This is a genomic window from Pseudomonas sp. NFPP04 (assembly GCF_900113815.1).
Lineage (GTDB): Bacteria > Pseudomonadota > Gammaproteobacteria > Pseudomonadales > Pseudomonadaceae > Aquipseudomonas > Aquipseudomonas extremorientalis.
Genome location: NZ_FOQS01000008.1, coordinates 172307 through 227487 on the forward strand (window position 1 = coordinate 172307; position 55181 = coordinate 227487).

Genomic DNA, 55181 nt, shown 5'->3' on the forward strand with positions numbered 1-55181 from the left:
CAATATGCTCGCCGTGAAGGTGGGCGTGCAGCTCGATCGGCTGACCCGGCGGGTTGAAGCGCTGGGCGTTGCGCAGCAGGTTGTCCACTGCCCGTTCGATCATGGTCGGCCACCCCTTGAGGTGCAGTTCGGGATCGGTGGTGAGCTGCACCACCTGGTCGGGCGCGCTGAGTTGAGCGTCCTTTTGCAGGGTCTTGAGCAACGGGTTGAGGTCGATCTCTTCGGCGCTGGCGTTATCGGCATCGACGCGGGCCAGTACCAGGATCTCGCTGATCAGTGCCTCCAGGCGATCACATTCGCGGGTCAGGCGAGGCCAGAGTTTTTCCCGTTCTTCGGGGCTGGCGCGTTCGGCCAGGGCCAGGGCGATGCGCAGGCGGGCCAGCGGCGAACGCAGTTCATGGGACACGTCGCGCAGCAACTGGCGCTGACTGCCGATCAGACTTTGCAGGCGCGCGCCCATGCGGTTGAAGTCGGTGGCCAGCACGCCGAATTCATCGCGTCGGTTGGCCAGCTGCGCCAGGCTGTTTTGCTGGTAGGTGGCTTGCCCCAGGTCATGCACGGCGCCGCGCAGTCGGCTCAAGGGGCGCGTGATGGACAGCGTCACGAACAGGCTGAACAGGGTCAGCACCACCAAGGCGATGACCAATGCGCTCAACGGCCATGTCAGGCTGCTGCGATGCCATTCGTCCAGTTCCGGGTGCGGGATGCGGTAGATCAACAGGTAAGTGTCGCCGGTCTTCTCACTGGTGTATTCAGCGGTCAGGCGGCGCCAGGGCAGGTGGCTGTCCTTGCTATCGTTCTGGCGGGCTTCGAAGGCGGCGGCTCGGCGGGGAAAGGTGCCGCGCACCACCGGCTCGCCGCTTTCGTTCAGCACCTGCACGTCGATGTGGTACTGGCGTTTGCGCTGTTGCAGCAAATCCTGGGCAGCGTCCTCACCCTGGGTTTCGTAGAGTTGGGTCCACTCTTCGGCCAGGTTGTTGAGGCCTGGGTGACGGCTGAGAATCCAGGCATCTTGATTGAGCATATGCCCAAGCAGGATCGACAACCCGGCAACCAAGGCGATGGCCAGCCAGAAACTGGCCAGGATGCGCCAGAACAATGAACGCACAGGAAACCCTCAAGCAGGAAAAGCCCAGTGGCGGGGGCCACTGGGCTGGGAGCGTTAACGCGGGGGCATTATTGCGCTTTTTGCGGCTGTTGCGCTTTCCAGGCCTGGAATTCCTTCCATTCGGCGCGGCGCTGTTCCTGCTGCTTGACGATCTCGTCGAATTTCTTCTGCTGGTCAGGCTTGAGTACGGCGCGGATATCCGCCTGGGTTTTCTGCTTGCCGGCGGCGATTTCGTCCTGCATGGCCTTCTGGTCAGCAGCCGGGAGCTTGTCCAGGTACTTCCTGGTCAGGTCCTTGCGAGCGTGCCACTGGTCGCCCATCAATTTGCGGATCTGCTCGCGCTGTTCCTTGCTCAGGTCCAGTTGGCTGAAGGGCCCGCCTTTGCCACGCGGACCGTGTTCGCCGCCGTGACCCGGGCCACCCATCATATGGCCTTCAGGGCCGCCCATCGGGCCTGGGCCTTCGGGCACTGCCGCCATGGCAACGGTCGGCAGGGCAGCGGCGAACATCAAAGCGATAAGGGTCTTGCGCATGGTAATTCTCCTGTCTCTATTCCGGTGAGTCCGGATGTGAGTAGATTAAGGCGATCAAGGTCAGCGGCGGTCAGGTGTGGGTAAAGCTTGGGTAAAGAGGGTTTTGGACTGAGTTGACAAAACTGCCGATAGCTATAGGAAAAGAGGGGCTCACTCAATTGCTACAGCATGTCTTGAGGGAGTTGGCGTGTGGTCGTGATGGCTGTATAAATGAACAGCTTTTTTCGATGAGACCCTGAGTGCTAAACATTTTTAACCTGTCAACTACAATTTGACGGGGTCTATCGACTTGTTCAGACTTCGATCTCATTTCTGACCCCGTCAAACTACCGTTCCCGCCATCTATTAAGGAGGCCGCATGGAGTACCGAACTGCAGACGACGTCCTGCGTGCCCACTGGAATGGTCGGTTGCCGGTGAACCCGATAGCCATTGCCGAGGCAATGGCTATCGAGGTGAAGGCGCTTGCACCTTTTGAACCGGATACCTGGCGACCGAATGAAAGCGGCCATTACTCCTTCCGGGACGGCGCTCCGCTGATTACTTACAACTTCATGGATGCGCCGGTAAGGCAGCGTTTCACCATTGCGCACGAGATTGGTCACCATGTGCACGGAGACCTGGACGCACCTCGAGATACTTCCGAGCAGTTCAGTGCCAAGTCCAGGGACCCGAAAGAGATCGCAGCCAATCGATTTGCCGCTGCTCTGTTGATGCCGGCCGCGCTGGTGAAACATATGGTGCTTGAGCAGCGCGTCACAGACATCGTAAAGCTGGCCAGTGCTTTTGGTGTGTCGACGGCAGCAATGGAATTCAGGCTGAAGGCGATTGGGCTTTTATGATTGATACCAGCGACGACCTGGCGGGAGGCGAGGCTGATAATCCTGGCCTGATCAGCGACTATCTGAGAAGAGAGTCCTGGCGCTTCAGGTGGGAGAAGCGACTGACGACCGTCACCGTCGTCTTGATCTTGTTGTTTTACATTGCGCTGTTGGGCTTCGTCTTTTTGGGAAACATCCGGGTCTCAGCCGGCGCCTGGTATTTTTTCAGCGCCGTGCGCCCGCACAGTACGGGTGATATTCCCATCATCGTGGCCCTCTCAACCGTCCCGACCCTGCTGTTGATCGCGCTGCTACGGTATTTCCACCACCGGCCCAAGTCAGATCCAGATGATTTGCAGGCACCGCTGCCCATCAGTGTCGAAGCGGCGAAAGCGATCATCAAGGCGACGACCGACGCGATGAAAACCCCTTGAACAACAAGCCCAGCCTGCCAGCTGGGCCTGTTGCATCAGAACGGAACCCGCGTGTTTTTACAGGCTGTAGTAGTAACCCCGACTGCGCAACGCCACGATGCGTGGCCGTCCGTCCGGGTGCGGGCCGATTTTTTTGCGCAGGTTGCTCACGTGCATGTCCAGGCTGCGATCGTAAAGGGTCAACTTGCGACCCAGGGCGATCTGCGCCAGTTCCTGTTTGTCCAGCGGCTCGCCGGGCTGGCGCAGCAAGGCTTCAAGCAGGCGGCTTTCGGAGACGGTGAGGGAAAATTCCTGTTCATCGATGCTGACCACGCCGCGCACCGGGCTGAAACACAGGTCGCCCAATTCGAGCTGGGTGGACACGGCGGCCGGGTGGCTGCGGCGCAGCACGGCGCGCAGCCGGGCGGTAAGCTCGCGTGGGTCGCAGGGCTTGGCCAGGTAATCGTCGGCGCCCAGTTCCAGGCCGAGGATGCGGTCCAGCGGTTCGCCGCGTGCCGAGAGCATCAGCACCGGCAGCTCCGGGTGGTCGTTGCGCAATTGCTTGAGCAGTTCCAGGCCGCTGCCGTCGGGCAGCATCACGTCGAGTACCACCGCGGCCGGGGCACTGTCGGCCAAGGCTTTGCGGGCGCTCAAGCCATCATGGCAGGCACGCACCTGGAAGCCTTCCTGGCTCAACCAACTGGTCAGCAGCTCGCAGAGCTCCTGGTCATCATCTATCAGTAACAGCTCGCTCATGACTCACTCAATTTAGCCATTGTCGACGGCGACGGTGCCCACCGCTGGCGAAGATCCCGCACAGCAAGGCGATCAGCGCGACGGCCCCACCGGTGACGAACCATTGTTGCTGCTCGGTCAGCCATCGGGTCAAGGCGCCGCCCTGTGTTTCTTTGAGTTGCTGGGCCAGGCGTTGGTTCTCTTGGCGAAGGCGACTCAGTTGGGCGCTTTCGCGGGTAGCCTCTACGTTTTGCAGTTGCTTGCTCAATTCTTCACGCTGGCGTTCGCTTTCTTTCAACCGCTGCTGCAACTCGGTGATCTGGGCGCCGGCACTCAAGGACAGAGGCGTGGAACTGCCGGTGTTCGAGGTTTCTTCAGCGTGGGCCGTAGCCCCGATCATTACCACTGCCAACAGACACAACTGACGTAAGCGCATCGGAACTCCTGATTCCACACGAATATTCAGAACGTTGTCGGCAGGTTACCGAGAATAATGAGCAATTAGGAGCGCGCCGAACCGATTAGGTTCGGCGTGGCCGTGATCAAGGCAGGACTTGCTTGAACGGCTTGATCACGACGTCGGCGTAAACGCCGGCAGCTACATAAGGATCAGCCTTGGCCCAGGCCTGGGCCAAGGCCAGGGAGGCAAACTCGGCGACGATCAGGCTACCGGTGAACCCGGCGTCGCCTGGGTCGTTGCTGTCTACCGCAGGGTGTGGACCCGCCAGCACGATACGGCCTTCGGCCTGCAGCTGCTTGAGGCGCTCGACATGGGCCGGGCGCACGCTCAGGCGTTTTTCCAGCGAGTCGGCAACGTCGGTGGCAATGATGGCGTAGAGCATGTCAATCCTCGGTTTTCGGAGTGGTAGGGGCGACGTCATGCAGGTGGCGCGACAGATAGATACCCTGGCCGACCAGGAACAGCACGGTCATGGCCAGGCTGCCGAAGACCTTGAAGTCGACCCAGTAGTCCTGGAAGGTAAAGGCCACGAACAGGTTGGCGGCGCCGCAGAACAGGAAGAACACGATCCACGCAACGTTCAAGCGTGTCCACACCGGATCCGGCAGGGTCAGCGCATGGCCCATGATCCGCTTGATCAGCAGACGGTCACCGATGAAGTGGCTGCCGATAAAGACCAGGGCGAACAGCCAGTTCACCACCGGTGCTTTCCATTTGAGGAAGGTTTCGCTGTGGAACGCCAGGGTCAGGCCGCCGAATACCAGGCATGCGACCAGGGTGAGCCATTGGCTTTTTTCCAGCTTGCGCTGGGAGATGAAAATGGCGCCGTAGACGACGATAGAGCTGATGATCAGCACGGCGGTGGCGCTGTAGATGCCCCCGAACGAGAACGCATGACCGGCGATTTCGATGACCCTGGGGTCGAGCTTGGTAACGATGAAAAACAGCAACAGCGGGATGAAGTCGATGAATTGTTTCACAGTAAGAGCCAGAAGCTGGATGTGGCGGCATAATAACAAACATCCTTGGTAGCGAAAGCGCCAGCTGACTTGAGGTTACAGATCCCCGTGAATGTTGATTTGCACTGCCACAGCACGGCCTCCGACGGCGCCCTGGCGCCCGCGGTACTGGTTGCGCGTGCGTTTGAAAAAGGCGTGCGAGTCCTGGCGTTGACCGACCACGACACCCTCGAAGGCCTCGACGAAGCCCGGGAAGCCGCGCATGCCTTGGGCATGCAGTTGGTCAACGGTGTGGAATTGTCCTGCACCTGGGGCGGCGCCACCATTCATGTGCTCGGCTACGGTTTTGATCAAAACGCCCCGCCTTTGGTTGAAGCCATCGCCCAACTGCACGATGGCCGCTGGCTGCGGTCCGAAGAAATAAGCCGCAAACTCGGCCTTAAAGGTATGTCCGGTGCCCTGGACGGCGCCCGCGCCATCCAGCAGGAACTGGGTGACAGCGGTAACGCACCGGCCCGGCCGCACTTTGCCGACTGGATGGTACGTGAAGGTTTTGTAAAGGACCGCGCCGAAGCGTTCCGCAAATGGCTGGGCGCCGGCAAGTTGGGGGATGTGAAGCAACACTGGCCGACCCTGGAAGACACCGTCGAGACCCTGCGCACCTCCGGGGCCTGGGTCAGCCTGGCCCATCCCTGGCACTACGATTTCACCCGCAGCAAGCGCCGCAAGCTGATTGCCGACTATATTGGAGCGGGCGGCCACGCAATCGAGGTGGTCAACGGGCATCAACCCGCCGAACAGGTCGGCAGCCTGGCGATTCTTGCCCGCGAATTTGGTCTGCTGGTCAGCGCCGGCAGTGATTTTCATGGCCCAGGCGGCTGGTCCGAGATCGGCGAGTATCGCCCCGTCCCGGAAGATTTGCCGCTCTTGTGGGGGCGATTCAAGCATGACCCCATTATTGCCACCGTCTGAACAGGTAGAACACGTGAGTCAATTCTTCCAGATTCATCCGGAAAACCCCCAGGCGCGCCTGATCAAACAGGCCGTCGAGATCATCCGCGCCGGCGGCGTGGTGATCTACCCCACCGACTCGTCCTACGCCATCGGTTGCCAGATCGGCGACAAGGGTGCGGTCGAGCGGGTAAGACGCCTGCGTCAGCTGGACGACAAGCACAACTTCGCGCTGATCTGCAGCGACCTGTCCCAGTTGGGGCTGTTTGCCAAGGTCGACACCGGCACCTTCCGCCTGCTCAAGGCGCACACGCCGGGGCCCTACACCTTTATTCTCAACGCTACCCGCGAAGTGCCGCGCCTGCTGCTGCACCCCAAGAAGCGCACCATCGGCCTGCGGGTGCCAGAGCACCCCATTGCCCTGGCGCTCCTCGAAGAGCTGGGTGAGCCGTTGATGAGCGTGTCGTTGATCATGCCGGGTGAAGACGAGCCGCTGTACGATCCTTACGAAATGCGCCGGCTGTTGGAAAAGCACGTCGACCTGATCATCGACGGCGGCTACGGCGGCAACAAGGCCTCCACCGTGATCAACTTGGCCGACGGCGAACCCGAAGTGATCCGCGTGGGTTGCGGCGATCCGGCTCCGTTCATGGTCGAGGCCTGAATGTCGGCCGTGGAAACCGTCGACAGCCAGGCGGGGGCCCAGCAGGAACTGCCGTTTGCCATGGTGTATGGCCAGGCGGTCATGGAAATGCCTCTGGACCTGTACATTCCGCCGGACGCGCTGGAAGTCTTCCTTGAGGCGTTCGAAGGCCCGCTGGACTTGCTGCTGTACCTGATCCGCAAGCAGAACATCAACATCCTCGACATCCCGGTGGCGGAGATCACCCGTCAGTACATGGGCTATGTGGAGTTGATGCAGTCGGTGCGTCTGGAGCTGGCCGCCGAGTACCTGGTGATGGCTGCCATGCTCGCCGAGATCAAGTCGCGCATGCTGCTGCCGCGCTCGGAGACGGTGGAAGCCGAAGAAGATGACCCGCGCGCCGAACTGATCCGCCGCCTGCAGGAGTACGAACGCTTCAAGGCCGCCGCCGAAGGCATCGATGGCCTGAGCCGGGTGGGCCGCGACGTGGTGGTGCCCAAGCTGGATGCCCCCGAGGCCCGTGCGCGCAAACTGTTGCCGGACGTGAGCCTGGAAGAATTGCTGATGTCCATGGCCGAGGTACTGCGCCGCGGCGATATGTTTGAAAGTCACCAGGTCAGCCGCGAGGCGCTGTCCACCCGCGAGCGCATGAGCGACGTACTGGAGCGCCTCAAGGGCGGCGGTTTTGTGCCGTTTGTCGAGCTGTTCACCGCCGAAGAAGGGCGCCTGGGAGTGGTAGTGACATTTATGGCGATCCTCGAACTGGTCAAGGAGTCCCTGGTCGAGCTGGTCCAGAATGAGCCTTTTGCGGCTATCCACGTGCGGGCGCGAGCCGAATAACGAGCTGAATCGATGAATCTGACTGAACCCCGCGAACTGGCACCGCTGCTGGAAGCTTTCCTACTGGCGTCGGGCAAACCGCAATCCCTGGAACGCTTGTTCGAACTCTTTGAAGAAGCCGAACGCCCCGAACCGCCAGTGTTCAAGAAGGCGCTGGAGATTCTGCGCAAGTCCTGCGACGGTCGTGCGTTCGAACTGCGCGAGGTGGCGTCGGGTTATCGCCTGCAGATTCGTGAGAAATTTTCCCCTTGGGTGGGCCGCCTGTGGGAAGAGCGCCCCCAGCGCTACTCGCGGGCGATGCTGGAGACCATGGCGCTGATCGCCTATCGCCAGCCCATCACCCGGGGCGAGATCGAGGACGTGCGGGGCGTGGCGGTCAACAGCCACATCGTCAAGACGCTGCTGGAGCGCGAGTGGATCCGCATCGTCGGTTATCGTGACGTGCCCGGCAAACCGGCGATGTTTGCCACCACCAAGGTGTTCCTCGACCATTTCAACCTGAAAAACCTCGACGACTTGCCGCCGCTGGCCGAATTGCGCGAGATGGAAGCGGAGCCGGTGCTCGACTTCGACGATGCCCCGGTGCCGGCCAGCCTGCAAGAGCTCGCCGATGCGACAGCAGAGCCGGAAGAGCCGAAGGACGAAACCAGTTTCCATACCTTGCTGCTGGAACTGGACGACATGGAGCAGGGCATCAAGACCGACTTTGATGACTTGTTGCGTGACGGTGCGACTGAGGCAGAACGCCAGGAAACCGTTGACCCCGAGCCGGAACCCGACCCTGAAGAAGACATCCTCGGCGTCGCTGAAGCCCGCGAAAAACTCCTGGCCGCCGTCGCCGCCCTCGAACAGCCGCCGTTGAGCGACGAAGAAGACGAAGCCCGGGCCCTGGCTGAAGCCATTGAGGCCGAGCGCCGCCAGTTCGAAGATTGACCCGGACCCCACATGGCTCACCGGTCGGCGGAAAAACCGACGACCGGCCACTAATCGACTAGTCTCTGATGCGCAACGCGCGCCATGCGCGTATGATTCGCGACCCTTTGCCGAGCTATTCGGCCAAAGCCCCGCTTTCAACACTCTTCAGGCCATGCCTGAATCGACCCACCGGGAGGTGCTTAAGATGAACGACAAAGACCAGAACGACAGCCAGGAAATCGGCCCAGCAGGCGAAAAACTGCAAAAGGTGCTGGCGCGTATCGGCGTGGGCTCGCGCCGCGACGTCGAAGCCTGGATCACCCAGAAGCGCATCAAGGTCAACGGCGTCGAGGCTACCCTCGGCCAGCGCGTCGACCTGCACGACGCAATCACCATCGATGGCAAGGTCATCAAGCGTGAAGAGGCCGCCGAATCGGTGCGCCGCGTGATCATGTACAACAAACCCGATGGCGAGATCTGCACCCGTGACGACCCGGAAGGCCGTCCGACCGTGTTCGACAAGATGCCCAAGCCCAAAGAAGGCCGCTGGATCAACATCGGTCGTCTGGACATCAACACCACCGGCTTGCTGATGTTCACCACTGACGGTGAGCTGGCCAACCGCCTGATGCACCCGTCCTACGAGATGGACCGCGAGTACGCCGTGCGCGTACGCGGCGAAGTCGATGACGAGATGATCGAGCGCCTCAAGGCGGGCGTGGTGCTGGAAGACGGCCCGGCCAAGTTCACCGACATCAAGCAGGCACCGGGTGGCGAAGGTTTCAACCACTGGTACCACTGCGTGGTGATGGAAGGCCGTAACCGTGAAGTGCGTCGCCTGTGGGAATCCCAGGGCCTGGTGGTCAGCCGCCTGAAGCGCGTGCGTTTCGGTCCGGTGTTCCTCAACTCCGACCTGCCGATGGGCCGCTGGCGCGAAATGAGCCAGTACGAAGTCGACATCCTCAGCGCCGAAGTCGGCCTGACGCCGGTGGCGATGCCGCAGATGAACGCCAAGAGCAAAGACAAGCTTGAGCGGATGCAGCGTAAATCGTCGCGCCCGGTGGCGCGCACCGAGCGTGTTGCCCGCACCCTGCGACCTGCGTTGAATGCACCGGCGACTGGCGGTCGTATCTCCCGAGAGCCGCAGATCGAAGGTGAACGCCGCCCAACCGCGCCGTCGCGTCAGGAAGGCGAGCGTGCGCCGCGTGCACCGCGTCCGGCCCCGGCCGGTGGTCGCAGCAACCGAGGTGAAGCGGATCGCCCAGCCGACAACGCCAGCACCAAGCGTCCAGCCAGACCGGCGGCGAACAAGCGCCCTGGCCCGAAACTGGTCGCGGACGAGCCGTCTGGCAAGCGCCGTGGCGCACCGGCCGGTTCCGGCCAGCGTCCTGGTTTTGGTCGCAAGAAGCCGCAGTGATTTGATCGCCGCATAAAAAACGCCAACCCTCGGGTTGGCGTTTTTTTTTATCTGAATTTGAAATGCATTCAACTGTGGGAGGGGGCTTGCCCCCGATAGCGGTATGGCAGCCACCACATACATCAACTGACCGACTGCCATCGGGGGCAAGCCCCCTCCCACATTCAGATTTTCAGTGTTAGTTAAAGCTTTGCTCAGAACGCAAAGGCCCCGTCAAACACCGGCTTGTCATCCAGCGCCAACACCCCACTGGCAAAGATCAAGTCCAGGTGATGGCTGCCTTTCTGCCCACCTCCCAGTCCCAGGTGCAACCCGCAATGGCGCTCCTCGAACCCGGCGTTGCGCGCATACAGGTCCTTCACCCCTTCATTGGTACCAATCCCCAACTCTTCCACACGCCGGTTCGACGGATTGGCATTCAGGTACTTGTTGAAATCATCGGCCAACCCCGGCACTTCACTGGCCACGCTGCAGATGGTCGAGTTCTCGATCCACAGCTCCAGCGGTGACTCCAGCACGCCGTATTTGCGTGCGAACGGGATGGTGCTGAGAAAGGTGCCGACAAACCGCACCTGGCCATTGATCGCTTCGCTGTGGGTGGCGATCTCACCCGGCGCCAGGTCGTGGTTGCCGACGCCGTTGATATTGGTCCACTTCTTGATACTGCTCATTGGCGCTTCCAGCCGCGAGCCATGTTTGTCGGTAAAGCTCAGCACGTTGGCCTGGGACATGCGCCGAATCAGCGTGGCGTTGAGGTCGGCGATGCGCTGCGGCTCGACGCTGAAGGTGTCGTAGAAATAGTCGCCGTAATCCTTGAACAGCAGGGATTTTTTCCAGTGCTCGGCCATCACGCCCTGCAGGGCACGGATGAAGTCCGGGCCTTCGGAGCGTGGGTTGGGCAGGGTGGAGGAATCGTAGAGAAACAGGTACAGGTCGCAGGCTTCGATGGCAGTGGCCAGGGTGTCGCTGGCGGCGAGGTCCAGGCGCTGCACCTGGAAGTTGAAACGCGCGGCGCTGCCCTGGGTGATCGCCTGGGCGATGGCGTCGTAGCGCTCGGTATGGCCCAGCAGCACGGTGGGGCGGCTCAAGCCACTGAGGGCCGGATGGTGCGCGAGGTAGTAGAGAAAGTGTTCGACGGCGCGGGCCTTGTCCATGACGTACATCCTTCTGTGCCTTGGGTAAGGGAGCAGGTGCCGAGCGCGGCACCTGCCGGGAGCGTGCCGGTTTTAGAAGGGCCACATCGCGGTGCCAAATGGCACAACGGCATCGGCTTGCATCATCTCAACGGCGGCGTCATGGGTCGGTGCTTCAAACCAGTCGTCGAGTTGCAGTTCGGTTTCCAGGTCGTTTTCCAGTGCTTGCATGGTGTATCTCCTAGAGGACGGTGTTTGAGAACGGCTTGCCAACGGGCTTCGTCAGCAAGTGGGATGAACCTAGGAGAGAGTGTTTCAAAATGCAAAATTTTTATTGACACGGTTTCATTTGGATATTTTGTTCTGTTTTTCCCATTTGATTTTTTCTTGAGTAAATACAGGCGGCTGAAGCGACTGCTGGGTCAGAATCTTCCTACCGTCAATTTTTATGAAGATCATGGCTGTAACGTTAATTTTCCGTGCTGTAACGATTAATTTACGAGTAAATGTCGGCATCATTGACCTTTTTTGCCCTGTAAGAATTACCTGACAGATCGTCGCACTCGCTTTTCGCGGGCGCCTCCAAGCTGTCGAGCGGTGTACAATCCGCCGCGTTTTACTGTGACCCCCTTGCGTAACCACGCAAAAGGACAAGACCTCAGGGTTCACCCACCCTGATCACTCCGCCTGGCCATGAGCCGGACGGGTTCGATTTCGTCACAGATAAAAACAAACAGGTGACGCATGACCGTAAGAAAGACGCTGTACTCCTGGTGCCTGCGCTGGGGTTTGAGCGGCGCTGCTTGAGTCGTTGATTCAACGCAGCAACCTGCAGTCAAAATTCTCAAACCTTGCGTGAGACCCTTTTCATGAGTGGACCCCATTCCTCTTCAGGCGAGCTGAAACGCGGCCTGAAAAACCGGCATATCCAGCTGATCGCCCTCGGTGGCGCCATCGGTACCGGCCTGTTCCTCGGCTCGGCCGGGGTGCTCAAATCCGCCGGGCCGTCGATGATTCTGGGTTATGCCATCTGCGGCTTCATTGCCTTCATGATCATGCGCCAGCTTGGCGAAATGATCGTCGAAGAGCCGGTCGCCGGTTCCTTCAGCCACTTTGCCCACAAGTACTGGGGCGGTTTCGCCGGCTTCCTGTCGGGGTGGAACTGCTGGATTTTGTACATACTGGTGGGCATGTCGGAACTGACCGCCGTCGGCAAATACGTGCACTACTGGTGGCCGGAGATTCCGACCTGGGTCTCGGCCGCGGCGTTCTTCGTGCTGATCAACCTGATCAACCTGGCCAACGTCAAAGTGTTCGGTGAAGCCGAGTTCTGGTTCGCCATCATCAAGGTGGTGGCCATCGTCGGCATGATCGCATTGGGCAGCTACCTGCTGGTCAGCGGCAGTGGCGGGCCACAGGCCTCGGTGACCAACCTGTGGGAACACGGCGGCTTCTTCCCTCACGGCGTCGGCGGATTGGTGATGGCCATGGCGATCATCATGTTCTCCTTCGGCGGCCTGGAAATGCTCGGCTTCACCGCTGCCGAGGCGGACAAACCGCGCACCGTGATCCCGAAGGCGATCAACCAGGTGATCTACCGCATCCTGATTTTCTACATCGGCGCCCTGGTTGTGCTGTTGTCGTTGACGCCGTGGGACAGCCTGCTGGAGACCCTCAACGCCTCGGGTGACGCCTACAGCGGCAGCCCATTCGTGCAGGTGTTCTCGATGCTCGGCAGTAACACTGCCGCGCATATTCTCAACTTTGTGGTCCTGACAGCGGCGCTGTCGGTGTACAACAGCGGCACTTACTGCAACAGCCGCATGTTGCTGGGCATGGCCGAGCAGGGCGATGCGCCCAAGGCATTGGCCAGGATCGACAAACGCGGCGTGCCGGTGCGTTCCATCCTCGCCTCGGCGGCGATCACCCTGGTGGCGGTGCTGATGAACTACCTGATCCCGCAGCACGCGCTGGAACTGCTGATGTCCCTGGTGGTGGCTACGCTGGTGATCAACTGGGCGATGATCAGCTTCTCGCACTTCAAGTTCCGCCAGCACATGAACCGCACCGGCCAGGTGCCGTTGTTCAAGGCATTGTGGTACCCCTACGGCAACTTCGTGTGCCTGGCGTTCGTGGTGTTTATCCTGGTGATCATGCTGATGATTCCGGGCATCCAGGTGTCGGTGTATGCGATACCGGTGTGGGTGGCGTTTATGGCGGTGTGTTACTGGATCAAGAACAAGCGTCGTGCGCAGCAAGCCTTGGACGCGGCAGTGCCCGCAGTTAAGTAAGCGTAATCCGTGATCAAGCAAACCCGGCCGTGTGCCGGGTTTGCTGCTTAGAGGACGGAGGGAGTGCGCATTCGCGTATCCTTGAGCTTCTCCATTCGAGGTAGCTGCCGCTCATGCTGGTAATTTCCAACAACGTCCACCTGCCCGACACCGAGATCGAGCTGACCGCCATTCGCGCACAGGGCGCCGGTGGGCAGAACGTCAACAAGGTGTCGAGTGCGGTGCACCTGCGCTTTGATATCCCGGCGTCGTCGCTGCCGGCGTTCTACAAGGAGCGTTTGCTGGCGCTGCGCGACAGTCGGATTACCAGTGAGGGCGTGCTGGTGCTCAAGGCCCAGCAATACCGGACCCAGGAGCAGAACCGCGCGGATGCGCTGGAGCGCCTGGTGGAGTTGATCCTCAGTGCGACCAAGGTGGAGAAGAAGCGCCGCCCGACCAAACCGACCCTGGGCTCGAAAAAGCGTCGCCTCGAATCCAAGACCAAGCACGGCAGCATCAAGGCCGGGCGTGGCAAGGTCGACTTTTAGTCGCCGCGTGCCTCACGGGCTTTTGGCGCTTGTCGGTACAGGTAAACACTGAGCAGCAAGCCACCCACGGCGGCGAGGGCGGCGAACAGGAAGATCGACGCAAAGCCGAAGCCTGCCGCCACGGCCCCGGCGAGCGGGCCGGTGATGCCCAGCGACAGGTCGATAAACAGCGAGTAAGCCCCCACCGCCGAGCCTCGGCTGGACGCCGGTACCAAGTTGACGGCTTCGACGCCCAAGGCGGGAAACACCAGGGAGAAGCCAAACCCGCTCAACGCCGCGCCGGCCAGGGCCAGGCTGGCATCCGGGGCGAGCCACAGCAACAGCAGGCCGAGGATCTCCACCGACAGGCAGGCAATCGCCACGCGAAACCCGCCGATCCGGTTGATCAGGTTGCCGAACAGCAGCCGTGCACCGATAAAGCTGGCGCCGAACAGGCTCAAGGCCCACACCGCGTTATCCCAGTGCTGGGTGGTGTAGTACAGGGTGATGAAGGTCGCGATGGTGCCAAATCCAATCGAGCCCAGCGCCAGCGCGCAGCCGTGGGGCAATACCCGGCCCAGCACATTCATGAAGGGCAGGCGCACGCCGGCCACGATCGGTGCGGCGACCTTGTTCCAGGCCAACAGCAGGCCGACGATGGCCAGCAGGATGATGCTGACCCCCATGCTCCACAGCCCGAAACTCTTCACCAGCACGACGCCCAACGGTGCACCGACCGCCAGTGCGCCGTAGCTGGCGATGCCGTTCCAGGAGATGACCTTGGCGGTGTTCTGCGCGCCGACCCGGCCGATGCCCCAGCCGATGGCGCCCGAGCCCACCAGGCTTTCCGCGCTGCCCAGCACCAGGCGGCCGATCAACAGGCTGCTCAGGCTCAAGGCCGGCAGGCTGGAGAACCACGCAGCGAGCAGCATGAACACGCCGCTCAGGCCGCAGCCGGCCAGGCCGATCAGCACGGCGCGCTTGCTGCCCAGGTTGTCGATGATCTTGCCCGCGTACGGGCGGCTCAGCAGGGTAGCCAGGTATTGCACGCTGATCACCAGGCCGGCAATCACCGCGCCGTAGCCCAGCTCACTGTGGACATAGCCCGGCAACACGGCCAGGGGGATGCCGATATTCAGGTAGCCGATGAAGGTGAACAGGACGATGGAAACAACTTGCAGCGTGACCGCCATGGGGCGCTGGGTATCGAGCATGGGAGGGGTCCACTGTCGCAGCAGGTAAAGATAGGTTGCTAATGATACCGGTGGTTTGCTTCGCGCAGGGCGCTAAAACACAAAAACCTCGGATCAAAAAGACCTCAGGCGCGCGCAGGGGCTAGCAGTTGGGTGGTGACCAGGGCGGCCAGCGCGTTTTCCTGGGTGCCGAAACGCTTGAGCAGTACGGCCTGTTTCTCCACGCTGAGGCGGTTCCACACCTCGACCATCTGCAGGGCAGCGTCGAGTACAGCGGTGTCCGGGTTGTCGGGGAGGGTATCGGTCATGGCGGGGCCTCGATTCATTCAGGCAGTGTGGAAAGCGCTTAACGTTGCGCTTTCCACACGGTCTGGTACGGCGTCAGTCCTGGCTTTTGCTGTCGACTGGTTTGGCTTCTTTTTTGGCCTCAGGCTGTTTATCGCTGGCCTGCTGCGGTGTTGGCTGCTCTGTAGGGTGCAGGCTTGGGAAGGGGAGATTAGGTATCTCGTGCATCGTCGTCGCTCCTCGCAAGGTCTGTTTTTTCAATCGCAGGTGATTCCGCGCTCTCAAAAAGCCTTGGCAGGATACAGCACCGCAAATGACAAAAAGATTTTTATGTCGCCGGATGCAGGAACTTTCATCGTTTAAACGGTCGTTCGCCTAGAACGGCACCTTGCCCAGAATCATGTCGCGGTACATCACAAAGTCCCCCAAAAGGCTGTAAAACGGGTGCTGAAAGGTCGCCGGGCGGTTCTTTTCGAAGAAGAAGTGGCCGACCCAGGCAAAGCTGTAGCCGGCAATCGGCAACGCCACCAGCAAACCCAACGAACCGCGGCCGATGGCATACGCCAGAATGCCGATTACCAGCGTGGTACCGATGAAATGCAGGCGCCGGCAGGTACTGTTGGCGTGCTCGGCCAGGTAATAGGGGTAGAACTCAGCAAAGCTATTGAATCGCTTGACGTTTTCCACAGTGGCTGGCCCTTTGATTGTTATGCCGCCCAACAGATGTTCGGCGGGGAGCTTATTTGAGTCTAGAGTGATCAGTAGTAACAGCCAGTGACAATAGATGCCACTTTAGTATCCTTGGCTTCCTGGCTGTCGTTTGAGCCTGCTTTATTAAGAAGACGCCATGAGCGAACGAACAACTTCTGCAAGCTGGGCGATGGGGATAGTCAAGGCACTGGAAATGGACGGCCTGGATTGCCGCGCCTTGTTCAGGCAGTTGGGCCTGGACTACGCCGCCCTGAATGACCCCGATGCGCGGTTTCCACAGGATTGCATGACCCGCCTGTGGCAGCGCGCGGTGGAGCTGTCGGGCAATCCGGCGATCGGTCTGAACATGGGCAAGGTGGTGCGCCCGGCGTCGTTTCATGTGGCCGGCTATGCGCTGATGTCCAGCAACACCCTCGCCGAGGGTTTTATGCGCTTGGTGCGTTACCAGCGCATCATCGCTGAAAGTGCCGACCTGAGTTTCCGACTGATCCCCGAAGGGTATGCGCTGATTCTGACGGTGCACGGGGATCACCTGCCGCCGACCCGGCAAAGCGCCGAAGCCTCGCTGGCCAGTGCCCTGGCGCTGTGTGGCTGGCTCACCGGCCGCACCCTGCAGCCACGCAAGGTGGTGCTGCAAGGTGATCAGCCGGCGGACCTTGGCCCGTACAAACAAGCCTTCCACGCACCCCTGGAGTTCAACGCGCCCTACGACGCGTTGATTTTCGAGCGGGCCGACATGGAAGCGCCGCTGCCCACGGCCAACGAGGCCATGGCGCTGTTGCATGATCGATTTGCCGGTGAATACCTGGCACGTTTCTCGGAAAGCCGCGTGACCCACAAGGCGCGGCAAGTGCTGTGCCGGCTGTTGCCCCAGGGCGAGCCCAAGCGTGAAGTGGTGGCGCAGACGTTGCACCTGTCCCAGCGCACCTTGCAGCGGCGGCTACAAGAGGAGGGCACCAGCTTCCAGACCCTGCTCGACGACACCCGACGCGAACTCGCCGAGCAATACCTGGCACAGCCGAGCATGACCTTACTGGAAATCGCTTACCTGTTGGGTTTTGCCGACCCGAGCAACTTCTTCCGTGCGTTTCGTCGCTGGTTCGATGCCACGCCCGGTGAATACCGGACGCGGTTGTTGGAAACCTCGGTTGTCAGTGACGCCAAAAAGCCGGAATACACAGAACAAAGACCGTAATGATCTCCAGTCGACCGAGCAGCATGCCCAATGACAGGATCCATTTGGCCGCATCCGGCAGGCTGGCGAAGTTGCCCGCCGGGCCGATGGTTTCCCCCAGGCCCGGGCCGACACCGGACACCGTGCTGGCGGCGCCGGTCAAGGCGGTCATCCAGTCCAGGCCCAGCAGCGACAAAGCGAGGGCGATGGCGCAGATGGTGATGGCGAAGAAAAACGAAAACGTCAGGATCGAACGCACGATCTCTTCGTCCAGACGATGGCCGTTGTACTTCTGCTTGATCACCGCGCGCGGGTGAATCAGCTGGTTCAAGTTGGCTTTGAGCAGGATGTAGGCGACCTGGAATCGGAAGATCTTGATCCCGCCGGCTGTCGAGCCCGAACAACCACCGATAAACCCCAGGTAGAAGAACAGCATCAGTGAGAAGTTGCCCCAAAGGCTGTAGTCCCCCAACGCGAAACCGGTGGTGGTGACCACCGAGGTCACGTTCAACGCCACATGGCGCAGGGCATCGAGCCAATGCAGGTTGGTGGTCCACCAGTACCAGGTACCGAGCACCAACCAGGTCACGATCAGCAAACCGAGCAAGCCTTGTACCTGCTGATCCTTGATCAGTGCCTTGCGGTTGCCGCGCAACGTGGCCACATACAGGGTGAACGGCAGGCTGCCGAGAATCATCACCACCACCGCCACCCAGTGCACCGCCGGTTGTTTCCAATGGGCCAGGGACTCATCCGAGGTGGAGAAACCGCCGGTGGAAATCGCCGACATTGCGTGGTTGATTGCATCGAACAGGCCCATGCCCGCCCACCAGAACGCCAGGCTGCCAAGGATGGTGATGCCCACGTAGGCCGCCACGATCAGCCGCGCCACCATGTGCGAGCGGGGCATGACTTTTTCCGAGCGGTCCGAGGACTCGGTCTGGAACAGGCGCATGCCACCGATGCGCAGCAGCGGCAGGATCGCTACCGCCATGCCGATAAAACCGATACCACCGAGCCAGTGCAGCAGCGAGCGCCACATCAGGATGCCCGGCGACAGGGTGTCCAGGCCGCTCAACACCGTGGAGCCGGTGGCGGTGATGCCGGACATGCTTTCGAAGAACGAGTCGGTGTAGCTGATGTGCTGGGTCAACAGAAAGGGCAGCGCGGCGAAGACACACACCACCACCCAACTGCTGACGGTCAGCAGGTACATGTCCCGCGGGCGCAGGTGCACATGCTCGGGGCGACCGGGAATCACCAGGGCTAGGCCGGCGAGAAAGGTGATCATGCTGGCCCACAGGAACGAAGGCAGGTCGCTGGTGCGTTCGAAAATCACCAGGGTGGCCATGGGCACGACCATGGCGATCGCGAGGGTGATCAGGAAGATGCCGATGATGAAACCGATGATACGCAGGGTCGGCAACGCCATGAAATTCGCTCGAGGTAGGGCAGAGGCGCCATTCTACCTGGGGTGCGGGGCATGTAAACCGGGGTTTGAGGCAATGCAGTCAAATGTGGGAGGGGGCTTGCCTCCGATGGCGATGTGTCAGTAAACACCTGCTTCACTGACACACCGCTATCGGGAGCAAGCCCCCTCCCACCTGGATCAGAACTCGTGATCAGCGTTATCCGGGTTCAGGTCGCTGATACCCAGCTTGCCCGCTGCCGCTTCGATCGAGCCAGTCTGCTTGACCAATGCGGCGATGGCGTCGCGCACGATCTGGTTGCCCGCGTCATTGCCGGCCGCGATCAACTGGTCGTAGTGCTCACCCTTGTTGGCGTGGTCCACCATGACCTGGATCTTCGCTTCGGTCGCCGCCAGGTCCGCTTTCAAGGCGGTGTCGGCAGCCGGGTCGGCCTTGGCCACCAGGGACGACAGGCTGGCGCCGGTCATTTTGGTGCCGTCGACGCGGGTGTACTCGCCCAGGTAGACGTTGCGGATGCCCTTGGCGTCGTAGAAGTGCGAGTTGTGGGTGTTGTCGCTGAAGCAGTCCTGTTCGTCTTCCGGCGAGTTGGCTTCCAGGGACACCTTCATGCGCTCACCGGCCAGTTCGCCCAGGGACAGGCTGCCCATGCCGAACAACATTTTGCGCAGGCCGTCGGTGGCAGGTTCTGCCTCCAGGGTGGCGCGGTAGTTGTCTTCGACGTTGGGTTTCCAGTTGCCGACCATTTCTTCCAGATCGCTGACCAGCAGTTGGGTCACGGCACGCAGGTAAGTGCGGCGGCGCTCGTTGTGGCCACCGGTGGCACCGTCGCCCGTCAGGTAGTCCGACGCCGGACGGTTGCCGGCGCCTGGGCCGGTGCCGTTCAGGTCCTGGCCCCACAGCAGGAATTCGATGGCGTGGTAGCCGGTGGCGACGTTGGCTTCGGAACCGCCCAGCTCATTGAGGCTGGCGAGTTTTTCCGGCGTGATGTCCTTCACGTCGACCTTGTCTTCGCCGACCTGGATCTGGGTGTTGGCAATGATATTGGCGGTGGCGCCCGGGTTACCCAGGGCGTGCTCGTAGGACTTGTCGACGTAGTCGATCAGGCCTTCGTCCAGCGGCCATGCGTTCACCTGGCCTTCCCAGTCGTCGATGATGGTGTTGCCGAAGCGGAACACTTCGCTCTGCAGGTACGGGACGCGGGCCGCGATCCAGGCGGTACGTGCGGCTTTCAGGGTTTCGTCGTTCGGCTTGGCGAGGAACGCGTCGATCGCGGTCTGCAGGGTTTTCGCGGTGGACTCGGCATCGCTGTAGACCGCAAATACCATGTCTGCGTAATGCGCGACCACGGCCTTGGCGGCCGCTTCGTCGACCTGACCGGCAGGGGTGGCAGCCGCTGGAGCGGTAGTGCTGGCAGCCGGGGTCGGCGCCTGTGGCGCTGCGGCCTTGTCTTTACCTTCGCCACAGCCGGCGAGAGAAATGGCAATGGCCAGCAGACTGGCGGTGGCCAGGGGCATACGAATCATGGCGAACATCCTGCTTCGGTTGTTGATGGGGCGCGCGGGGGGGAGCGCAAAAACTGCGACATAATGCGAAAGATTTGCATTTTGTGTAAAGAGTTATACGCGGGAAATATTCAGTATCGTTTTGGCCGGTCAAAGAATGACGGCGTTGTTACGCTCCGACTGCTTCAGAAATGCCGCCAACTCCCTGGCCTGCAAGGGTTTGCTGTAGTGGTAACCCTGACCCTCATGGCAGCCCTCGGAGATGATATAGGCCTCCTGCTCAGCGGTTTCCACGCCTTCGGCGATCACCTGCATGCCCAGGCTTTTGCCCAGTTGGATGATCGCGCGCACGATGGTGGCATCGTCGTCATCGTCCAGCAGGTCCTGGACGAAGCTCTTGTCGATCTTGATCTTGTCCAGGGGCAGGCTTTTCAAGTAGCTGAGGGATGAGTAACCGGTGCCAAAGTCATCGATGGCAATCAACGCCCCGGAGCGACGCAGGCTCAGCAGATGCTGGGCTGCGGTGCTGATGTCTTCCATCAGGCCGGTTTCGGTGACTTCCAGTTCCAGGCTGCGCGGCGGCAGGCGGTAGATCTGCATCAGGTTATTGACCACCCGTGGCAGTTCGGTGTGGTGCAGTTGCACGGTGGACAAGTTGACCGCCATGCGCAGGTCGGTGAAGCCCAGGTCGTGCCATTCGCGCAATTGCCGGCAGGCCTGGTCCAGCACCCATTCGCCAATCGGAATAATGGTGCCGTTCTGCTCAGCGAGCGGGATAAACAGGTCCGGCGGTACCAGGCCATGCTCTGGATGCTGCCAGCGGATCAGCGCCTCCACACCGACCACGCGGTGATCGCGGTAGCTGATCTGCGGTTGGTACACCAGGTGGAACTGGTCGCGGCTGAGGGCTTCGCGCAGGTCTTTTTCCAGCTCGCGGCGGCGGCGCATTTCGCTGTCGACGCTGGCGATGTAGAACTGATAGCGGTTGCGCGAACGGGTCTTGGCCAGGGTCATGGTCTGTTCGGCTTTTTGCAGCAGCTTTTCGGTGCTGTCGCCGTCTTCCGGGAACAGGGTGATGCCGATGGTGGCGCGCAGGCGGATGCCTTCGTGGTCGAGAGCGAACTCCGCCTCCAGGTCGTCCAGAATGCTTTGTGCCAGTTCGGCGGCCTCGTAAGGCTGGTCGATATCGGCCTGTACCAGGGCGAACTGGTCGCCGCCCAATCGGGCGAGTGCGCCGAGGCGGCCGCTGTGGGCACGCAATCGGTCGGCCAAGGCCAGCAACAATTTGTCACCGGCCTGGTAGGTGAACTGTTCGTTGACGCTCTTGAAGTCATCCAGCCCCACGCACAATACCGCTACGCGCCGTTGTCGACGGCCGGCGTCGATGAGGATCTTGTCCAGTTGCTCCTGCAGTTTCTGGCGGTTCGGCAGGCCGGTCAGGAAGTCGTACTGGGCCATGCGCAACAGGCTGCTTTCGGCCTCATGACGCAAATGGGTGTTACGTTCGATGGATTCGAGCAATTGGTTGGCGGTGTTGATCCACAGCCCCAACTCGTTGCGCTCGTGGCCCTTGAGCTGCGGGATCTTGTGTTCGCTGGGCCGGTCCGGGTTGATCGACGTCAGGTGCTCGATAATCCGTGACAGCGGCTTGGTCAGCAGCCAGTGATAGACCAGGTACAGCACCAGGCCCATGGCCAGGGCACGCAACACCCCGGAAATGAAGATGATCACCGAGTTGACGATAAAGCCCTGGCCATAAGTCGCGGTGTCGAGGGTGATGCTCAGGTCGCCGTAATACTCGCTGTAGGGGCCTTTGCCCACCAGCGCCGTGGTGAAGGTGCGTTCCCGGCCGAGAATCAGGTCAGTCAACCAGCGGCTGGGCGCTTGCTGCAAGGCACGGCTTTTTTCCGCCAGCATGGTTTCGTTGGGGTGGCCGATGGACGCCATGCGCACCGCGTCATCCTGGAACAGGCCCTCAATCACTTGCATGCCCATCTCGCGGTCCAGGCTGTAGACGGCCTGGGTCGAGGGGTCGCGAAACATGTCGAGGATGCGCTGGGCATCACCGGCTACGGCCTGGCGTGTCTTGTAGGCATCGAACACGATCTGCGCCACGCTCAGCACGACGCCCACGATCAATGCCGACAGCAGCACAACCCGTAGCAACTTCACCGACAAGCTGTTTTTGAGTTCCAGCTTCAAAGGGGCATTCCTTGTCTCATGCGGGTGGCCTTCAATATGCCATGAGTATTGGCAATCTGGGGTTGGCAGTCAAAGGGACATTGGGTCAGCCGCAAAAAGGTCATGAGACATGGAACCCTCTCCTTGGAAATGCCCACTCAGGGCGGGAGAGGAATGTGCCTTTCATTGAATATCGGAGTATTTACTTATGAGCGTAGCAATAGCCGCCGCAGCACTGGCACCCGTCGCCGCCGCCGTGGCCCCCGTGGTTCTCTCCGTTGCAGGTCAGGCAGCAAAAGTGGCTACGGATGCCGCGAGGGACATGGTGGGCGGTGCAATCGATTTGGCAGGAAGCGGTGTCAGCAAACAACCGCAAATCCGGTTCTGACTGGGCGTATCTGTACGTTTCGATCCTATGTCATCAGGGGGGGCGGAGAGAGGCGCTCCCGCCACCCCTTGGTTTCTTCTTTAACTCAGTCAGTGCTTATTGCTTGAAGCTGATGGCTATTTTTCCTGCGCCTTTCTCCATGGGGAGCTCAATGGTTTTGCTTGGGGGCTCTTCCTCTTTGCCGGCAATCTGTTTAGCCAGGGCATCGGCAAAGGGTTGCAGCAGCGGCGCGACCGCTTTGACTATGTCGCCAACCACAGGAAGTCCTGTTTTCACCAGATCACCCACTACGGGAAGTTGTGCCAGTGCACCAATAGTCATTGTTATTTCTCCGACAGGTAAGAGACCTCAATTCGTCTCACTGAATACGTGGCAAATGACAATGGCTGAGTTCCTGAGCCTGAATGACTATATGTTGCATGTTGCGCAAAAAAACCGGCATTCCAGGCTGTCTGAAAACGCAGCCTGCGCCGGTCAAAAGCAAATGCCCCGACTTATCGGGGCATTTGCTTTTTAGGTTTCGGATAATGAAAAAGGGCTTTTCAGCCCATCAACCCCATCATCTTTTGCACACCCAGCACGTTTATGGCTCGTTTCAGGTTGTACGCCTGTATCGCAAGTGCCATTTCCGGTCGCCTTTGTTGAGCGCTTTAAGCGTGAGTACCGTGCCGTTGGGGCAGTGGTAGCTATCACTTTCCTCGTCGTAACTGAAAAGTGTGCGATCAAGATTTTGCTCTTCACCACCCTGGGTATTTACAGCTCGATTGGGCGGGACAAAGGGGGTGATACCAGCATCTTCACACGCCTGGAACTGGCCGCCATCGGCTCAAGCTGACGGTTATCAGTACCTTCCTGGGTTACTTCGTGATGCACGATCAGGCGGTGTTTCGCGTCGACCGCACTTTCGTCCAGTGAGACTGGAAACAGAGCGCCTTGAGTACGGTCTTCACCTTGGATATAGCGCATAAGAAAAATGCCCGTATCTTGCGATACAGGCATTTTCTTAAACCGGGCGGCAGATTGCTAGGTTTTCACACAGCCTGATTCGCCGGGCTTTTTTTACTGCAAGCGTTGCTTAGGCAGTGAAGGTCTTGCCTTCGAACTGCTCAGCCACGAACTTCCAGTTGACCAGGTTCCAGAACGCTTCCACATACTTTGGACGCACGTTGCGGTAGTCGATGTAGTAGGCGTGTTCCCAGACGTCGCAGGTCAGCAGCGGGGTGTCGCCGCTGGTCAGCGGGTTGCCGGCGCCGATGGTGCTGGCCAGGGCCAGGGAACCGTCAGCCTTTTTCACCAGCCAGCCCCAACCGGAGCCGAAGGTGCCGACGGAGGTCTTGGTGAACTCTTCCTTGAACTTGTCGAACGAACCGAACGCAGCGTTGATGGCTTCAGCCAGCGCGCCGGTGGGTTGGCCGCCAGCGTTTGGCGCCAGGCAGTTCCAGTAGAAGGTGTGGTTCCAGACCTGGGCAGCGTTGTTGAAGATACCGCCCGAAGAGGATTTGACGATCTCTTCCAGGGTCTTGCCTTCGAACTCGGTGCCTGGCACCAGGTTGTTCAGGTTCACGACATAGGTGTTGTGGTGCTTGTCGTGGTGGTATTCCAAGGTTTCCTTGGAGATGTGCGGCTGCAGGGCATCGTGTGCGTAGGGCAGCGGCGGCAATTCGAAAGCCATGATAAATCTCCTAATCAGGTCAGTTGCGGTGAGCGCAAGGCCGATCACGGGCGGCCAAACAAGCGCCGGGGAGTTTGTACTCTTTGCGGCGCAGGGTCAGGATCATAGCACCGGGGTTGTGGCAAAACCACGCAACAACTGTGTGGGATAGAGGTTCCAGAGCGTTTTGGAATATTCCTCAGGCACTGATCAATTGATAGGCCACGCTGAACATCATCACCGCCACCAACAGGTCCAGCAGGCGCCAGGTGGCCGGGCGTGCCAGCCAGGGGGCCAGCCACGCCGCGCCGAGCGCCAGGGTTGCGAACCACAGCAGCGACGCACTGGCCGCGCCGGCGACGTAGGCGCCGGGTTCGGTTTGTTGGGCGCCGAGCGAGCCGATCAGCAACACGGTGTCCAGGTACACGTGAGGGTTGAGCAGGGTGACGGCCAGCGCGCTCAGCAGCACCGCGCGCAGCGAGCGCACCTGCAGGTTGCCGCCCTGGTCCAGGCTCTGTTTCGAACAGGCCCGGCGGAGTGCGCAGGCCCCGTACCAGATCAGGAAAGCCGCGCCGCCCCAGCGTGCGATCGCCAGCAGTATCGGGCTCTGCGCCAGCACTGTCGCCAGGCCGAACACCCCGGCGGCCACCAGCAGCGCATCGCACACCACACACAGCGCTGCCACGGGTAAATGATGTTCACGGCGCAGGCTTTGCGCCAAGACAAAGGCATTCTGGGTGCCGATGGCCATGATCAGGCCGAGGGCGACCAGCAAACCATTCAGGTAGCTTTGCCACATAGGGTCTACTCCGCGTTTGCCGCCAGTTGCTGCAACACGTGCATGGCACGCAGGGCATCGGCACGGCCGACGAACAGGTGGTCGTGGTAATAGCCGGCAATCACGTTGCAACTGATGCCGGCCTTGCCCAAGGCACTGGCGAAGGCGGCGGTCAGGCCCACGGCCTCCAGGGCCGAGTGCACATTCAAGGTGATCCACGCGGCGACGTAGTCGAAGGCCAGCCCAGCCTGTTCCGCTTGTTGGCGTTCGACGATCAGGGTCAGGCCTTCTTGTTCGCGGAAGCTGCCGATCACCTCGCAATCGGCAGGGATTCGCTGATCGGGCAGGGTGCAGAATACGTAGTCGCCGTCATTCAGATGAGGACTTATGCTGCGCAGCAGGGTAGCCAGGGCGGTTTCGCCAGCCATGGGAGGTTCCTTATAAAGAGAGAAGCGATGCTGGCTATTCTCATGGCGCAGGCTGTATAAGAAAAACCAATATTGCTGATCGCTCATTAGAGAAACTGATGTTCGACTATAAATTGCTTTCCGCTCTGGCGGCGGTGGTGGAGCAGGCGGGCTTCGAGCGCGCCGCCCAGGTGCTGGGGTTGTCGCAGTCGGCGATCTCCCAGCGCATCAAGTTGCTGGAGGCTCGTATCGGCCAGCCGGTACTGGTGCGGGCCACGCCGCCGACACCCACCGATATCGGCCGTCGCCTGCTCAACCATGTGCAACAGGTGCGCCTGCTGGAGCGCGACCTGCAAAGCCAGGTGCCGTCCCTGGATGAGGAAGGCATGCCCGAGCGCCTGCGTATCGCGTTGAACGCCGACAGCCTCGCCACCTGGTGGGCCGAGGCCGTCAGTGGTTTTTGCGCCGAACAGCATCTGCTGTTGGATCTGGTGGTGGAGGACCAGACCGTAGGCCTCAAGCGCATGCGCGCCGGTGAAGTGGCGGCTTGTATCTGCGCCAGCGAGCGCCCGGTGGCCGGGGCACGCAGCCTGCTGCTGGGGGCCATGCGTTATCGCGCGTTGGCCAGCCCGGCCTTTATTGCCCGGCACTTTCCCGACGGCGTGCGCGCCGACCAATTGGCACGCACCCCGGCATTGGTTTTTGGTCCGGATGATTTCCTGCAACACCGCTACCTGGCATCCCTCGGCGTGGATGGCGGCTTCGAGCACCATTTATGCCCATCGTCCGAAGGCTTTATTCGCCTGACCGAAGCGGGCCTGGGTTGGGGGCTGGTGCCGGAATTGCAGGTGCGCGACCAACTGCAAAAGGGCCTCTTGGTCGAGTTATTGCCAGATAAGCCCATCGATGTGCCGTTGTACTGGCATCATTGGCGCAGTGGCGGGCAACTGCTGGGCTTGTTGACCGACCATCTGGCCCAGGCATGCGGGCAGTGGTTGGTGCCGTTGGAGTGATGGCGTGCGTCAAGGCAACAGCGATGAAAAACGAAAGCACACGGGGTAATACATGAAGATTCTGGTCACCGGCGCAAGCGGCTTCATCGGCGGGCGCTTTGCGCGTTTCGCCCTGGAGCAGGGCCTGGACGTGCGGGTCAACGGGCGACGTGCCGAAGGTGTGGAACACCTGGTCAGGCGCGGCGCCGAGTTTATCCAGGGTGATTTGAATGACGCCGACCTGGTGCGCGATCTCTGCCGCGATGTCGAAGCCGTGGTGCATTGCGCCGGCGCCGTCGGGCTGTGGGGCAAGTATCAGGACTTTCATCAGGGCAATGTGCTGGTCACCGAAAATGTCGTCGAGGCCTGCCTCAAGGAGCGCGTGGGCCGGCTGGTGCACCTGTCGTCGCCGTCGATCTATTTCGATGGGCGCGATCACCTGGGGCTGACTGAGGAGCAAGTGCCCAAGCGCTTCAAGCACCCCTATGCCGCCACCAAGTACCTGGCCGAACAGAAGGTGTTCGGTGCCCAGGAGTTCGGCCTCGAAGTCGTGGCCTTGCGTCCGCGCTTCGTCACGGGCGCCGGTGACATGAGTATCTTCCCGCGCCTGCTGAAAATGCAGCGCAAGAATCGCCTGGCCATCGTCGGCGATGGTCTGAACAAGGTCGACTTCACCAGCGTGCACAACCTCAACGAAGCGCTGCTAAGCAGTTTGCTCGCCACGGGCTCGGCGCTGGGCAGGGCCTACAACATCAGCAACGGTACGCCAGTGCCGGTGTGGGATGTGGTGAACTACGTGATGCGCCAAATGGAGTTGCCGCAGGTGACGCGGTATCGGTCCTACGGTTTGTCCTACAGCGTGGCGGCACTCAACGAAGCGTTTTGCGCGATATGGCCCGGTCGTCCCGAGCCGGCGTTGTCGCGCCTGGGCATGCAAGTGATGAACAAAGATTTCACCCTCGACATCAGCCGCGCCAGGCATTATCTGGACTACGAGCCCAAGGTCAGCCTGTGGACCGCCCTCGACGAGTTTTGCAGTTGGTGGAAGGCCCAGGACCCTGGGTTGAAGTAAGCACACAACAGGCAACACTTCGGGAACCGAATTCGGCGTTCCGGGTCGATCAGGGCGTCGGGAACGCGGTTTATACTCCCGTCGCTCGCCACCTCACCGATTCAGGGTTGATACATGCGCAACGATGCTAAAGACGATTTCGACAACGTTCCCAGCCTGCGGGCGGATGTCGGGGATGACGATGACTTCGAACCTACCCCGGCCACCTCAGTGCGTTCGCGTAACACCAAGGTGGTCAAGGTCAAGAGCGCCAGCACCGGCCCGTTGTGGGCCTTGATCGGCGCGCTGCTGATCGCCTTTGCGGGCCTGGCCTGGTGGAGCTTCCAGCAGATCTCCCTGATGGGCCAGCAGTTGGTTGCCACCCAGGAGAGCTTTGCGCGCATCAGCGAAGAAGCGGCGGGGCGCCTGCAGGATATTTCCGGCAAGGTGGTGGCCAGCGAGGCCAGCGTCAACAACGGCAGCGAAGCGCTGAAACTGCAGATCAAGCAGCTTGAAAGCCAGTTGCTGGAGCAGGGTAAACAGCAGATCGGCGTGGCCGGCCAGGCCACCGAGCTGGACAAGCGCCTGGCGCAAATGACCGCCAGCACCACCGACCTGTCCAACGCCAACAGCAAGCTGCAAGGCCAGGTCCAGGCGTTGACCGACGCCGTGGCGACCCTCAAGGCGGCGCAGGTTGACGCCGGCAAGCGCGATACCGAGATCAAGGAACTGGCCGCTGACGTGGCCGCCTTGAAGAAACAGGGCAACCCCAGCGCCGCCATCGCCCGGATCGAACAGGACCTCGTGGTGCTCAAGAGCGCCCAGGACAACGCGTCGGCCAACAGTGATGCGCCTACCAACAAGGAGTTCGACGTGTTCCGCATCCAGACCACGCGTAATATCACCACCTTGCAGAGCCAGGTGCAGAACCTCAACCAACAACTTAACGCGCCGGCGAGAGTTACCCCGCTCGGGCAATGAGGTCTCTTGTAGAAATGTCACCACTCGGTGACATTTCCCATCCCCTTCGTTACTTGCTCCCAGTGCGCCCTTGTTTAGACTCCGGTCATCCCACAAACAATAATAAGGGCCACCCATGACCACCCAACCACTGCCTGCCAGCAGTTGGCTGAACGCGCTTGCCCATCACGCCTGGCTCGCTGCCGAAGGCCAGCGCCTGCTGGCGTTTGCCAAGGCGTCTCGACTGCCCGATGGCTTTGGCAACCTGGACGACAAAGGCCGGCTGCCGGCCGATGCCCGCGCTGAAACCATGAACACCGCCCGCATGACTCACAGTTTCGCCATGGCCCACGCCATGGGGTTGCCTGGCTATGCCGAACTGATTGAACACGGGGTTGCCTCCCTCAACGGCCCGTTGCGCGACAGTGAGCATGGCGGCTGGTTCGCCGCACCCCACGCCGTCGACGGCAACCGTGGCAAGGCCGCGTACCTGCACGCCTTCGTGGCCCTGGCCGCCAGCTCTGCAGTGGTGGCGGGCGCTCCCGGCGCGCAACACTTGCTGAATGACGCCATCCATATCATCGACCAGTTCTTCTGGAGTGAAGAGGAGGGCGTGATGCTCGAGTCCTTTGCCCAGGACTGGAGCGGCGTCGAAGCCTATCGCGGCGCCAACAGCAACATGCACGCCACCGAAGCCTTCCTCGCCCTGGCCGATGTGACCGGCGATACACGTTGGTTGGACCGTGCGCTGCGGATCGTCGAGCGCGTGATCCATACCCATGCCGCCGGCAACCAGTTCATGGTGATCGAGCATTTCGATACAGGCTGGCAACCCTTGCTCGGTTACAACGAAGACAATCCCGCCGATGGCTTCCGCCCCTACGGCATTACCCCCGGCCATGGCTTCGAGTGGGCGCGGCTGGTGCTGCACCTTGAGGCCGCGCGTCTGCAAGCCGGGCTCGCCACACCCGAGTGGCTGGTGACCGACGCCAAAGGCCTGTTCGCCAGTGCCTGTGAGTACGCCTGGGCGGTGGATGGTGCCCCCGGCATCGTCTACACCCTCGACTGGAACCACCGCCCGGTGGTGCGCGAGCGCCTGCACTGGACTCACGCCGAAGCCAGCGCTGCTGCCCAGGCCCTGCTCAAACGCACCGGCGAATCGCATTACGAAACCTGGTACCGGCGCTTCTGGGAATTCTGCGAAACCCACTTCATCGACCGCATCAACGGCAGCTGGCATCACGAACTCAGCCCGCATAACCAACCCAGCAGCAAAATATGGGGCGGCAAGCCGGACCTGTACCATGCCTGGCAAGCGGTAGTGCTGCCTGCACTGCCCTTGGCACCCAGCATGGCCAGTGCCATCGGGGCTGGGCGCTATGTCACCAACTGGTGACATTTGTGCATCCCTTTGTTACCTGCGCCTCAAAAAACCCTGTTTAAACTCCGTGCAGCGCAAGCCTAAGACTTGCATGCATAACAACAAGAAAAGGTACTCAGATGAACGCGATTAATCGCCTCGCCGTCGCTATTTCCATTGCCTCGTTGTTTCCCCTCAGTGCATTTGCCGCCGACTCGAAAGGGACGGTTGAAGTTGTGCATTGGTGGACCTCGGGTGGTGAGAAGGCGGCTGTAGATGTCCTGAAGGCCCAAGTTGAAAAAGACGGCTTCACCTGGAAAGACGGTGCCGTCGCAGGTGGCGGTGGCGCCACGGCCATGACCGTGCTGAAAAGCCGCGCAGTCGCCGGCAACCCGCCAGGCGTTGCCCAGATCAAAGGCCCCGACATACAGGAATGGGCGTCCACCGGCCTGCTCGACACCGACGTGCTCAAGGACGTCGCCAAAGAAGAAAAGTGGGACTCCCTGCTCGACAAGAAAGTCTCCGATACCGTGAAGTACGACGGTGACTACGTTGCCGTACCGGTCAATATCCACCGCGTGAACTGGCTGTGGATCAACCCGGAAGTCTTCAAGAAAGCCGGTATCACCAAGAACCCGACCACCCTCGAAGAATTCTACGCCGCTGGCGACAAGCTGAAGAAAGCCGGCTTCATTCCGCTCGCCCATGGTGGCCAGCCTTGGCAGGACAGCACCGTGTTCGAGGCGGTGGTGCTTTCTGTGATGGGCGCCGATGGCTACAAGAAAGCCCTGGTCGACCTGGATAACGCTGCACTGACCGGCCCGGAAATGGTCAAGGCCCTGACCGAGCTGAAAAAAGTCGCGACCTACATGGACGTCGACGGCAAAGGCCAGGACTGGAACCTCGAAGCAGGCAAGGTCATCAACGGCAAGGCCGGCATGCAGATCATGGGTGACTGGGCCAAGTCCGAATGGACCGCCGCCAAGAAGGTCGCCGGCAAAGACTATGAGTGCGTAGCCTTCCCGGGTACCGACAAAGCCTTCACCTACAACATCGACTCCCTGGCGGTGTTCAAGCAGAAAGACAAAGGCACTGCGGCGGGTCAGCAGGACATTGCCAGAGTCGTGCTGGGTGAAAACTTCCAGAAAGTGTTCAGCATCAACAAGGGTTCGATCCCTGTGCGTAACGACATGCTGAACAAAATGGACTCGTACGGCTTCGACTCCTGCGCCCAGACCGCTGCCAAGGACTTCCTGGCAGACGCCAAGACCGGCGGCCTGCAGCCAAGCATGGCGCACAACATGGCCACGACCCTGGCGGTGCAAGGTGCATTCTTTGACGTTGTGACCAACTACATCAACGACCCGAAAGCCGACCCGGCCGACACCGCCAAGAAACTCGGCGCTGCGATCAAGTCCGCCAAGTAACGGTTGACCTTATGGGGGGGACTCCCTTGCCCCCCATAAGGCGTGTTCCTGTAGTCCTTTTTCCCTGTACTGGATTTTCCCATGAGTTCTGTTGCTGTGTTCAGCAAAGCCTCGCCGTTCGATGCACTGCAGCGCTGGCTACCCAAACTGGTGCTGGCGCCCAGCATGTTCATCGTGTTGGTGGGCTTCTACGGCTACATCCTGTGGACGTTTGTACTCTCGTTCACCAATTCCACGTTCCTGCCAAGCTACAAATGGGCGGGCCTTGCGCAATACGCGCGGTTGTTCGACAACGACCGCTGGTGGGTGGCGAGCAAGAACCTGGCGGTGTTTGGCGGGATGTTCATCGGCATCACCCTGGTTATCGGGGTGACCCTGGCGATCTTCCTCGACCAGAAAATCCGTCGTGAAGGCTTTATCCGCACCATTTACCTGTACCCGATGGCGCTCTCGATGATCGTCACCGGTACGGCCTGGAAATGGCTGCTCAACCCGGGCATGGGCCTGGACAAACTCCTGCGTGACTGGGGCTGGGAAGGCTTCCGTCTCGACTGGCTGATCGACCCGGACCGCGTGGTCTACTGCCTGGTGATCGCCGCTGTATGGCAAGCCTCGGGCTTTATCATGGCGATGTTCCTCGCCGGCCTGCGTGGCGTCGATCAGTCGATTATCCGTGCCGCCCAGATCGACGGCGCGAGCCTGCCACGCATCTACTGGAGCGTGGTGCTGCCCAGCCTGCGTCCGGTGTTCTTCAGTGCGGTGATGATCCTGGCGCACATTGCGATCAAGAGCTTCGACCTGGTGGCGGCAATGACTGCCGGCGGCCCGGGCTATTCGTCCGACCTGCCTGCCATGTTCATGTACTCGTTCACCTTCAGCCGTGGCCAGATGGGCATGGGTTCGGCCAGTGCGATCCTGATGCTCGGTGCGATCCTGGCGATCATCGTGCCTTACCTCTACTCCGAGCTGAGGACCAAACGTCATGACTAGTCTCGCCTCCAAATCACCTGTCAGCCTGAGTCGCATCGCGATCTACGCGGTGCTGATCCTCGCCGTGCTGCTGTACCTGGTGCCGCTGGTGGTGATGCTGCTGACCAGCTTCAAAACCCCGGAAGACATCAGCACCGGCAACCTGCTGAGCTGGCCGACCGTGGTCTCCGGCATCGGCTGGGTCAAGGCCTGGGCCACTGTGGACGGTTACTTCTGGAACTCGATCAAGATCACCGTTCCGGCCGTACTGATCTCCACCGCCATCGGTGCGTTGAACGGCTATGTGCTGTCGTTCTGGCGCTTCAAAGGCTCGCAGTTGTTCTTCGGCTTGCTGCTGTTCGGTTGCTTCCTGCCGTTCCAGACCGTGCTGCTGCCGGCGTCGTTCACCCTCGGCAAGATGGGCCTGGCCAGCACCACCACCGGCCTGGTGTTTGTGCACGTGGTCTATGGCCTGGCGTTCACCACGCTGTTTTTCCGTAACTACTACGTGAGCATCCCGGACGCGCTGATCAAGGCGGCACGCCTGGACGGTGCGGGATTCTTCACCATCTTCCGTCAGATCATTCTGCCGATGTCGACCCCGATCATCATGGTCTGCCTGATCTGGCAGTTCACCCAGATCTGGAACGACTTCCTGTTCGGCGTGGTGTTCTCCAGTGGCGATTCCCAGCCCATCACGGTGGCGCTGAACAACCTGGTCAACACCAGCACCGGGGCCAAGGAATATAACGTGGATATGGCGGCGGCGATGATCGCCGGGCTGCCGACCCTGCTGGTCTATGTGATCGCAGGCAAGTATTTCGTGCGCGGCCTCACGGCCGGCGCGGTCAAGGGGTAATCATGGCTACGCTTGAACTTCGCAATGTAAACAAGACCTATGGCGCCGGCCTGCCCGACACCTTGAAGAACATCGAACTGTCGATCAAGGAAGGCGAGTTCCTGATCCTGGTCGGCCCTTCAGGGTGCGGCAAATCCACGCTGATGAACTGCATCGCCGGCCTTGAGACCATCACCGGCGGCGCGATCATGATCGGCGACCAGGACGTGAGCGGCATGAGCCCCAAGGACCGGGACATCGCCATGGTGTTCCAGTCCTACGCGCTGTACCCGACCATGAGCGTGCGCGAGAACATCGAGTTCGGCCTCAAGATCCGCAAGATGGCCCAGGCGGATATCGACGCCGAAGTGGCGCGGGTTGCAAAACTGCTGCAGATCGAACACCTGCTCAACCGCAAGCCGGGCCAGCTCTCCGGCGGCCAGCAACAGCGCGTGGCCATGGGCCGTGCCCTGGCGCGTCGGCCGAAGATCTACCTGTTTGACGAGCCGCTGTCCAACCTCGACGCCAAGCTGCGCGTCGAGATGCGTACCGAAATGAAGCTGATGCACCAGCGCCTCAAGACCACCACGGTCTACGTGACCCACGACCAGATCGAAGCGATGACCCTGGGCGACAAAGTGGCGGTGATGAAGGACGGCATCATCCAACAATTTGGCACGCCGAAAGAAATTTACAACGACCCGGCCAACCTGTTTGTGGCAAGCTTTATCGGTTCACCTCCCATGAACTTCGTTCCTATGCGCCTAAAACGCAAGGAAGGTCGTTTGGTCGCGCTGCTCGACAGCGGCCAGGCCCGTTGCGAATTGCCATTAGGCATGAACGACGCAGGTCTGGAGGACCGTGATGTGATTCTGGGCCTGCGCCCGGAGCAGATCGTGTTGGCGGCGGGTGAGGGCAACGGCTCGTCGAGCATTCGTGCTGAAGTCCAGGTCACCGAACCGACCGGTCCGGACACCTTGGTGTTCGTGCAGCTCAATGACACCAAGGTCTGCTGCCGTTTGGCGCCGGATGTGGCGCCCCAGGTCGGCGAGACCCTGACCCTGCAATTTGATCCGGCCAAGGTATTGCTGTTCGACGCCAACACTGGCGAACGCCTAGGCACTGCTTCTTCATTGCCCGCACAGGGGCATGCCGACAACGTGGCCCAATTCAAAGGCCGCTGAAGCAGCTAAGTTGTTGTTTCAAATAAAAAAGTAACCCGCGTTAGATAAAAACAGTTTAATAACAATAAAGACGAGGATGTAGGGATGAAAAAGCAACACAACAACACTCGGCTGATCTGCCAAATGTCAGCTGCAGCAGCCCTGGTTTTGTCCGCCAATGCGATGGCGGCCGATGCATTCAGTGCTGATTCGAAGTGGATGACCGGCGATTGGGGTGGTGAGCGTACCAAGCTGATCGAGCAAGGTATCGACATCAAGGCTGACTACGTTGGGGAGATGGGCTACAACGCCAAGGGCGGTTACAACCACGACAAGACCGGTCGCTACTCTGACCAGTTCGGTCTCGGCGTGGCACTCGACCTGCAAAAACTGTGGGGCTGGGATAACACCCAGGCCAAGATCCAGTTGACCAACCGTAATGGCCAGAACATCTCCAACGACCGCATCGGCGATCCGCGTGCCGGCACCTTGAGCTCGTCTCAAGAAGTGTACGGCCGTGGCCATATGGTGCGTCTGACCCAGTTCTGGATCCAGCACCAGATGTTCGACAACAAGTTGGACGTGAAGCTTGGTTACTTCGGCGAAGGCGAAGACTTCAACACCTTCCCGTGCGACTTCCAGAACCTGTCGTTCTGCGGTTCGCAAGTGGGTAACTACGTCAACACCTGGTACAACTGGCCGGTCAGTCAGGCCGCGATCCGTGTGAAGTACAACATCACGCCTGAGCTGTATGCGCAGATCGGCGCGTACAACCAGAACCCCTCGCAGCTCGAACACGGTAATGGCTTCAAGCTCAGCGGCAGCGGTACCAAGGGCACCGTGATCCCAGTGGAATTGGTCTGGTCGCCGAAGGTCAACAACCTGCCGGGCGAATACCGTGTGGGTTACTACAAGAGCGCGGCTGATGCCTCTGACGTCCGTGAAGACATCAACGGCAATGATGCTGCGACCACCCGCGCCGCCTACCGTACCCGCAGCAGCAAGAAAGGCTACTGGTTCGTTGCTCAACAGCAACTCACCACCCATAACGGCGATGCCTCCCGCGGCCTGAACATCGCGGCCAACGCCACCTTCCACGATAAGGAAACCAACCTGGTCGACAACTATCAGTCGCTCATGCTGGTGTACAAAGGCCCATTCGACGCGCGTCCGAAAGATGACGTCGGCATTGGTGTCGCGCGCCTGCACGTCAACGATGACGTGAAGAAAAACTCTGAACTGCTCAACGCCGCCAATGGTGTGAGCGACTATGACAATCCTCTCTACACGCCGATCCGTGAGACCGAGTACAACGTTGAACTCAACTACGGCTTCCACGTCACCAACTGGCTGACCGTGCGTCCTAACCTGCAATACGTTGTCCAGCCTGGCGGCGTGGACAAAGTCGACAACGCGTTGGTGGCGGGCCTGAAAATTCAGTCTACGTTCTAACGCTGTTGCGATAAGCTCCTTCTCTCTGTGCGCATTTTGCGGGTAGCCATGGCTACCCGCTTTTTTTGGGTCGCACTGTGAAGACAATCAGGACCGTGGCACATGCATGAGCAACCGCTGCAACGCTTTTTCAAATCCCTGCGCGAGCGTCCGGTGTTCGCCTGGGAGCGTTTTCAGATGCGTGATGTGTTGGTGATCGATCATCCGCTGTGCCAGGCGGTGTTCAGTCGCCAGGGCGCGCAATTGCTGCACTTTCAGCCTACCGGCCAGAAACCGTGGTTGTGGTGTGCCGCCAAGTGGCCGCAAGTCGGCGCCATCCGTGGAGGCGTGCCGGTGTGCTGGCCGTGGTATGGCCGTCACCCGAGTGAAAATGCCTGGCCATCCCATGGCTGGGCGCGCTTGATCGACTGGAAATTGCTCGACAGCAGCACTGACGACGACGGTGTGCGCCTGCACTGGCAATTGCAGCTGTGCGACTGGCAGGTCGACCTGCACGCGCACCTGGGCGAAACCTTGGAGCTGCGCCTGAGCACCGAGCATCAGGATGAGTTGCCGTGCCAACTGAGCCATGCATTGCACGCTTACTGGCGTATTGGTCATGTTGATGAGATAGCGCTGTCTGGGCTCGACGGTGCGCAAGGTTACGACCAGCTCAACCGCCAGGTCTGCCAGCAGGAGGGTGAGTTGCGGGTAGAAGGCGGTTGCCAGCGGGTGTTCCAGCACGAAGGCGAATTGCAACTCAAGGACCACGCCTGGCAGCGCGAACTGTGCATCGACACCGGCGACAGCGCCGACACGGTGGTGTGGCATCCGGGCAGCCGACCGCTGTTGGGCGTGAGCTTCAACGAGGCGTCGGGGTTTGTGTGCGTGGAGTCGGCGATGGCCGGGGCGAGCCTGGCGCCGGGGGAGAGGGCGCATTTGAGTTTGCAGGCCAGGGCTGGGGTTTAGCGGGGTGGTTGATGGCCTCATCGGGGGCAAGCCCCCTCCCACACTTTGCTCTGTGAATACAGTCAAAATGTGGGAGGGGGCTTGCCCCCGATAAGGCCAGTACAGCCAACACAAAGGCAGGCCTAGTTGAACTCATCCCCCACCGGATACCGGCTGTCATTCAAACTCTCTTTGATCTTGCGCAAATGCGGCTGGAAATCCACCCCGCGACGCAAGGTCATGCCGGTGGCCAATACGTCCAGCACCGTCAACTGGATGATCCGCGAGGTCATCGGCATGTAGATGTCGGTGTCTTCTGGCAGTGGAATGTTCAGGCTCACCGTACTGGCCTTGGCCAGCGGCGAGTTTTCCGCGGTCACGCCCAACACTGAAGCGCCGTTTCCACGGGCGATGCGCGCCACTTCCACCAGTTCACGGGTACGCCCGGTGTAGGAAATGATCACGAACAACTCGCCGGTGTGTGCCACCGAGGCGATCATGCGCTGCATCAGCACGTCGGCATGGGCGGTGACCGCCAGGTTGAAGCGGAAGAACTTGTGCAGCGCATCCATCGCCACCGGGGCCGAAGCGCCCAGGCCGAAGAAGTGGATCTGCCGCGCCTGGATCAACAGGTCCACGGCCTTGCTGATCAGGGCCGGGTCCAGGGCCTGGCAGGCGCTGTCGAGCGACGCGATGGCGCTGCCAAAGATCTTCTGGGTGTAGGCCTCGGGGTTATCATCGGCTTCCACTGCGCGGCTGACATACGCCGCGCCGCTGGCCAGGCTTTGCGCCAGCTGCAATTTCAGTTCAGGGTAGCCGCTCACGCCGAACGAACGGCAGAAACGGTTGACCGTCGGTTCACTGACCGAGGCGGCCTGGGCAAGGGCGGCGATGGAGAAGCGGGTCGCCTGCTGCGGGTTGAGCAGGATGACCTCGGCAACTTTTTTCTCGGCCTTGTTCAATTCTTCGAGGCGGTTCTGGATCTGTTCCAGAAGATTTCGCACGCGGTCCATTCAGTCTTTCCTTCGGGCGACGATGCAAATTAGGGTGGCAACCAATCGACGAGTGGCCTTTTGCGGTGGCCTATCCTACTGAGGGTAGCTGAACACCACCACTCGGAATGCGTATTTCGGGAAAATGTTGTGGTTATTACTACATTTTTCCTTGAGTGATGCCTTGAAAAAAGGTATTTGTAGCTTAACTTGATAAAAGAACAAACATCATGCCTTCGATAACCGTAGAACCCTGCACCTTTGCCCTGTTTGGCGCCTTGGGTGATCTGGCGCTGCGCAAGTTATTTCCTGCCCTCTATCAACTCGATGGCGCCGCGCTCCTGCACGACGACACGCGCATCCTGGCCCTGGCCCGCGAAGCCGGTTCCGAGCAACAGCACCTGGCGCACATTGAAAAAGAACTGCGTAAATACGTCGGCAAGGAACTGGACGAAACCATCGCCCAGCGTTTCCTGGCGCGCCTGACCTATGTTCACGTCGACTTCATGAAAGCCGATGACTACGTGGCCCTGGCGGAAGTCGCCGGCACCGAACAACGCTTGATCGCCTACTTCGCCACACCGGCGGCGGTGTACGGCGCTATCTGCGAGAACCTGTCCAAGGTCGGCCTGGCGGACAACACCCGCGTGGTGCTGGAGAAACCGATTGGTTCGGACCTGGAGTCCTCGCGCAAGGTCAACGACGCCGTGGCCCAGTTCTTCCCGGAGAACCGCACCTACCGTATCGACCACTATCTGGGCAAAGAGACCGTCCAGAACCTGATCGCCCTGCGTTTCGCCAACAGCCTGTTCGAAACCCAGTGGAACCAGAATTACATCTCCCACGTGGAAATCACCGTGGCCGAGCAGGTCGGTATCGAAGGCCGTTGGGGCTACTTCGACAAGGCCGGCCAGCTGCGCGACATGATCCAGAACCACTTGCTGCAGCTGCTATGCCTGATCGCCATGGACCCGCCGGCCGATCTGTCCGCCGACAGCATCCGTGACGAGAAGGTCAAGGTGCTCAAGGCCCTGGCGCCGATCAGCCCGGACGGCCTGACCACCCAGGTGGTGCGCGGCCAGTACATTGCCGGCTACAGCGCCGGCAAGCCGGTGCCGGGGTACCTGGAAGAAGAGAACTCCAACACCCAGAGCGACACCGAGACCTTCGTTGCCCTGCGTGCCGATATCCGCAACTGGCGTTGGGCGGGGGTGCCGTTCTACCTGCGCACCGGCAAGCGCATGCCGCAGAAGCTGTCGCAGATCGTCATCCACTTCAAGGAACCGTCCCACTACATCTTTGCCCCCGAGCAGCGCCTGCAGATCAGCAACAAACTGATCATCCGCCTGCAACCGGACGAGGGCATTTCCTTGCGCGTGATGACCAAGGAGCAGGGCCTGGACAAGGGCATGCAACTGCGCAGCGGCCCGTTGCAATTGAATTTTTCCGACACCTACCGCAGCGCCCGTATCCCGGATGCCTACGAGCGGTTGTTGCTGGAAGTGATGCGCGGCAATCAGAACCTGTTTGTTCGCAAAGATGAAATCGAAGCCGCGTGGAAGTGGTGTGACCAGCTGATCGCCGGGTGGAAAAAATCCGGTGATGCGCCCAAGCCGTACGCGGCCGGGTCCTGGGGGCCGATGAGCTCGATTGCACTGATCACGCGGGATGGGAGGTCGTGGTATGGCGATATCTGATTTGAAACTGCCCCAGGGCGTAACCCCTCACGAGTACCGCACCCCGGTGCTGTTGGCGGAAGGCCTGGCCAATGACGTGGCCGAGCAACTGCGCACGGCCATCAGTGCCCGTGGTGAAGCGACCCTGGTGGTGTCCGGTGGCCGCAGCCCCGTGGCGTTTTTCCAACACCTGGCCAAGCAGGGCCTGGACTGGTCCAAGGTCACCATCACCCTGGCCGACGAGCGCTGGGTGCCAGTGGAACATGCCGACAGCAATGCCGGCCTGTTGAAGCAGCACCTGCTGCAAGGCCCGGCGGCCAAGGCCAGGTTCTTGAGCCTGTACAGCGCCGCGGCCAATCTTGAAGACGCAGCCGAGCAGGCCGATCGCCTGCTGGCCGAATTGCCAGCCATTGACGTGCTGGTGCTGGGCATGGGCGATGACGGCCACACCGCATCGCTGTTCCCCGACAGTCCCAACCTGGGCGAAGCGTTGAAGGCCGACGGTACCCGCCGTTGCTGGCCGATGCTGGCGCCGACCGTGCCGCACCAGCGCCTGACGATGAGTCGCGCGCTGCTGGCCACGGCGAACTACACCGTACTGTCGATTTCCGGCAGTTCGAAATTGACCACCTTGAGCGCCGCGCTGGCCAGCGATGACGTCGCTGCCATGCCGATTCGCGCGTTTCTGCAACCTACATTAGAGATTTACTGGTGCCCATGAGCCAAGGATCAGCCGCTATGAAAAGCCCTCAACCGACCGTGTCCATGGCGGATAAAGTTGCCTTGATCGACAGCCTCTGCGCCAAGGCGCGGATCCTGCCGGTGATCACCATCGCCCGCGAACAGGACATCCTGCCGCTGGCCGATGCCCTGGCAGCCGGCGGTTTGACCGCACTGGAAGTGACCCTGCGTTCGGAGTTCGGCCTCAAGGCCATTCAGGTACTGCGCGAACAACGCCCTGAACTGTGCACCGGTGCCGGCACCGTGCTGGACCGTCACATGCTCGAAGCGGCCGAAGTGGCCGGCTCGCAATTCATCGTCACCCCCGGCATCACCCGCGACTTGCTGGAAGCTTCGGTACACAGCCCGATCCCGCTGCTGCCGGGCATCAGCAATGCCTCCGGCATCATGGAAGGCTATGGCCTGGGTTATCGCCGCTTCAAGCTGTTCCCGGCGGAAGTCAGCGGCGGCGTGGCGGCGATCAAGGCCTTGGGCGGCCCGTTTGGCGAAGTGAAATTCTGCCCGACCGGCGGCGTGGGCCCGGCCAACATCAAAAACTACATGGCGTTGAAAAACGTGATGTGCGTGGGCGGTAGCTGGATGCTCGACCCGGAATGGGTCAAGAACGGCGACTGGGCCCGTATCCAGGAAGTTACCGCACAGGCGCTGGCCCTGCTGGATTGATCTGCTTTTACTGAATCGTTGTTGCTGTGCTTGACGGCATTTTTGCGGTGCACTTGGTCGGTGTACCGCTTTTTTTTGTCTGTAGAAAAGGCGCTTAGCCGACGCTCAACTCGGTGATGGCTTTGACCAGCACGGCGATCTCGGTTGCCGACGTCACCAGCCCCGGCGTCACCCGGATACAGGTGCCGAACGACGCACCGGTTCGAGTAGTGACAAACAGGTTGTAGTCCTTGAGCAGTCTATCGACCATCGCCTGCTGATCCCGCCCGCTGAACTTGAACGCCGTAATCCCGCAATACACCCTCGGATCATCCGGCGTCAGCACCTCGATCCCCGGCAATGCCCGCACCTGGCTGACCCACAGGTCCCGCAGGTAATTCACCCGTGCGCCTTTTGCCGCCGAGCCACCTAATTGGCGATGCTCTTCAAACACCAGCGGCAAGGTCATCAGCGCCGGAAAGTTCGGCGTGCTGTAGGACGTACGTGCACGCACATCGGTGGCGGGGTAGTGAAACTCACCCATGTCCGGGTCGATATCGGCCAGACGCTCCGGGGCGATGTACAGGAAGCCCAGGGTCAGTGGCGCGCCGATCCATTTGTGCAGGTTGAAGCCGGCAAACTGAATGCCCAGCTCGGCCAGGTTGAACTCGATCTGGCCCAGGGCATGGGCACCGTCGAGGATCACGTCCACGCCATGCTCGCGCGCCGCCCTGGCGACCGCTTCGACGGGCATCACCAGGCCGGTGCGGTGGGTGACGTGGGTCAGCGCCATCAGCTTCAGACGTGGGTACTGGACGAACGCATCAAGATACGTCTGCACCAGGCTGTCGAAACTGGCAGGGTTTGTGTGGGAAAGTTCGATCACCTCCACCCCGCGAACGCCGGCCAGCCAACGCATGGCACCCTTGACCGTGTCGTACTCCAGGTCACTGATCAGCACCTGGTCGCCCGGTTGCAGGCGGTTGTAGTTGCGGATCAGTGATTGCAAGGCTTCGGTGGCGTTGCGGGTAAAGGCCACCGACTCCGGGGCCACATCAATCAGCTCGGCCAGTTGCCGACGAATCTCGACGTTCTCGCCTTGCTCGAAGCGCTGGCGCACATGCAGCGAATTACTCCGGTTGATAAGCGCAACCTGGTCCAGGTAATGGGATTGCACCGTTCGGCTCATACGCCCGAAGTAACCGTTTTCCAGGTTGATCGGGCCGGGCTCCAAGGCGTAGCGCTCGGAAACGACCTGCCAATGTTGTTCGTTGTCAGCGTTGCGTGGCATTGGGAGCTCTCAATGGCGCGGGGCGGGTTTGCCGTGTTTGGCACGTAGCGGTTCGAGTAACTCGGACAATCCGTTGCTGTCGATTTCCTGCATCAACGCCAACAAGCCGCCGAGTTCGCCGTGGGGGAAACCTTCACGGGCGAACCAGTTGAGGTAGGGGCCGGGCAGGTCGGCGATGATCCGTCCCTTGTATTTGCCGAAGGGCATTTCGCGGGTGATCAGCAGTGCGAGTTTTTCGGGATTCATGAAGGCTCGGAAGGTTGAGTCGTGACCTTGGAAAATACAGGCATTCTGCATGAAGGCCAAATGACAGATCATGCAAATAACATACATACAGATGGTTCAATTAATCTTAAGTGATTGAAATATATATGTATTTTGTTTTTTTAAAACCTGGCACGGGCGCTGCAATCACTAAGACAACCTTCTAACCCGTACAAGGAATTGAAAAATGACTGACATCAATAAAGAATCGATCTCCGTACTGAACGACCTGATCGAAACCAGCATCGACGGCCAAAAGGGTTTCAAGGAGTGCGCTGAAGACATCAAGCACCCAGAGCTCAAAGCCCTGTTCGCCAAGCGTTCCGCCGACTGCGCCACCGCTGCCGCCGAGCTGAAAACCGCCGTGCGTGCCCTGGGTGGCGATCCGGAAGATTCCGGCAGCGTTGCTGGCGCTTTGCACCGTGGTTGGGTCGACGTGAAGTCGATGCTCACCGGTAAAGATGAAGAAGCGGTGCTGAACGAAGCCGAGCGCGGTGAAGACCACGCACTGAAGGCTTACAAGGAAGCGATCGAGAAGATCAACAAGCACAACCTGCTGGGCATTCGTGACCTGGTTGAGCGTCAGTACCACGGCGTGCAACGCAACCACGACCAGGTGAAAGCTCTGCGTAACCAGGCTCGCGCTCAGTCGTAAGCCCTGCGCTGTAAAAGAATGTGGGAGGGGGCTTGCCCCCGATAGCAGTGCCTCAGTCATTGAAATATCGACTGATCTACCGCTATCGGGAGCAAGCCCCCTCCCACATTTGTCTTGCGTAGACTTCAGCCAATGCTGATCGGCGGCAACTCGGTCAGCGTCACCACCTGCTGCTTGCGCGGCGCCAGGATTTCCGCCTCGCCATCCACCACCAACTCATCGCGCTGGTTGAACACACGCGTGGCGATGCGCACGCGGAACTTTGGCAGCTTCTCGAGGATTTCCAGGCGCACGGTCAGGGTGTCGCCGATTTTCACTGGCTTCTGGAAGCTCATCTGCTGGCCGATGTAGATCGTGCCCGGCCCAGGCAGCTCGCAGGCAACGGCTGCGCTGATCAGGGCACCGCTGAACATGCCGTGGGCGATACGCTCCTTGAACATGGTCGCCTTGGCGTACTCGGCATCCAGGTGCACCGGGTTGTGGTCGCCGGACATGGCGGCGAACAGCTGGATATCACGCTCCTCCACCAACTTGCTGTAACTGGCGGTCTGGCCGACTTCGAGGGCTTCGTACGGGGTGTTGGTTACCTGGGTCATCTAAACGTGCATCCTGTGGCTAATCGGTAATTTAACTGACTGATTTTAATCGAAAATTTATTCGCAGCGCGTCGGTCTGCGCAAGGTCAGGGCCTGGCCGAGCCAGCTCAGTACATCCGCCGTGACTTCATCACGGTTGGTTTCGTTGAACACTTCATGGCGCGCCTGCGGGTAGATATTCAGTTGCAGGTGCTGGCAGCCCGCTTCACGCAGGGCGTCGGCCAGGCTGTTGAGACGCTTGCCTTCGCTCACCGGATCACATTCGCCACCCATCACCAGGATCGGCAGGCCCGGGTCGATCTGCGCGAGATTGGACGCTTTGCTGATTTGCTGCAAGCCGCCGAGCAGGTCGATCCACAGCTGGTTGGTGCAGCGGAACCCGCACAGTGGGTCGTTGATGTACTTGTCCACTTCGGCCGGGTCACGGCTGAGCCAATCGAAAGCGGTGCGATTGGGTTTGAACGCCTTGTTGAACGATCCAAACGACAGGAAATCGATCAGCGCACTGCGCCCGCGCAATCCCTGGCGCAGTCGTTCGACCCGTGCGATCAATCGCGCCGCGCGGTACAGCGCCACCGGCTGGAAATTCGAACCGCTGAGAATCGCCCCATCCAGGCTGGCGCTGTGGTGCAGCAGATAGGCCTGGGCGATATAGCTGCCCATGCTGTGCCCCAGCAAGATGATCGGCAACCCCGGCTGCTGCTGGCCGATGTGCTGGTTGAGGCTGGCGAGGTCGCCCACCACCTTGTTCCAGCCGTCGTGCTCGGCGTACAGGCCCAGGGTGCCTTCGTCGGCGGTGCGGCCGTGACCCCGTTGGTCCGGCGCATATAAACCGTAGCCAGCGTCGCACAGGGCTTGCGCCAGGCGCGCATAGCGCCCGCTGTGCTCGGCCATGCCATGGGACAGCATCACCAGCGCCCTGGGCGGACCGTCGGGCATCCATTGATTGACGTACAGGCGGCTGCGGTCATTCGCGGTCAGCCAGAAGGAGGTGTGGTTCATGGCGGTTCCTTTGCTCAAGGTCTGCTCAAGGTCTGCTCAGCGTCGTTGCAGTGTATAGCTCATCCGCACGGCTGCGTCTGATCAGTGCGAAGCCTTGTAGGAAGATTCACGCAATTAATGACGCTCTTTCCTGTATTTGCCTGTTTGGCCATAGCTGCTAACGTCCCCAAAGCTCCGCTTTTCATAGCAGTCAGAAAGCGGCCGGACACACTCAGGTAAGAGGACAAGAATAATGCAACCTGATTTCTGGAATGACAAACGCGCAGCGGGCGTTCCCAACGACATTGACCTCTCTGCCTACAAGTCGGTGATCGAAGTCTTCGAGCGCTCCTGCAAGGCCTTCGCCGACCGTCCGGCATTCAGCAACATGGGCATCACCCTGACCTACGCCGAACTGGAACGCCAGAGCGCCGCGTTCGCCGGCTACCTGCAACAGCACACCGACCTCAAGCCGGGCGAGCGCATCGCGGTGCAGATGCCCAACGTGCTGCATTACCCGATTGCGGTGTTCGGCGCCTTGCGCGCCGGGCTGATCGTGGTCAATACCAACCCGCTTTACACCCCGCGCGAGATGCGTCACCAGTTCAAGGACGCCGGCGTGCGTGCGCTGGTCTACCTCAACCTGTTCGGTTCGCGGGTGCAGGAGGTGTGCAGCGACACCGAGATCGACTACCTGATCGAAGCCAAGATGGGCGACTTCATGCCCGCTGCCAAAGGGTGGCTGATCAACACGGTGGTCGACAAGGTCAAGAAGATGGTGCCGGCCTACAACCTGCCGCGCGCGGTGTCATTCAAGCGCGCCCTGCACATGGGCGCGGGCCTGGGCGTGACCCGCCACCCCGTCACACTGGACGACATCGCGGTGCTGCAATACACCGGCGGCACCACCGGCCTGGCCAAGGGCGCGATGCTCACCCATGGCAACCTGGTGGCGAACATGCAACAGGTGCGCGCCTGTATGTCCCAGACCGGCGATGACGGTCATCCGCTGATCAAGGAAGGGCAGGAGGTGATGATCGCGCCGCTGCCGCTTTACCATATCTATGCCTTCACGGCGAATTGCATGTGCATGATGGTCTCGGGCAATCACAACGTGCTGATCACCAATCCGCGAGACATCGGCGGCTTCATCAAGGAACTGAAAAAGTGGCGGTTCACCGGGCTGCTGGGGCTCAACACGCTATTTGTGGCGTTGATGGACCACCCGGACTTCAAGACCCTGGACTTCTCCCACCTCAAGCTCACCAATTCCGGCGGCACTGCGCTGATCAAGGCCACGGCCGAACGCTGGCAGCAGATTACCGGTTGCGCGATTGGCGAGGGTTATGGCCTGACAGAAACCTCACCGGTGGCCAGCACCAACCCCTACGGCAGCAAATCCCGCCTGGGGACGGTGGGCATTCCGGTGCCGGGCACGGCGATGAAAGTGATCGATGATCAGGGTGTCGAGCTGCCATTGGGCGAGCGCGGAGAACTGTGTATCAAGGGCCCGCAGGTGATGAAGGGCTACTGGCAGCAGCCGGCCGCCACCTCCGAGGCGCTGGACGCCGAAGGCTGGCTCAAGACCGGTGATATCGCGGTGATCGATGACGATGGCTTTGTGCGCATCGTTGACCGTAAGAAAGACTTGATCATCGTCTCGGGCTTCAACGTGTATCCCAACGAAATCGAGGATGTCGTGATGGCCCACCCGGCAGTGGCCAACTGCGCGGTGATCGGCGTGCCGGATGAACGCACGGGGGAGGCGGTGAAGCTGTTCGTGGTGGCGCGTGCCCAAGGGGTGAGCCTTGAAGAGTTGAAGGCATACTGCAAGACCAACTTCACGGGATACAAGGTGCCCAAGCACATCGTGTTGCGCGACTCGTTACCGATGACGCCGGTGGGCAAGATCTTGCGGCGTGAGTTGCGCGATATCGCTTGACCTGAAATATGCTGAAAAAAAGTGGGAGGGGGCTTGCCCCCGATGGCGGTGGGTCAGTCACCAGATGCGTAGACTGAACCACTGCCATCGGGGGCAAGCCCCCTCCCACATTTGTACTGTGTTGTTCTGAAAGCCCCGTTCCAGAGCCATCTATGCCGCTATTTCAGCTTGGTTTAAAGTGTGACCAAATATTGTAGGACAGTCGTGTTTATGACCGTGACCCCCTCTTTTGGCTCTAGGCGGCCTTTGGCAAAGCTGCTACTCTCGGCGCGCTTTGTGACGTCTCGGCCTGCTTGAAAGCGCCAGATTCACCTAAAAAAACATACACCAATAATAATCGCATCAAATGCGATGATGAATTCGCGTCGCTGACGTCGCTGAGGAGTGGGCTTCCATGAACGAAGACTTTTGGAAGGATAAGTACCCCGCCGGGATTGCCGCAGAAATCAATCCAGACGAGTATCCGAATATTCAGGCGGTACTGAAGCAGTCCTGCCAGCGCTTCGCCAACAAACCGGCTTTCAGCAACCTGGGCAAGACCATCACCTACGGTGAATTGTACGAACTGTCCGGCGCCTTCGCCGCGTACCTGCAACAGCACACCGACTTGAAGCCCGGCGACCGAATCGCCGTGCAACTGCCCAACGTCCTGCAATACCCGGTCGCCGTGTTCGGCGCCATCCGCGCCGGCCTGATCGTGGTCAACACCAACCCGCTGTACACCGCGCGGGAAATGGAACACCAATTCAACGACTCTGGCGCCAAGGCCCTGGTGTGCCTTGCCAACATGGCGCACCTGGCGGAAAAGGTCGTGCCCAAGACCGCCGTCAAGCATGTGATCGTCACCGAAGTCGCCGACCTGTTGCCGCCGCTCAAGCGCCTGCTGATCAACAGCGTCATCAAGTACGTGAAGAAAATGGTCCCGGCCTATCACCTGCCCAAGGCGATCAAGTTCAACGACGTGCTGGCCAAGGGGCACGGCCAACCGGTCAGCGATGCCAGCCCGGCCAGCAGCGATGTGGCCGTGCTGCAATACACCGGCGGCACCACCGGCGTCGCCAAGGGCGCGATGCTCACCCACCGCAACCTGGTCGCCAACATGTTGCAATGCAAGGCGCTGATGGGCTCCAACCTGAATGAAGGCTGCGAGATCCTGATCACGCCGCTGCCGCTTTACCACATTTACGCGTTCACCTTTCATTGCATGGCGATGATGCTGATCGGCAACCACAACATCCTGATCAGCAACCCGCGCGACCTGCCGGCGATGGTTAAGGAACTGTCGAAGTGGAAGTTCAGCGGCTTTGTCGGCCTGAACACGCTGTTTGTGGCGCTGTGCAACAACGAGGCGTTCCGCAAGCTGGATTTCTCTGCGCTGAAAGTCACCCTGTCCGGCGGCATGGCCCTGCAACTGGCGGCGGCCGAGCGTTGGAAGGCCGTGACCGGCTGTGGCATCTGCGAAGGCTACGGCATGACCGAGACCAGCCCGGTGGCCACGGTCAATCCGATCCAGCATATCCAGATCGGCACCATCGGCATCCCGGTGCCGTCCACCGTCTGCAAGGTCATCGCCGACGACGGCACCGAACTCGCACTGGGTGAAACCGGCGAGCTGTGCGTCAAAGGCCCGCAAGTGATGAAGGGCTATTGGCAGCGCCAGGACGCCACCGACGAGATGCTCGACAGCGAAGGCTGGCTCAAGACCGGTGACATCGCGATCATCCAGCCGGACGGCTACATGCGCATTGTCGATCGCAAGAAAGACATGATCCTGGTCTCGGGCTTCAACGTATACCCCAACGAGCTGGAAGACGTACTGGCGGGCCTGCCGGGCGTGCTGCAGTGCGCGGCCATTGGTGTGCCGGACGAGAAGTCCGGGGAGCACATCAAGCTTTTTATCGTGGTCAAGCCGGGTGCCACCCTGACCAAGGACCAAGTGATGGAGCATATGCGCGCCAACGTCACGGCCTATAAAGTGCCCAAGGCTGTCGAGTTCCGCGATGCCCTGCCGACCACCAACGTAGGCAAGATCCTGCGGCGTGAGCTGCGTGATGAAGAGTTGAAGAAGCTCGGTCTTAAAAAGTAACGCTATACAAATGTGGGAGGGGGCTTGCCCCGTCCCACATTTTGAACAGCGGTTTCTATAGGGCGAACTGCGCGAAGCTCACGCCAGCCCCGGCGGGGCGCACATCTTTCAAGAACGAGTCCTTGTCCGCGCTCAGCTCCAGAGTGATCTCAGGCTTGCGCTTTCCCGCATTGCGCACCACCAGGCCTTCGAGCTTTTCACGCAGGAACACCGTCGGCACCTTCAGGTGCAGCAACTGATCGGTCTCGGCGTTGTGCATCAACAGGTGGATCCACTCGTACTGGCCCACGGCAATCCGGCCCACTGGCAGGTCGAACCACCAGATGTTGCGCTTGCGGTCCAGGTCGGTGAAGTGGCAGTTGTTGACGCCGAGTACGGCACCGCCCAGTTCGGTGTTTCTGCGGGCGATGGCCTGTGCTTTATTGAGTTTCATAACCTTCCTACGGGATCTGTTATTCAGCGTTGTAGCCTGAATGTGCCGGGCATTCTCGTGGGTTGGCCGCAAAACATAAAGCCAAACCTGCGGTCGGCGATGAAATGCCCGACGAAAATAATTGAAACTCTGCCGAACGGCCCCGGGTCAATCTTTAGGTAATGACCAAAACCCTTTGATTGTTCTTTCGGAGAAATACCATGGGCAGCACAGCGGATAAGGCAAAAGGTTTGAAAGACGAGGCCGTCGGCAATATCAAGCAAGGCGTCGGCAAAGTCACCGGTAATGACAAACTGCGCGCTGAAGGCGTGGTGCAGGAAAAGAAAGGCCAGGTGGAAAAAGCCGTCGGCGATACCAAGGATGCAGTAAAAAAAGCGACCAAATAGGCCTGCTTTTGCGCAACCTGACGGCCATCCACGGATGGCCGTTTTTATGTCACATGGCGTGATTAAAGTTTCGAAATTGTTTCAAGGTCGCCAAATAGGCTACCTTGATGTAGAAAACGGCCCCTGAGTCGCCCACAAACTCAACCTTTATGCGGCGAAAGGAGACGCTATGATTTTTCCGGTTCTCGATGGTCTCAAGCTGCATAAAGTGCTGTTGCGTACCGTCAAGGAATTCGTCGATGACGAAATGCCCACCTACGCTTCGGCACTGGCCTACCAGATGCTGTTCTCGCTGTTCCCCTTCCTGCTGTTCCTGATTGCCCTGATCGGTTTCCTGCACCTGCCGGATTTCTTCACCTGGCTGCGCCTGCAATCGGAGCTGGTGTTGCCGCCCCAGGCCCTCGAGCAGGTCAACCCGGTGATCGACCAGTTGCAGCAATCCAAGGGTGGCCTGCTGTCGGTGGGTATCGTGATTGCGCTGTGGACTGCCTCGGCCGGCGTGCGCCTGATGATGAGCGCGATGAACGCCGCCTACGACGTGGTGGAAGGTCGGCCGATCTGGAAGCGCTTCCCGCTGTCGATTTTCTACACCGTCGGCATCGCCGGCATGTTGCTGGCCGCGGCCGCGCTGATGGTACTGGGCCCGCAAGTGATGGAGTGGCTGGCCGGGCAGATCGGCATGCAGGAATTCGTTGTGACCCTGTGGACCATCCTGCGTTGGCCGTTGATCGTGATTTTGCTGATGTTCGCCGTGGCCCTCATGTACTACGTGATGCCGGACGTCGAGCAGAAATTCCGCTTCATCACCCCAGGCTCCGTGCTGGCGGTGGTGGTGTGGATCGTCGCGTCCCTGGGCTTTGGCTACTACGTCAAAACCTTCGCCGACTACAACGCCATGTATGGCAGTATCGGTGCGATCATCGTGCTGCTCCTGTATTTCTATATTTCCGCCGCCGTGTTGCTGCTGGGGGCGGAAATGAACGCGGTGATCGAACACATGTCCGCCGAAGGCAAGGACCCGGGTGAAAAGGAATTCGATCAGTCCGCGCCGCCTGTCGGCGAAAAACAGCACGTCTCCGGCCTCGGCCGGGACCACTCCAAGCCCACCCCTGACGAAGTCTGATCGATGATCCGTGAAATCCTGAAAATGGGCGACGAGCGCTTGCTGCGCATCGCGCCTCCGGTTCCGCCGGAAATGTTCGACAGCCCCGAGCTGTGGCAATTGATCGATGACATGTTCCAGACCATGGAGCACGTGGGCGGCGTAGGCCTGGCCGCACCGCAGATCGGCGTGGACCTGCAATTGGTGATCTTCGGCTTCGAGGCCAGCGAACGTTACCCGGACGCGCCACCGGTGCCGCAGACGATCCTGATCAACCCGTTGATTACCCCCCTCAGCCCGGTGTTGGAAGAGGGGTACGAAGGTTGCCTGTCCGTACCCGGTATGCGTGGTGCAGTGAACCGCTATCAGCAGATTCGCTATGAAGGGTTTGATCCCAAGGGCGAGCCGATTGTGCGGTTTGCCGACGGTTTTCATGCGCGGGTGGTGCAGCATGAGTGCGATCACCTGATCGGCCGGTTGTACCCGTCGCGGATCACCGACTTCAGCAAGTTCGGGTTTATCGAGGTGATGTTCCCGGACATGGACCCCACCGCCGACGACTAACTCTCAGACATACTGAGATCACCCTGTGGGAGGGGGCCAAGCCTCCTCCCACAGGGTGACTGTATTTCAAGGCGGGTTATTGGGTCGGTTTGACGAACCGCAACGTCATCCGATCCGACTCGCCAATCGCCACATACTTCGCTTTGTCCTGCTCTCCCAATTTCAACGTCGGCGGCAACGTCCACACGCCTGCCGGGTAATCCTTGGTGTCCTTCGGGTTGGCATTCACCTCGCTCTGTCCCGCCAGCTTGAACCCGGCATCGGTCGCCAGCTTCACCACCTGGGCGGTGGTCAGGTAGCCGCTGTCCTTGATTGCCTGCAGATCCGCCCCGTCCTTGGCCCGGTGATCTTCCACACCCAGCACACCGCCCGGTTTCAGTACCCGGTAGAACGCACTGAAGGTGGCCGGCGCGGTGCCTGTCGCTACCCAGTTATGCACATTGCGAAACGTCAGCACCGCATCCGCCGAAGCGGGTTTGCCGAATACCGGCGCCTTGGGATCGAACTCCACCACCGAGGCCTTGCCGTAGCGCGTAGGGTCGGCCGCGAATTTCTTCTTCAGGTTCTCTTCCGACGTGCGCGCGTAGGCGCTGCTGCTCGCGGCCTGCACGGCGGCGATGTAGTGCCCTTGATCCTTGAGCAACGGCGCCAGTACTTCGCTGTACCAGCCGCCGCCCGGGGTGATCTCGATCACGGTTTGCCTGGCGCCCAGGCCAAAAAACTCCAGGGTCTGTTGCGGGTGGCGATAGCCGTCGCGGGCACTGTTGGCCGGGTCGCGCCAACTGCCGGCCAGCACGCTTTGGTACTGCCGGGCGCTGATCGGTGCGTCGGCGGCCTGGCTCAAGGCCGGGGCGAGCAGGGCGGTGAGGGAGAGGGCTGCGAGCGTCGTTTTCATGATCATCCTGTAAAGGGCCATTGTGCCGCCGAGGCTAGCATGGGCCCTGTACATGCTGATCACACATTATCGGTGGTCGACCTCACCAAACGATCTAAGCCCATCGCGATCATCGGTTTGTTGCGCTTGTAGCGCACCAGCCGTTCGTTGAGCGACTGCGGCAACAGCGTGTCCTGGGTGAAGCCCATGCGCCGGTACATCCCTTCCAGTTCCGGATGGCACAGCAACCACAACATACCGTCCACATCGGCCGCAGCCGCCGTGATCAGCCGCGCCGCCAAGCCTTGGCCGCGATAGGCCGGGTCAACGAACACCCCGGTCAACCACTGCCCGCCAACCACGGGCGTGAGGCACAGGCCGGCGACAATCTCGCTGTCGCGCGCCACCCACAAGCGCCCGCCCTTGAGCGCTTTCATCGACGAATTGTGGCTGCGGTAAAACTTGTTCAGCAGGGGCCACAAGGGCTCGGCCAGCGGTTCGATGTGCAATGGGGGCATGGTCTTCAGGCAGCGTGATCAAGGGCCGGGGATTATAAACGCCTTGTGCGAGGCAATAGGTGGTATACCCATGACTGCAACCCCTTAAAGTGGAGTACGCATCATGGCCAAAGGTATGGATTCAAAGAAAGCCGCGAAGAAAAAACCGGCGAAGACCGCGGATGAAAAACGCGCCGACAAGAAAGCCAAGAAAACCGAGACAGGCCTGTTCGGTCACTGAGTTACAAGCTTATAGCTAAACGATCTGCAAGATTTTCCCGCGCCATTGCACAGAGCAGGAAACACCTGCTCTGAGCTGCCGATGGCCCACTACCTTGATCCTGCCCAACGCCGGGAAATCGAAACCCTGGCCCAATGCTTTACCGCCAGAACCGAATGGCCGACCTGGCTACTGTTGATCGGCGTATACGCTGGCTGGTTTGCCGTGATCCTTGGCAGTCACTGGCTGGGCCCGTGGTTGAGCACACTGCTGTTGATCCCGCTCGTGACGCTGTGGTTGTCGGTCCAACACGAACTGCTCCACGGCCATCCCACCCGTTCGCTGCTGCTCAATAAACTTCTCGGCTATGCACCCTTTGCCGTGTGGTACCCCTACACGTTGTACCGCGACAGCCACCTGCTGCACCACAACGACGAAGACTTGACCCTGCCGGGCATCGACCCGGAAAGCCGCTACCTCACCCAGCAGCAATGGGACCACAGCTCGCTGTTCGAACGCGGCGTGCACGGGGTGACCAAGACCGTGCTCGGCCGCTTCCTGCTTTCTGCCCCTTTGGCAATTGGCCGCCTGATCCGCCACGAATGCCAGCGCCTGCCCCAGGTATGGCCGATGTGGCTGGCCCACGGTGCCGTCACCGTGCTGATGTTGATATTCATCGCCCACTGCAGCGCGCTGTCGGTGGGGCATTACCTGCTGCTGGTCAGCGTGCCGGCCTTGTCCCTGGCCTCGATCCGTTCCTACTATGAACACCGCCCGCACCCCCGGCCCGAGCAACGCAGCGTGCTCAACGAAGCGTCCTGGCCGTGGACCTGGCTGTTCCTCAATAACAACCTGCACCTGGTGCACCACGATTTGCCGAAACTGCCCTGGTACTTGCTGCCCACGGTCTACCGTGCCCGGCGTGAACAATGGATCGCGCGCAGCGGCGGCTTCCTGGTGCAAGGCTACGGCCAGTTGATCGGCCGCCACGGGCTCAAGGCCATCGACAGCCCCCGGCACCCCTTTGCGTGAGAGACGAGCATGAGTGAGCACTACGCCGAACTGCTGATGTATGTCGCGCCCGAGCCGATCCGGCAGGCCAACCAACAGTGGCTGGAGCGCATCCTTGAACACCTCGGACTGCGCCGTCTCAATGCCGATCATCTGGACTTGCCCGGCCTGTGGCTCGCCCCCGAATTGCTGGTGACCCAAACCTGCGGTTATCCACTGATGACCCAATTGCGCGGCCAGGTCCGCGTGATCGGTCGACCGCGCTATGAGCTGCCCCACAGCAGCCGGGGCGAACATTGCAGCCTGTTGCTGACCCGCGACGACAACCCGCGCCACCCTCTGGCGGACTTCTACAACAGCCGTGGCGTGATCAACGGCCACGACTCCAACAGCGGCATGAACCTGTTGCGCGAACGCCTGGCGCCGTTGCAGCGCGACGGGCGTTTCTTCGCCAGTGTCGGCATCAGCGGCGCTCATCGCGAAAGCCTGCGCTGGCTGCGCGAAGACCGTGCCGACCTCGCCGCTATCGACAGCGTGACCTACGACTACCTCGCCCGCTTCGCGCCGCAAGAGGTGGCGGGGCTGCGCATCGTCACCCACAGCGCGCCGAGCCCGACCTTGCCCTACATCGGCCCGCCGGGCTTGAGCGATGAACAGGTGGTCCAGGTCCGCCAGGCGATGAACCAGGCGTTGCAGGACTTACCCGAGGTGGCCGAGACACTGGGCTTGCATGAAGTATTCCCCGCCAGCGAAGACGACTACGTGGTGCTCTTGAACTACCAGGATCAGGCCGTCAGCGTCGGCTATCCTGTACTTCAATAGAGTTATATAAAAATACCTTTTAAATATTATTAAAGAATAAGCAGCCTTGCTAGGATCGCTCCACCGGAACACCGGACATAACGTGCAACCCTCTCAAATGGAGCCACTATGTCCGGCGCCGACACTTCTCACAGCGATTACGTGGGCGGATTGTTCCGCAGTCATTACGACTGGCTGTGCAGCCGTTTGCACCGCCACCTTGATTCCCGCGCCCACGCCGAAGACATTGCCGCCGACACCTTCGTCCAGCTCCTGAGTGCGCCGGGTGTGGTGCCGATCCGCCAGCCCCGCGCCTTGCTCACTACGATCGCCCAGCGCCTGATGTACCAGCTGTGGCGTCGCCGTGACCTGGAACGTGCCTACCTCGATGCCCTCGACAACGATGCGACGTCTACCGCGCCATCCCCGGAAGAGCTGGCACAAATGCTCGAAGCCCTGCACGCCATCGACCAGCTGCTCGACGGCTTGCCGGCCAAGGTCAAGGCGACCTTTTTGCTTTCGCAACTCAATGGCCTGACCTACCCGGAAATCGCCGCCGAGCTGGGGATTTCCCAGCGCTCGGTCAGCGACTACATGACCCGCGCCTTCAACCGTTGCCTGCGGCTGTGCCTGGAATGAACGACGACCTGATCAACGACGCCACGCGCTGGTACGTGCTGCTGCGTTCCGGCCAGGCCACGGCGGGCGACTGGCAGCGCTACCAACTCTGGCGTGCCGCCGACCCACGCCATGACGCGTTGTGCCTGCAGTTGGAAACGCGCCTCGGCGTGTTCCAGATTCCCCAGGCACAAGGGGTCAGCGGCCAGCTGTTGCAGCAGGCATTGGACGCACCGTCCAGCCGTC

Annotated in this window: 59 protein-coding genes and 1 pseudogene (2 of these 60 running past the window's edge); 33 read left to right on the plus strand and 27 right to left on the minus strand. The window is 60.5% G+C overall.

The window, feature by feature from the left end:
- Positions 1–1108, minus strand: partial view of a sensor histidine kinase gene (locus tag BM017_RS18385; RefSeq protein WP_092246915.1) — the 5' portion only. The gene continues 236 nt to the left of window position 1, outside the view; the window shows 1108 of its 1344 coding nt (coding positions 1–1108); its start codon is at positions 1106–1108; the stop codon falls past the left edge of the window.
- A 68-nt stretch (positions 1109–1176) separates the two neighbouring features.
- The gene (locus BM017_RS18390) at positions 1177–1641 is read right to left on the minus strand and encodes an LTXXQ domain protein (RefSeq protein ID WP_092246918.1); all 465 of its coding nucleotides are present in this window, start codon (positions 1639–1641) and stop codon (positions 1177–1179) included.
- A 358-nt stretch (positions 1642–1999) separates the two neighbouring features.
- Between BM017_RS18390 and BM017_RS18395 the strand changes: the two genes are divergently transcribed.
- Together BM017_RS18395 and BM017_RS18400 are read left to right on the plus strand one after the other, a co-directional pair.
- Complete coding sequence (locus BM017_RS18395; RefSeq protein ID WP_092246921.1) at positions 2000–2482, plus strand: ImmA/IrrE family metallo-endopeptidase; 483 nt, start codon at positions 2000–2002, stop codon at positions 2480–2482.
- Positions 2479–2895, plus strand: a complete 417-nt coding sequence (locus BM017_RS18400) for a hypothetical protein (protein WP_092246924.1) — start codon at positions 2479–2481, stop codon at positions 2893–2895. Before BM017_RS18395 ends, BM017_RS18400 begins: the two co-directional genes overlap by 4 nt.
- A 57-nt stretch (positions 2896–2952) precedes the next feature.
- Here BM017_RS18400 and BM017_RS18405 read toward each other — a convergent pair whose 3' ends face one another.
- From BM017_RS18405 to BM017_RS18420, 4 genes are all read right to left on the minus strand, one after another.
- Entirely contained in the window at positions 2953–3630 is a 678-nt protein-coding gene (locus tag BM017_RS18405; RefSeq protein WP_071489415.1) for a response regulator transcription factor, read from the minus strand.
- Between the two features lie 7 nt (positions 3631–3637).
- Complete coding sequence (locus tag BM017_RS18410) at positions 3638–4045, minus strand: SH3 domain-containing protein (protein WP_092246926.1); 408 nt, start codon at positions 4043–4045, stop codon at positions 3638–3640.
- A 106-nt stretch (positions 4046–4151) separates the two neighbouring features.
- Positions 4152–4451, minus strand: coding sequence for a YciI family protein (locus BM017_RS18415; protein WP_092246929.1), 300 nt, complete (start codon positions 4449–4451; stop codon positions 4152–4154).
- A gap of 1 nt (position 4452) precedes the next feature.
- Positions 4453–5049 carry a septation protein A gene (locus tag BM017_RS18420; protein ID WP_071489418.1) on the minus strand — a complete coding sequence of 199 codons (597 nt, stop codon included), beginning with the start codon at positions 5047–5049 and terminating at the stop codon, positions 4453–4455.
- An 87-nt stretch (positions 5050–5136) separates the two neighbouring features.
- Between BM017_RS18420 and BM017_RS18425 the strand changes: the two genes are divergently transcribed.
- From BM017_RS18425 to rluB, 5 genes are all read left to right on the plus strand, one after another.
- On the plus strand, positions 5137–6000 hold the full coding sequence (locus BM017_RS18425; RefSeq protein ID WP_092246932.1) for a PHP domain-containing protein: 864 nt from the start codon (positions 5137–5139) through the stop codon (positions 5998–6000).
- 13 nt (positions 6001–6013) lie between these two features.
- A complete protein-coding gene (locus tag BM017_RS18430) occupies positions 6014–6643 on the plus strand; it encodes an L-threonylcarbamoyladenylate synthase (protein WP_016975422.1) in 630 nt (209 codons plus the stop codon).
- A gap of 120 nt (positions 6644–6763) precedes the next feature.
- Positions 6764–7462, plus strand: a complete 699-nt coding sequence (locus BM017_RS18435; RefSeq protein ID WP_164365898.1) for a segregation and condensation protein A — start codon at positions 6764–6766, stop codon at positions 7460–7462.
- Between the two features lie 12 nt (positions 7463–7474).
- Positions 7475–8395 (plus strand): SMC-Scp complex subunit ScpB, encoded by a 921-nt coding sequence (gene scpB / locus BM017_RS18440; protein ID WP_092246935.1) that lies wholly within the window; start codon positions 7475–7477, stop codon positions 8393–8395.
- 187 nt (positions 8396–8582) lie between these two features.
- Complete coding sequence (rluB, locus tag BM017_RS18445; protein WP_092246939.1) at positions 8583–9794, plus strand: 23S rRNA pseudouridine(2605) synthase RluB; 1212 nt, start codon at positions 8583–8585, stop codon at positions 9792–9794.
- A 194-nt stretch (positions 9795–9988) separates the two neighbouring features.
- Here the strand turns inward: rluB and BM017_RS18450 are convergent, their stop codons facing one another.
- Positions 9989–10948, minus strand: coding sequence for a CgnE/CgnB domain-containing protein (locus BM017_RS18450; RefSeq protein ID WP_092246942.1), 960 nt, complete (start codon positions 10946–10948; stop codon positions 9989–9991).
- Between the two features lie 72 nt (positions 10949–11020).
- Complete coding sequence (locus BM017_RS29155; RefSeq protein WP_163034543.1) at positions 11021–11158, minus strand: hypothetical protein; 138 nt, start codon at positions 11156–11158, stop codon at positions 11021–11023.
- 638 nt (positions 11159–11796) lie between these two features.
- Here BM017_RS29155 and BM017_RS18455 point away from each other — a divergent pair.
- Together BM017_RS18455 and arfB are read left to right on the plus strand one after the other, a co-directional pair.
- Positions 11797–13218: an amino acid permease gene (locus BM017_RS18455; RefSeq protein WP_092246945.1), complete on the plus strand. Its 1422-nt coding sequence runs from the start codon at positions 11797–11799 to the stop codon at positions 13216–13218.
- A gap of 113 nt (positions 13219–13331) precedes the next feature.
- Positions 13332–13745, plus strand: a complete 414-nt coding sequence (gene arfB, locus BM017_RS18460) for an alternative ribosome rescue aminoacyl-tRNA hydrolase ArfB (RefSeq protein ID WP_092246948.1) — start codon at positions 13332–13334, stop codon at positions 13743–13745.
- Here the strand turns inward: arfB and BM017_RS18465 are convergent.
- The 3 genes from BM017_RS18465 to BM017_RS18475 form a co-directional block, all read right to left on the minus strand.
- Positions 13742–14938 (minus strand): MFS transporter, encoded by a 1197-nt coding sequence (locus BM017_RS18465; RefSeq protein ID WP_092246951.1) that lies wholly within the window; start codon positions 14936–14938, stop codon positions 13742–13744. The genes arfB and BM017_RS18465 overlap by 4 nt on opposite strands.
- 104 nt (positions 14939–15042) lie before the next feature.
- The gene (locus BM017_RS18470) at positions 15043–15225 is read right to left on the minus strand and encodes a hypothetical protein (protein ID WP_092246954.1); all 183 of its coding nucleotides are present in this window, start codon (positions 15223–15225) and stop codon (positions 15043–15045) included.
- Between the two features lie 352 nt (positions 15226–15577).
- On the minus strand, positions 15578–15889 hold the full coding sequence (locus tag BM017_RS18475) for an Mpo1-like protein (protein WP_092246957.1): 312 nt from the start codon (positions 15887–15889) through the stop codon (positions 15578–15580).
- A gap of 160 nt (positions 15890–16049) precedes the next feature.
- Between BM017_RS18475 and BM017_RS18480 the strand changes: the two genes are divergently transcribed.
- Complete coding sequence (locus BM017_RS18480; RefSeq protein WP_071489430.1) at positions 16050–17108, plus strand: AraC family transcriptional regulator; 1059 nt, start codon at positions 16050–16052, stop codon at positions 17106–17108.
- Here BM017_RS18480 and BM017_RS18485 read toward each other — a convergent pair.
- From BM017_RS18485 to BM017_RS18525, 8 genes and pseudogenes are all read right to left on the minus strand, one after another.
- Positions 17065–18519, minus strand: a complete 1455-nt coding sequence (locus BM017_RS18485; RefSeq protein WP_071489431.1) for a TrkH family potassium uptake protein — start codon at positions 18517–18519, stop codon at positions 17065–17067. The genes BM017_RS18480 and BM017_RS18485 overlap by 44 nt on opposite strands.
- Before the next feature lie 177 nt (positions 18520–18696).
- The gene (locus tag BM017_RS18490; RefSeq protein ID WP_071489432.1) at positions 18697–20040 is read right to left on the minus strand and encodes an imelysin family protein; all 1344 of its coding nucleotides are present in this window, start codon (positions 20038–20040) and stop codon (positions 18697–18699) included.
- Between the two features lie 129 nt (positions 20041–20169).
- Complete coding sequence (locus BM017_RS18495) at positions 20170–22221, minus strand: putative bifunctional diguanylate cyclase/phosphodiesterase (RefSeq protein WP_092246961.1); 2052 nt, start codon at positions 22219–22221, stop codon at positions 20170–20172.
- A gap of 463 nt (positions 22222–22684) precedes the next feature.
- The gene (locus BM017_RS18505) at positions 22685–22909 is read right to left on the minus strand and encodes a hypothetical protein (protein ID WP_092246967.1); all 225 of its coding nucleotides are present in this window, start codon (positions 22907–22909) and stop codon (positions 22685–22687) included.
- Between the two features lie 307 nt (positions 22910–23216).
- Positions 23217–23494: pseudogene (locus BM017_RS18510) on the minus strand (IS5/IS1182 family transposase); the annotation flags it as partial.
- A gap of 169 nt (positions 23495–23663) precedes the next feature.
- Positions 23664–24260 (minus strand): superoxide dismutase, encoded by a 597-nt coding sequence (locus tag BM017_RS18515; RefSeq protein ID WP_003212997.1) that lies wholly within the window; start codon positions 24258–24260, stop codon positions 23664–23666.
- Positions 24261–24438: 178 nt separating this feature from the next.
- A complete protein-coding gene (locus BM017_RS18520; RefSeq protein WP_092246970.1) occupies positions 24439–25038 on the minus strand; it encodes a LysE/ArgO family amino acid transporter in 600 nt (199 codons plus the stop codon).
- 5 nt (positions 25039–25043) lie between these two features.
- Positions 25044–25445 (minus strand): ACT domain-containing protein, encoded by a 402-nt coding sequence (locus BM017_RS18525; protein WP_092246975.1) that lies wholly within the window; start codon positions 25443–25445, stop codon positions 25044–25046.
- Between the two features lie 98 nt (positions 25446–25543).
- Here BM017_RS18525 and BM017_RS18530 point away from each other — a divergent pair, with 98 nt between their 5' ends.
- The 10 genes from BM017_RS18530 (at position 25544) to BM017_RS18575 (ending at position 36584) form a co-directional block, all read left to right on the plus strand.
- Entirely contained in the window at positions 25544–26437 is an 894-nt protein-coding gene (locus BM017_RS18530; protein WP_071489437.1) for a LysR family transcriptional regulator ArgP, read from the plus strand.
- Between the two features lie 52 nt (positions 26438–26489).
- A complete protein-coding gene (locus tag BM017_RS18535; RefSeq protein ID WP_092246978.1) occupies positions 26490–27488 on the plus strand; it encodes an NAD-dependent epimerase/dehydratase family protein in 999 nt (332 codons plus the stop codon).
- 114 nt (positions 27489–27602) lie between these two features.
- Positions 27603–28448: an ATPase gene (locus BM017_RS18540; protein WP_071489439.1), complete on the plus strand. Its 846-nt coding sequence runs from the start codon at positions 27603–27605 to the stop codon at positions 28446–28448.
- Between the two features lie 115 nt (positions 28449–28563).
- Complete coding sequence (locus BM017_RS18545; RefSeq protein WP_092246981.1) at positions 28564–29823, plus strand: D-mannose isomerase; 1260 nt, start codon at positions 28564–28566, stop codon at positions 29821–29823.
- Positions 29824–29927: 104 nt separating this feature from the next.
- A complete protein-coding gene (locus BM017_RS18550; protein WP_092246984.1) occupies positions 29928–31214 on the plus strand; it encodes an ABC transporter substrate-binding protein in 1287 nt (428 codons plus the stop codon).
- Positions 31215–31295: 81 nt separating this feature from the next.
- The gene (locus BM017_RS18555) at positions 31296–32204 is read left to right on the plus strand and encodes a carbohydrate ABC transporter permease (RefSeq protein ID WP_071489442.1); all 909 of its coding nucleotides are present in this window, start codon (positions 31296–31298) and stop codon (positions 32202–32204) included.
- Positions 32197–33042 carry a carbohydrate ABC transporter permease gene (locus tag BM017_RS18560; protein WP_071489443.1) on the plus strand — a complete coding sequence of 282 codons (846 nt, stop codon included), beginning with the start codon at positions 32197–32199 and terminating at the stop codon, positions 33040–33042. The genes BM017_RS18555 and BM017_RS18560 overlap by 8 nt, the downstream gene beginning before the upstream one ends.
- Before the next feature lie 2 nt (positions 33043–33044).
- Complete coding sequence (locus BM017_RS18565; RefSeq protein ID WP_071489444.1) at positions 33045–34205, plus strand: ABC transporter ATP-binding protein; 1161 nt, start codon at positions 33045–33047, stop codon at positions 34203–34205.
- Positions 34206–34289: 84 nt separating this feature from the next.
- Positions 34290–35636: a carbohydrate porin gene (locus tag BM017_RS18570; RefSeq protein ID WP_071489445.1), complete on the plus strand. Its 1347-nt coding sequence runs from the start codon at positions 34290–34292 to the stop codon at positions 35634–35636.
- A 102-nt stretch (positions 35637–35738) separates the two neighbouring features.
- Positions 35739–36584: a D-hexose-6-phosphate mutarotase gene (locus tag BM017_RS18575; RefSeq protein WP_071489446.1), complete on the plus strand. Its 846-nt coding sequence runs from the start codon at positions 35739–35741 to the stop codon at positions 36582–36584.
- A 122-nt stretch (positions 36585–36706) separates the two neighbouring features.
- On the opposite strand, the gene BM017_RS18580 is transcribed toward BM017_RS18575, so the two are convergent.
- Entirely contained in the window at positions 36707–37567 is an 861-nt protein-coding gene (locus BM017_RS18580; RefSeq protein WP_170856097.1) for a MurR/RpiR family transcriptional regulator, read from the minus strand.
- A 218-nt stretch (positions 37568–37785) separates the two neighbouring features.
- Here BM017_RS18580 and zwf point away from each other — a divergent pair, with 218 nt between their 5' ends.
- From zwf to BM017_RS18595, 3 genes are read left to right on the plus strand one after another with little or no spacing between them, the layout of a single operon-like run.
- Complete coding sequence (gene zwf / locus BM017_RS18585; RefSeq protein WP_092246987.1) at positions 37786–39252, plus strand: glucose-6-phosphate dehydrogenase; 1467 nt, start codon at positions 37786–37788, stop codon at positions 39250–39252.
- Positions 39239–39952 carry a 6-phosphogluconolactonase gene (pgl, locus tag BM017_RS18590; protein WP_071489448.1) on the plus strand — a complete coding sequence of 238 codons (714 nt, stop codon included), beginning with the start codon at positions 39239–39241 and terminating at the stop codon, positions 39950–39952. Before zwf ends, pgl begins: the two co-directional genes overlap by 14 nt.
- A gap of 17 nt (positions 39953–39969) precedes the next feature.
- On the plus strand, positions 39970–40635 hold the full coding sequence (locus tag BM017_RS18595; protein WP_026013852.1) for a bifunctional 4-hydroxy-2-oxoglutarate aldolase/2-dehydro-3-deoxy-phosphogluconate aldolase: 666 nt from the start codon (positions 39970–39972) through the stop codon (positions 40633–40635).
- 94 nt (positions 40636–40729) lie between these two features.
- Here BM017_RS18595 and BM017_RS18600 read toward each other — a convergent pair whose 3' ends face one another.
- Complete coding sequence (locus BM017_RS18600) at positions 40730–41905, minus strand: aminotransferase class V-fold PLP-dependent enzyme (RefSeq protein WP_092246990.1); 1176 nt, start codon at positions 41903–41905, stop codon at positions 40730–40732.
- Positions 41906–41914: 9 nt separating this feature from the next.
- Positions 41915–42151: a DUF3820 family protein gene (locus BM017_RS18605; protein WP_092247157.1), complete on the minus strand. Its 237-nt coding sequence runs from the start codon at positions 42149–42151 to the stop codon at positions 41915–41917.
- A gap of 205 nt (positions 42152–42356) precedes the next feature.
- Here BM017_RS18605 and BM017_RS18610 point away from each other — a divergent pair, with 205 nt between their 5' ends.
- Entirely contained in the window at positions 42357–42824 is a 468-nt protein-coding gene (locus tag BM017_RS18610) for a ferritin-like domain-containing protein (protein ID WP_010208206.1), read from the plus strand.
- A gap of 125 nt (positions 42825–42949) precedes the next feature.
- Here BM017_RS18610 and BM017_RS18615 read toward each other — a convergent pair whose 3' ends face one another.
- Together BM017_RS18615 and BM017_RS18620 are read right to left on the minus strand one after the other, a co-directional pair.
- Positions 42950–43420 (minus strand): MaoC family dehydratase, encoded by a 471-nt coding sequence (locus tag BM017_RS18615; RefSeq protein ID WP_010208208.1) that lies wholly within the window; start codon positions 43418–43420, stop codon positions 42950–42952.
- A 57-nt stretch (positions 43421–43477) separates the two neighbouring features.
- Complete coding sequence (locus BM017_RS18620; RefSeq protein WP_092246993.1) at positions 43478–44422, minus strand: alpha/beta hydrolase; 945 nt, start codon at positions 44420–44422, stop codon at positions 43478–43480.
- A 232-nt stretch (positions 44423–44654) separates the two neighbouring features.
- Here BM017_RS18620 and fadD2 point away from each other — a divergent pair, with 232 nt between their 5' ends.
- Both fadD2 and fadD1 read left to right on the plus strand, forming a co-directional pair.
- Entirely contained in the window at positions 44655–46343 is a 1689-nt protein-coding gene (gene fadD2 / locus BM017_RS18625) for a long-chain-fatty-acid--CoA ligase FadD2 (RefSeq protein ID WP_092246996.1), read from the plus strand.
- A gap of 394 nt (positions 46344–46737) precedes the next feature.
- A complete protein-coding gene (gene fadD1, locus BM017_RS18630; protein WP_092246999.1) occupies positions 46738–48429 on the plus strand; it encodes a long-chain-fatty-acid--CoA ligase FadD1 in 1692 nt (563 codons plus the stop codon).
- Positions 48430–48484: 55 nt separating this feature from the next.
- Here fadD1 and BM017_RS18635 read toward each other — a convergent pair whose 3' ends face one another.
- On the minus strand, positions 48485–48862 hold the full coding sequence (locus BM017_RS18635; RefSeq protein WP_016973105.1) for a hypothetical protein: 378 nt from the start codon (positions 48860–48862) through the stop codon (positions 48485–48487).
- Positions 48863–49062: 200 nt separating this feature from the next.
- Between BM017_RS18635 and BM017_RS18640 the strand changes: the two genes are divergently transcribed.
- The 3 genes from BM017_RS18640 to def all read left to right on the plus strand — a co-directional run bounded on the left by BM017_RS18640 (position 49063) and on the right by def (position 50914).
- Positions 49063–49248 carry a CsbD family protein gene (locus BM017_RS18640; protein ID WP_016973106.1) on the plus strand — a complete coding sequence of 62 codons (186 nt, stop codon included), beginning with the start codon at positions 49063–49065 and terminating at the stop codon, positions 49246–49248.
- A gap of 169 nt (positions 49249–49417) precedes the next feature.
- Positions 49418–50371 carry a YihY/virulence factor BrkB family protein gene (locus BM017_RS18645; protein ID WP_058423207.1) on the plus strand — a complete coding sequence of 318 codons (954 nt, stop codon included), beginning with the start codon at positions 49418–49420 and terminating at the stop codon, positions 50369–50371.
- Between the two features lie 3 nt (positions 50372–50374).
- Positions 50375–50914 (plus strand): peptide deformylase, encoded by a 540-nt coding sequence (gene def, locus BM017_RS18650; protein WP_092247002.1) that lies wholly within the window; start codon positions 50375–50377, stop codon positions 50912–50914.
- A gap of 76 nt (positions 50915–50990) precedes the next feature.
- Here def and BM017_RS18655 read toward each other — a convergent pair whose 3' ends face one another.
- The gene (locus tag BM017_RS18655; protein ID WP_092247003.1) at positions 50991–51809 is read right to left on the minus strand and encodes a class I SAM-dependent methyltransferase; all 819 of its coding nucleotides are present in this window, start codon (positions 51807–51809) and stop codon (positions 50991–50993) included.
- 59 nt (positions 51810–51868) lie between these two features.
- Positions 51869–52306: a GNAT family N-acetyltransferase gene (locus tag BM017_RS18660; RefSeq protein WP_092247006.1), complete on the minus strand. Its 438-nt coding sequence runs from the start codon at positions 52304–52306 to the stop codon at positions 51869–51871.
- A gap of 301 nt (positions 52307–52607) precedes the next feature.
- On the opposite strand from BM017_RS18660, the gene BM017_RS18665 reads away from it, so the two are divergent.
- The 4 genes from BM017_RS18665 to BM017_RS18680 all read left to right on the plus strand — a co-directional run.
- Positions 52608–53537, plus strand: coding sequence for a fatty acid desaturase (locus BM017_RS18665; RefSeq protein WP_092247013.1), 930 nt, complete (start codon positions 52608–52610; stop codon positions 53535–53537).
- 9 nt (positions 53538–53546) lie between these two features.
- Positions 53547–54338 carry a phosphate/phosphite/phosphonate ABC transporter substrate-binding protein gene (locus BM017_RS18670; RefSeq protein WP_092247014.1) on the plus strand — a complete coding sequence of 264 codons (792 nt, stop codon included), beginning with the start codon at positions 53547–53549 and terminating at the stop codon, positions 54336–54338.
- Between the two features lie 108 nt (positions 54339–54446).
- The gene (locus BM017_RS18675) at positions 54447–54956 is read left to right on the plus strand and encodes a sigma-70 family RNA polymerase sigma factor (protein ID WP_092247015.1); all 510 of its coding nucleotides are present in this window, start codon (positions 54447–54449) and stop codon (positions 54954–54956) included.
- Positions 54953–55181 carry the beginning of a FecR domain-containing protein gene (locus BM017_RS18680; protein ID WP_092247018.1) on the plus strand. The gene runs 716 nt beyond the window's last position, so only the first 229 of its 945 coding nucleotides appear in the window; it begins with the start codon at positions 54953–54955; the stop codon falls past the right edge of the window. The genes BM017_RS18675 and BM017_RS18680 overlap by 4 nt, the downstream gene beginning before the upstream one ends.

Excerpts from the sequence above, each read along its gene's own strand:
- BM017_RS18390 (WP_092246918.1), bottom strand. The coding sequence starts at position 1,641 with ATGCGCAAGACCCTTATCGCTTTGATGTTCGCCGCTGCCCTGCCGACC.
- BM017_RS18395 (WP_092246921.1), top strand. The coding sequence starts at position 2,000 with ATGGAGTACCGAACTGCAGACGACGTCCTGCGTGCCCACTGGAATGGT.
- BM017_RS18400 (WP_092246924.1), top strand. The coding sequence starts at position 2,479 with ATGATTGATACCAGCGACGACCTGGCGGGAGGCGAGGCTGATAATCCT.
- BM017_RS18405 (WP_071489415.1), bottom strand. The coding sequence starts at position 3,630 with ATGAGCGAGCTGTTACTGATAGATGATGACCAGGAGCTCTGCGAGCTG.
- BM017_RS18410 (WP_092246926.1), bottom strand. The coding sequence starts at position 4,045 with ATGCGCTTACGTCAGTTGTGTCTGTTGGCAGTGGTAATGATCGGGGCT.
- BM017_RS18415 (WP_092246929.1), bottom strand. The coding sequence starts at position 4,451 with ATGCTCTACGCCATCATTGCCACCGACGTTGCCGACTCGCTGGAAAAA.
- scpB (WP_092246935.1), top strand. The coding sequence starts at position 7,475 with ATGAATCTGACTGAACCCCGCGAACTGGCACCGCTGCTGGAAGCTTTC.
- rluB (WP_092246939.1), top strand. The coding sequence starts at position 8,583 with ATGAACGACAAAGACCAGAACGACAGCCAGGAAATCGGCCCAGCAGGC.
- BM017_RS18450 (WP_092246942.1), bottom strand. The coding sequence starts at position 10,948 with ATGGACAAGGCCCGCGCCGTCGAACACTTTCTCTACTACCTCGCGCAC.
- BM017_RS29155 (WP_163034543.1), bottom strand. The coding sequence starts at position 11,158 with ATGCAAGCACTGGAAAACGACCTGGAAACCGAACTGCAACTCGACGAC.
- BM017_RS18455 (WP_092246945.1), top strand. The coding sequence starts at position 11,797 with ATGAGTGGACCCCATTCCTCTTCAGGCGAGCTGAAACGCGGCCTGAAA.
- arfB (WP_092246948.1), top strand. The coding sequence starts at position 13,332 with ATGCTGGTAATTTCCAACAACGTCCACCTGCCCGACACCGAGATCGAG.
- BM017_RS18465 (WP_092246951.1), bottom strand. The coding sequence starts at position 14,938 with ATGCTCGATACCCAGCGCCCCATGGCGGTCACGCTGCAAGTTGTTTCC.
- BM017_RS18470 (WP_092246954.1), bottom strand. The coding sequence starts at position 15,225 with ATGACCGATACCCTCCCCGACAACCCGGACACCGCTGTACTCGACGCT.
- BM017_RS18480 (WP_071489430.1), top strand. The coding sequence starts at position 16,050 with ATGAGCGAACGAACAACTTCTGCAAGCTGGGCGATGGGGATAGTCAAG.
- BM017_RS18485 (WP_071489431.1), bottom strand. The coding sequence starts at position 18,519 with ATGGCGTTGCCGACCCTGCGTATCATCGGTTTCATCATCGGCATCTTC.
- BM017_RS18490 (WP_071489432.1), bottom strand. The coding sequence starts at position 20,040 with ATGATTCGTATGCCCCTGGCCACCGCCAGTCTGCTGGCCATTGCCATT.
- BM017_RS18505 (WP_092246967.1), bottom strand. The coding sequence starts at position 22,909 with ATGACTATTGGTGCACTGGCACAACTTCCCGTAGTGGGTGATCTGGTG.
- BM017_RS18515 (WP_003212997.1), bottom strand. The coding sequence starts at position 24,260 with ATGGCTTTCGAATTGCCGCCGCTGCCCTACGCACACGATGCCCTGCAG.
- BM017_RS18520 (WP_092246970.1), bottom strand. The coding sequence starts at position 25,038 with ATGTGGCAAAGCTACCTGAATGGTTTGCTGGTCGCCCTCGGCCTGATC.
- BM017_RS18525 (WP_092246975.1), bottom strand. The coding sequence starts at position 25,445 with ATGGCTGGCGAAACCGCCCTGGCTACCCTGCTGCGCAGCATAAGTCCT.
- BM017_RS18530 (WP_071489437.1), top strand. The coding sequence starts at position 25,544 with ATGTTCGACTATAAATTGCTTTCCGCTCTGGCGGCGGTGGTGGAGCAG.
- BM017_RS18535 (WP_092246978.1), top strand. The coding sequence starts at position 26,490 with ATGAAGATTCTGGTCACCGGCGCAAGCGGCTTCATCGGCGGGCGCTTT.
- BM017_RS18540 (WP_071489439.1), top strand. The coding sequence starts at position 27,603 with ATGCGCAACGATGCTAAAGACGATTTCGACAACGTTCCCAGCCTGCGG.
- BM017_RS18545 (WP_092246981.1), top strand. The coding sequence starts at position 28,564 with ATGACCACCCAACCACTGCCTGCCAGCAGTTGGCTGAACGCGCTTGCC.
- BM017_RS18550 (WP_092246984.1), top strand. The coding sequence starts at position 29,928 with ATGAACGCGATTAATCGCCTCGCCGTCGCTATTTCCATTGCCTCGTTG.
- BM017_RS18555 (WP_071489442.1), top strand. The coding sequence starts at position 31,296 with ATGAGTTCTGTTGCTGTGTTCAGCAAAGCCTCGCCGTTCGATGCACTG.
- BM017_RS18560 (WP_071489443.1), top strand. The coding sequence starts at position 32,197 with ATGACTAGTCTCGCCTCCAAATCACCTGTCAGCCTGAGTCGCATCGCG.
- BM017_RS18565 (WP_071489444.1), top strand. The coding sequence starts at position 33,045 with ATGGCTACGCTTGAACTTCGCAATGTAAACAAGACCTATGGCGCCGGC.
- BM017_RS18570 (WP_071489445.1), top strand. The coding sequence starts at position 34,290 with ATGAAAAAGCAACACAACAACACTCGGCTGATCTGCCAAATGTCAGCT.
- BM017_RS18575 (WP_071489446.1), top strand. The coding sequence starts at position 35,739 with ATGCATGAGCAACCGCTGCAACGCTTTTTCAAATCCCTGCGCGAGCGT.
- zwf (WP_092246987.1), top strand. The coding sequence starts at position 37,786 with ATGCCTTCGATAACCGTAGAACCCTGCACCTTTGCCCTGTTTGGCGCC.
- pgl (WP_071489448.1), top strand. The coding sequence starts at position 39,239 with ATGGCGATATCTGATTTGAAACTGCCCCAGGGCGTAACCCCTCACGAG.
- BM017_RS18595 (WP_026013852.1), top strand. The coding sequence starts at position 39,970 with ATGAAAAGCCCTCAACCGACCGTGTCCATGGCGGATAAAGTTGCCTTG.
- BM017_RS18600 (WP_092246990.1), bottom strand. The coding sequence starts at position 41,905 with ATGCCACGCAACGCTGACAACGAACAACATTGGCAGGTCGTTTCCGAG.
- BM017_RS18605 (WP_092247157.1), bottom strand. The coding sequence starts at position 42,151 with ATGAATCCCGAAAAACTCGCACTGCTGATCACCCGCGAAATGCCCTTC.
- BM017_RS18610 (WP_010208206.1), top strand. The coding sequence starts at position 42,357 with ATGACTGACATCAATAAAGAATCGATCTCCGTACTGAACGACCTGATC.
- BM017_RS18615 (WP_010208208.1), bottom strand. The coding sequence starts at position 43,420 with ATGACCCAGGTAACCAACACCCCGTACGAAGCCCTCGAAGTCGGCCAG.
- BM017_RS18620 (WP_092246993.1), bottom strand. The coding sequence starts at position 44,422 with ATGAACCACACCTCCTTCTGGCTGACCGCGAATGACCGCAGCCGCCTG.
- fadD2 (WP_092246996.1), top strand. The coding sequence starts at position 44,655 with ATGCAACCTGATTTCTGGAATGACAAACGCGCAGCGGGCGTTCCCAAC.
- fadD1 (WP_092246999.1), top strand. The coding sequence starts at position 46,738 with ATGAACGAAGACTTTTGGAAGGATAAGTACCCCGCCGGGATTGCCGCA.
- BM017_RS18635 (WP_016973105.1), bottom strand. The coding sequence starts at position 48,862 with ATGAAACTCAATAAAGCACAGGCCATCGCCCGCAGAAACACCGAACTG.
- BM017_RS18640 (WP_016973106.1), top strand. The coding sequence starts at position 49,063 with ATGGGCAGCACAGCGGATAAGGCAAAAGGTTTGAAAGACGAGGCCGTC.
- BM017_RS18645 (WP_058423207.1), top strand. The coding sequence starts at position 49,418 with ATGATTTTTCCGGTTCTCGATGGTCTCAAGCTGCATAAAGTGCTGTTG.
- def (WP_092247002.1), top strand. The coding sequence starts at position 50,375 with ATGATCCGTGAAATCCTGAAAATGGGCGACGAGCGCTTGCTGCGCATC.
- BM017_RS18655 (WP_092247003.1), bottom strand. The coding sequence starts at position 51,809 with ATGAAAACGACGCTCGCAGCCCTCTCCCTCACCGCCCTGCTCGCCCCG.
- BM017_RS18660 (WP_092247006.1), bottom strand. The coding sequence starts at position 52,306 with ATGCCCCCATTGCACATCGAACCGCTGGCCGAGCCCTTGTGGCCCCTG.
- BM017_RS18665 (WP_092247013.1), top strand. The coding sequence starts at position 52,608 with ATGGCCCACTACCTTGATCCTGCCCAACGCCGGGAAATCGAAACCCTG.
- BM017_RS18670 (WP_092247014.1), top strand. The coding sequence starts at position 53,547 with ATGAGTGAGCACTACGCCGAACTGCTGATGTATGTCGCGCCCGAGCCG.
- BM017_RS18675 (WP_092247015.1), top strand. The coding sequence starts at position 54,447 with ATGTCCGGCGCCGACACTTCTCACAGCGATTACGTGGGCGGATTGTTC.